A 56168-nucleotide genomic window follows, 5' to 3' on the forward strand; every position below is an offset into this window, starting at 1 on the left:
TACGTGGAGGGCGGGAGGATGATCCTGCCGTAGTCCCTCGACGGCGACCGCAACGCGTCGGCCGCGGAAAACGGCGGCCGCCTGTTGTCCTTGGCGGTGAAGCGCCCGTACACGTGACACGCGCGGATGCGAAGCATCAACATGACGGGCAGCCTCGTCGCCAAGGCCAACCGGCGCCCGTCGATGACGGTCGCCGAGGCCGCCGCCGCGCCGGTCCGCGACGTGGATCGCATCGTCCTGCCGCCTGCCAACATCGTCCACGAACGCGAGAAGATCGCCGAGCGCTGGCCGGCGGCCGTGCGCTTCATCGAAGACGCCCGCCTGAACGAGCATTTCGGCGCGGCGGACGGCGACATCGGCGTCATCGTCCAGGGCGGGCTGTTCAACACGCTCAACCGGGCCCTGGAGCTCCTGGGGCTGTCCGATCCGTTCGGCGCGAGCCGCGTCCCGGTCTACTGCCTGAATGTCACCTATCCGCTGATCCCGGCGGAGGTCGCCGCCTTCTGCGCCGGCAAGCGCGCCGTGCTGGTGGTCGAGGAAGGCCAGCCGGAGTTCATCGAGCACGAGCTGAACACCCTGCTGCGCCGCGCCGACCTGCAGACGCGAGTGGTCGGCAAGGACCTGCTGCCGCGGGCCGGCGAATACACCGCCACGGTCCTGATCGAAGGCTTGAGGCGCTTCCTGGACGCCTGGGCGCCCGACCTAGAGGTCCGGCCGGCGGCGGCGCCCGACCCGGTTCCGCCCGCGGCCGCCGGGGCGGTCCCGCCGCGGCCGCCCGGGTTCTGCACCGGCTGCCCGGAGCGGCCGATCTTCACCGCCATGAAGCTGGTGGAGCGCGAGCTCGGGCCGCGGCACGTCTCGGCCGACATCGGCTGCCACCTGTTCTCCATCCTGCCGCCGTTCGACATCGGCAACACCACCATGGGCTATGGCCTGGGGCCGGCTGGGGCGTCGGCCTTCAAGACCAGCGGGCGCCGCGCCATCGCGGTGATGGGCGACGGCGGCTTCTGGCACAACGGCCTGACTTCGGGCGTCGGCAATGCGGTGTTCAACCAGGACGACGCCGTGACCCTGGTGGTCGACAACGGCTATGCGGCGGCGACCGGCGGCCAGGCCATCCCCTCGTCACGGGGCGACAACGCGCTGCGGGTGACCCGCAACCCCATCGAACGCGCGATCCGCGGGGTCGGCGCGACCTGGGTGCGGACGGTCGAGCGCACCTACGATGTCGCTCAGATGCGCGATGTGCTGAAGGCGGCGCTCACCGCGCCCGACCGCGGCCCGAAGTTCATCGTCGCGCAGTCGGAATGCATGCTGAACCGCGAGCGCCGGGAGAAGCCGGCGCGCGAGAAGGCTATCGCGTCCGGCGTCCGCGTCACCCGCGAGCGCTTCGGGGTCGATCCGGACACCTGCACGGGCGATCATAGCTGCATCCGGCTGTCGGGGTGCCCGTCGTTGTCCGTCAAGGCGAATCCCGACCCGTTGAAGACCGACCCTGTGGCGCACGTCGACAACAGCTGCGTGGGATGCGGCCTCTGCGGCGAGGTCAGCCATGCGGCGGTGCTGTGCCCGAGCTTCTACCGGGCGCGCATCGTGCAGAACCCCACCCGGTGGGACCGCTTCGTCCAAGGGGTCCGGCGCGCCGTGATCGGCGCCTGGCAGCGGCAGGCCGCCCGCGCGCTCGCGGCGCGGAGCTTCTGATGGCGCCGGCTGCTGGGGGCCGCATCAGCATCGCCATCCTGGCGCTCGGCGGCCAGGGCGGCGGCGTGTTCGCCGACTGGCTGCTGCAGGTCGCCGGCGACCGCGGCTACCAGACGCAAGGCACCTCGGTGCCCGGCGTCGCCCAGCGCACCGGGACCACGGTCTACTATGTGGAGATCGCCCCGCCGGCGGCGGGGGCGGCGTCGCGCGGCCCCGCCCTGATGGCGCTCAGCCCGGTCCCCGGCGACGTGGATATCGTGGTGGCGTCGGAACTGATGGAAATCGGCCGGGCGCTGGTGCGCGGCTTCGTCTCGAGCGGACGCACCACGGTCATCGGCTCGACCCACCGCATCTATGCGATCTCGGAAAAGATGGCGATGGGCGACGGCCGCGGGAACGGCGAGCGGGTGCTCGAGGCCGTCGAGGCGCGGGCCGGCCGCTTCGTCGGCTTCGACATGGACGCGGTCGCGGCGCAATCGGGGTGCCTGATCAGCGCGGTGATGCTGGGCGGCCTGGCGCGCAGCGGCGCCCTGCCGTTCGAGCGTTCTGCGTTCGAGGCGGCGATCCGCGGCAGCGGCGTCGCGGTTGAGGCGAACCTGCGCGGCTTCGCCGCCGGTTTCGAGGCCGCCGGGGGGCCTGTCACAGGCCCAGCGCCCGACCCGGCGCCCGATCTCCCCGAGCCCACAACCGCGGCCGGGCGAGCGCTGGCGGCCAGGGTCCAGACCGAACTTCCCCGCCCAGCCTGGCGGCACGCCACCCTGGGGGTGCAGCGGCTGATGGACTACCAGGACGCCCGCTACGCCGAACTCTATCTCGATCGCCTCCAGCGTGTCGTCATGACCGACTCCGCGGCGGCGGACTGGCGGCTGACCGCCGAGGCTGCCCGCCACCTGGCGCTGTGGATGGCCTATGACGACACCATCCGGGTCGCCGACCTCAAGACCCGCGAGAGCCGCTTCGCCCGGGTGCGCCTGGACCTCGGGATCGGCGCCGACGACGTCGCCGGCGTCACCGAGTTCATGCATCCGCGGCTGCAGGAGTTCTACGAGACGGTTCCGGCCGGCCTCGGCCGCCTCATCCGCTCGAACCGCCTGGCGACCAGGCTCCTGACCCCACTGTTCAGATCCGGCCGGCACGTCGAGACCACCAGCCTGGGCTGGTTCGTGGCGCTCCGGGCCATCGCCCTGCTACGGCCGATCCGTCCGGCGTCCCTGCGCTACCAGGAGGAACAGCGGCGCATCGAGCGCTGGCTCGATGCGGTCGTCGCGCTCGCCGGGACCGAACCCGCCGCGGCCCTGGAGCTGGTCCGCTGCCAGCGACTGCTGAAGGGCTACAGCGACACCTTCGAGCGGGGCCTGCGCAACGTCACCGCCATCCTGGACCGGCTTCCGGCCCTGGCCGGACGGGGCGACGCGGCGGAAGTGCTGCGCCGCGCCCAGGACGCGGCCCTGCAGGACGAGACGGGTGAGCGGCTCGCGGCGGTGCTGGCGGCCTGAGGCGCCGCGCCAGGCGGCCGCCCGCTAGGCTGAAAACTCAATCAATACGTTGATTTTCTTATATAACGTCATGGCCGGGCTTGTCCCGGCCACCCATACGCCCCGATGGGACCAGATGAAGAGCAGTGTCGGTGCAAGCGGTCTCGCTTGCGAATGGCGGTGTCTATGGGTGGCCGGGACAAGCCCGGCCATGACGGTTGAAGAATGATTGAGTCATCAGCCTAGACATCCAGATCCGCCACGGCGAACTCGGCGTTTTCCTGGATGAACTGGAAGCGGCTTTCGGGTTTGCGGCCCATCAGCTTCTCGACCAGGTCGTCCACGCTGTCCTCGGCGCGCGGGACGGTGACGCGGGCCAGCGTGCGCTTGGAAGGATCCATGGTGGTCTCCTTCAGTTGGCTGGGCATCATCTCCCCCAGGCCCTTGAAGCGGCTGATTTCCGGCTTCTTGCCCTTGAACTCGGTAGCCAGCAGGTCGTCGCGGTGGGCGTCGTCGCGGGCGTAGACCGACTTGCCGCCATGGCTCAGGCGGTAGAGCGGCGGCAGCGCCAGGTAGAGGCGCCCGGCGCGGATCAGGTCGGGCATGGTGCGCCAGAAGAAGGTGATCAAGAGGCTGGCGATATGGGCGCCGTCGACGTCGGCGTCGGTCATGATCACCACGCGCTCATAGCGCAGGTCCTCTTCCTTGAATTTCGTCCCGCCCTGGACGCCGAGAGCGAGAAGAAGATCGCTCAACTCCTTGTTTTGCCCGAGCTTGTCGAGGGTGGCCGACGCGACGTTCAGAATCTTGCCGCGCAGCGGCAGGATGGCCTGGGTCTTCCGGTCGCGGGCCTGCTTGGCCGAGCCGCCGGCGCTGTCGCCTTCGACCAGGAAGATTTCCGTGCCGTCGGTGGCGCCGCCGGCGCAGTCGGCGAGCTTGCCGGGCAGGCGCAGCTTGCGGGTGGCCGAGGCGCGGGCGACCTCCTTGTCGCGGCGGCGCTTCAGCCGCTCCTCGGCGCGCTCGATGACGAATTCCAGCAGGGCGCTGGCGGACTTCGGCTGGGCGGTCAGCCAGTGGTCGAAGGGGTCGCGGATCGCGGCCTCGACCAGGCGCTGGGCCTCGGCGGAGGAGAGCTTTTCCTTGGTCTGGCCCTGGAACTCCGGGTCGCGGATGAAGACGCTGACCAGGGCGCCGGCCTGGGCCAGGACGTCGTCGGCGGTGAGGATCGCGCCGCGCTTCTCGCCGGTGAGCTCGGCGTAGGCCTTGAGGCCGCGGGTGAGCGCCGCGCGCAGGCCGGCCTCGTGCGTGCCGCCTTCCGGGGTCGGCACGGTGTTGCAGTAGGACTGCAGGAAGCCGTCGGCCTCGCCGAAGCCGCGCGGCGTCCAGGCCATGGCCCATTCGACCTTGCCGGCCTCGCCCGCCCGCTCGTAGCGCCCGGCGAAAGGCTCCGGCGTCACCGTCTCCAGGTCCTTGACCCGCTCGGCCAGGAAGTCGGCCAGGCCGTTCGGGAAACGGAATGTGGCCTCGGCCGGGGTCTGGTCGTGGATCCGGGACGGGTCGCACGACCAGCGGATTTCGACGCCGCCGAACAGATAGGCCTTGGAACGGGCCATGCGGTAGAGGCGCGCGGGGCGGAAGGCGACGGCCTCGCCGAAGATCACCGGGTCCGGCGTGAACGCGATGGCGGTGCCGTGCTTACGGGTGGGCCCCAGCTTCTCGATGGAGCCGATGGGCTTGCCGCGGGTGAAGGCCTGGCGCCATTCGAAGCCGTCCTTCCAGGCGGTGACCTCGACGCGTTCGGAAAGGGCGTTGACCACGGAAACGCCCACCCCGTGCAGGCCGCCGGAGGTCTCGTAGGCCTTGCCGGAGAATTTCCCGCCGGAGTGCAGGACGGTCATGATGACCTCCAGCGCCGACTTGCCCGGGTGCTTGGGGTGGGGGTCCACCGGGATGCCGCGGCCGTCGTCGGTGACGGTGAGCGTCCCGTCGGCGTCCAGCCGCACGGCGATCACCTTGGCGTGGCCGGCCACGGCCTCGTCCATGGCGTTGTCCAGCACCTCGGCGAACAGGTGGTGCAGGGCGCGTTCGTCGGTGCCGCCGATGTACATGCCCGGCCGCTTGCGGACCGGCTCGAGTCCTTCCAGGACCTCGATGTCCTTGGCGGAGTAGCCGGACTTGCCGGCGGTGACCGCCGGGTCTGGACGCGGCTCATGGGTCTGGGCCAGCGGCGCGGCGGGCGCCGGGTTCAGCGCGTCGTCGAACAGGGAGGCCTGGGCCTGGGCGGTGGATTTGGCGGGCGGGGACATCGGGAACGCAAGCTAGGGGGATTCTGGACCCGCCCGATATGAATCGCCCGCCTCGCGAACGCAATGCGGCGCGAACGGCCGGCGCGTTTCCTGGGCCTCGACAGAGGCGCGGCGCCGGGTCCTAATCCTCCGAAAAGCGGGGCGGACGCCATGTCGAGCTGGAAGGACCCTGAGATCGCCGGCGTGCGCGCCCTGCTGGCCTCGCGCCAGCCGGCTCCGGGCGCGCCGCAGCCGAGCATCGCCGAACGCCGCGCGGCCATGGACGCCTTCGGCGAGATGGGCTCGCTACCGCCCGGCTGCCTGCACGAGCCCACGACACTGGGCGGGGTGAAGGCCGAGCGGGTGGCGCCGACCAACGCCATCGAGGGCCGACGCATCCTCTACCTGCACGGCGGGGCCTATGTGGGCGGCAGCCCCCGGAGCCACCGGCCGCTGGTGGCGCGGCTGGCCGAGGCGGCGCGCTCGGCGGCGGTCTCGCTGGACTACCGCCTGGCGCCGGAGCACCCGTTCCCGGCGGCGGTGGACGATGCGGTGGAGGCCTATCGCGACCTGCTGGCGCAGGGCGTCTGGCCCGAGCGGACGATCATCGCCGGCGACAGCGCGGGCGGCGGGCTCACCCTCGCCACGGCGCTGAAGCTGAAGGACGAGGGCCTGCCGCAGCCGGCCGGCCTGTTCGTGATCAGCCCCTGGGCCGACCTGACCCACAGCCACGCCACCTACAAGACCAAGGCCGGCGACGACCCGATGATCACCCGCGAGCGGCTGGTGGAGGCCGCGGGCCAGTATCACGCCGCCACGAGCCCGAAGAACCCGCTGGTCTCGCCGGTGTTCGGCGGGTTCGAAGGTGTGGCTCCGATGCTGATCCAGGTGGGGTCGGAGGAGACGCTGCTGGGCGACAGCCTGCTGCTGGCCGAGCGCGCCGGCCATGCCCGGGTGGAAGTGCGCCTGGAGGTCTGGCCGGAGATGATCCACGTCTGGCATGCCTTCGGGGGCCAGCTTTCCGCCGCGCGGCGCGCCATCGCCGCCGCCGGGGCCTGGATGGACGCGCGGCTGGGCGGCTGATGCTGAGACAAGCGCGAAACAATCACTCGACAAACTCCCGCACTGGCTCGCCAATGGGTTGAGTTTGGGCGGCGTTTTAAACGGGGGCGCATCCGTGGTCGCGAGAAGGGTCATGACGGGGGCCGCGCTGGCGGCCGGGATGTTCGCGGCGGCCTCGGCCGCGCAGGCGGACTGCAAGTTCCAGAAGGTCGCCGAGCTTCCGGTGACCATGGAGGGCCTGGCGCCGCGCGTGCAGGTCAAGCTGAACGGCAAGGACGCGACCTTCGGCGTCGCCGTCGCGGACTTCTTCAGCGGGGTGCGGGAAGACACCATCGCCGCCTACGGCATGCATCGCTCCTCCGCGCCCTACGGCATGATGGTCAGGACGCTGGGCGGGGCGGAGCGGGACGCGCGGGCAGCCACCGCCGATGAGCTCACCTTCGGCCAGGCGCGCTTCCGGAACGTGCAGTTCCTGGTCGGCGGGCGGATGGACGGAAGGATCGCCGGCCTGATCGGCGAAAACCTGATGGGGCCGTTCGACGTCGAATACGACTTCGCCAACGGCGTCATGCGCTTCTTCAAGGCGAGCGGCTGCGGCGGCAAGGACCTGGCCTATTGGGCGACCGGCCAGCACGTCTCGAAGATCGCGCTGGATGCGCCCGGCACGCTGATGACCGAGGTGGTCGGCACGGCGCGCCTCAACGGCCACCCGATCCGCGTCAAGTTCGCCTCCAGCGGGGCCTCGCTGCTGAACGCCACGGCGGCGAGCCGCGTCGGGATCCAGAAAACTTCGGCGGGGACGACGGACGCCGGGGTGGTGCATGGCAGCTACGGCGCCGGCCACGAGGCGTTCGTGGCGCCGTTCGACAGTTTCAAGATCGGCGACGAGGAGATCAAGAACACCAAGCTGCGGGTCACCGACGCCTCGATGAACCAGGTCGACATGCTGCTCGGGTCCGACTTCTTCCTATCGCACCGGGTGTTGATCTCGGGGAGCCAGAGGGCCGTCTATTTCACCTACAACGGCGGCCCGGTGTTCCGGCTGGACGGCGATCGCGAGCCGCCCGCCGCCGTCGCCCCGGTCCAGGTCGCCACCACCGGCGGGGCCGCCGCGGTCCCGCCGGCCGCGGCGGGCGCTGCGACCGACGAGCCGAAGACGGCGGAGGCGTTCCTGCGGCGCGGCGCCGGTTTCGCCGCGCGGCGCGAACTGCAGCGGGCCATCGCCGACTTCACCCAGGCGATCACGCTTGAGCCGGAGAACGCCGCCGCCTACCGCGCTCGTGGCATGGCGCGGGCTGCGACCGGCCAGCCGGTGCTGGCCATGGCCGACCTGGACGAAGCGCTGAAGCGGCAGCCCAATGACGCCGACGCCCTGGTGCGCCGCGGCGAGCTGTACCTGACCACCCGCGACCCGCAGCGGGCCAAGGCCGACTTCGAGGCGGCCCTGAAGCTTTCCCCGACCAATGTCAGCCTGCCCGCCAACATCGGTGCGGCCTATGCCCGGGCCGGGCTCTACGAGGCCTCGATCCAGCAGCTCGACGGCTGGCTGGCCGCCCACCCCAGGGACGAGAACGCGGGCCAGGTGCTGGCGTCGCGCTGCTACGCCCGGGCGCTGTGGGGCAAGGAGCTGGAGACGGCGCTCGCCGATTGCGACGCGGCGCTGAAGAAGGACCGCAACTCCAACGCCATGCAGAGCCGGGCGATCGTACTGATGCGGCTGGGTCGGCTCGACGATTCGGTCACCCAGTTCGCCGCCATCATCAAGCTGCAGCCGCGCGACGCGGTGGCGCTCTATGGCCGCGGGCTCGCTGAGCTGAAGAAGGGGGACCGGTCCACGGGCGACGCCGACCTCGCCGCGGCCACCGCCATCGCGCCGGCCGTCGCCAACCAGTTCCGGCGCATGGGCCTTGCGCCGGACGGGCAGGGGGTCGCGCCGGCGAAATCCTAGCCTGCGGCCGCGATCCCGGCCCTCCTGACGGGCCGCCCTACTTCTTCGGCGTGTAGATCGCCGACAGCAGGTCCGGCGTGCCCTCGATGCGCTCCAGGCGCGGATAGCGCAGGCCGCCGTGGTAGTCGATCGGCACGGTCTTGTAGTGGTCGCCGGCCTTGACCAGCAGGTCGATCGTCCCGCCGCCCTTCTTGGCCTCGGTGATCGTCTCCTTCAGCCGGTCCATGTCGTAGGCGATGCCGTTCACGGCGATGATCTTGGCGCCGATGGTCAGCCCGGCCTTGAAGGCCGGGCCGTCCCACTGGACGGCGGTGATGTCGCCGTCGCGGCCGAGGGTCAGGCCGACGGAGTAGGTGAGATCGATCGAGTGGCGGCGCATCTCGGCCGATTTGAAATATTCGGTCTCCTTGTCGGTATAGACCAGCTTCCAGCCGCCGCGGGCTAGGCCGTCGAGCGGCGGCTTGGGCGCGACCCGGTTGATCCGCTCGTTGAGGAAGGTCGCCCAGTCGTAGGGCTCGACCTTGTTCAGCGCCGCCACCACGTCGTCGAAGGTGTAGGTGACGGTGGTCCAGCTGCCATTGTTGATGCCGAAGAATTCCCTGGCGAAGTCGTCCAGGGATTTCTTCCCGCCCGACTTCTGGCGGATGAGCGTGTCGGCGTCGAGCCAGACGAGCTGGCCTTCGGAATAGTAGTCCTCGCTGCGCTGGAAGCTGAGCCAGGGCTGCGGGCGGCGGGAGGCGATCACCGGATCGTTGGTGGTGTCCTCCACCGGCCGCCATTCGCGGCCCACGCGGTTGGCGTAGGTGGCCGCCGTTGAGGCCAGGGCGTCCAGCGCTTCCTGCTTGGAGATCAGGCCCGAGCGGCCGGCGAGCACGAAGCCCCAGTACTGGGTCTGGCCCTCGTAGACCCAGAGCAGCGAGCCGCGCATGGGCACGTTGAAGTTGGGGGTCCAGAGGTCGGCCGGGCGGCGGAACTTGCCGTTCCACGAGTGGGTGTACTCATGGGCCAGCAGGTCGCGCGCCGAGGGCGTCTTGGCCCAGTCGGTGAAGTAGTCGGGGATGGTGCCGTCCTCGCTGGAACGGTGGTGCTCCAGGCCCGAGCCGCCCATGCGGCTGGAGAGCGAAAACAGGAAGTCGTAGTGGTTGTAGTGGTGCGAGCCGTAGAGCTTGTAGGCCTGCTGCACGAGCGCCTTGTGCTTGTCGATTTCTTCCGGCGTGGCGTCGAGCAGCTCGGGCCGGTCGGCGATCACGTCCAGCGAAACCCGCGCCGGGCCGCCCGGATCGAGGTCGAACTGCTTCCAGTAACGCCCCGCGATCATCGGGCTGTCGGCCAGGGTGGCGAAGTCCTCGGTCTTGTAGTGGGTGACGCCGCCCTCGGTCCCAGTGGTCTCCAGCGCCGAGAAGTCCTTGAAGCCCTCGGGGAAACGCACCGACGGGTCGACCTGAATGCGCCGCGCGAAATGGCCGGCGGGATAGAGGACCAGGTCGATCCATTCCAGAGAGAGCATCTCCGGCGTCATGACGATGCGGCCTTCCGGGCCGTCAACGGCGGTGAGCAGGTCGAAGTCGATGTCGATGCTAGTCGCGCCGGGCGGCACGTCGATGTGAAAGGCGAAGACGTCCACCGGATCGCGCATCCAGCGCAGCGTCTGGCCGTTCGCCTTGAAGCTGAAGCCGTCGGCGGTCTTCAGCGGCCCGTTCGGCGCGTGGTTGCCGGGCAGCCACTGCGGATAGAGCAGGGTCATCGGCCCGGCCTTGCTGACCGGGATCGTCTCGTGGACGCGGTAGATGTGACGGTCGAGGTCGGTGGCGTCGACGGCCACTTTCAAGGTCCCGGGGTAGGGCGTGTCCTGCGGCGCCTCGGTCTTCGGCGGCATCGGGAAGGGCTGCGGCCCGTTCGGGACGTTGGCCTGGGCGAGGGCGGCGCCGCTGGTCGCGGCGGACAGGACGAGGGCGGCGGCGCAGGCGAACAGGACTGGCTTCAACGGTGGCGACCTTGAACGAGGAAGGATTTGTCCTTGTAGGGCCTGTTCGCGGCAAAGCTCAACCGTCCGACGTAACCCAGCGTCAAACCTCCGGGTCCGGAGGGTCGCCGTTCTCGTCGCCACGGGCGACGCGGCGCTCGCTGGCCTCGACGGCGTGGCGGGCCGGCGGTTCGAACACCATGCCGAAACCCAGCAGCATCGAGCCCATGGCGCCGTAGCGCCGCATCCGCCGCCGCCCGCCCGTGGTGGACAGCCAGCCGATCAGAAGCGCGATCGCAACGACGGTGAGGATGGCCAGCAAGGTCCCGAGCCAATGGGGCATGCGGCCAAGGTGGGAGCCGGAAGCCCAAAAGGAAAGGGCCGCGGCTCGCGCCGCGGCCCTTGGGCCTTGCGTCAGCGGATGACGCCTAGCACTTGAAGTACATGTCGAACTCCACCGGGTGCGGGTGGAGGGCCAGGCGCATCACCTCTTCCATCTTCAGCTCGATGTAGCTGTCGATGAAGTCGTCGCTCATCACCCCGCCGGCCTTCAGGAAGGCGCGGTCCTTGTCGAGGTTGTCCAGCGCCTCGCGCAGGCTGCCGCAGACCTCGGGGATCTTCTTCTGCTCGCGCGGCGGCAGGTCGTAGAGGTTCTTGTCGGCCGGGCCGCCCGGATCGATCTGGTTGATGATGCCGTCCAGGCCGGCCATCAGCAGGGCGGTGAAGGTCAGGTACGGGTTGCCCATCGGGTCGGGGAAGCGCGCCTCGATGCGCTTGCCCTTGGGGCTGTCCACGTGCGGGATGCGGATCGAGGCCGAGCGGTTGCGGGCCGAATAGGCCAGCTTCACCGGGGCTTCGTAGCCGGGCACCAGGCGCTTGTAGGAATTGGTGGTCGAGTTCGAGAAGGCGTTGATCGCCTTGGCGTGCTTGATGATGCCGCCGATGTACCACAGGCAGGTCTGCGACAGGCCCGCGTACTTGTCGCCGGCGAACATCGGCTTGCCGCCCTTCCAGATCGACTGGTGCACGTGCATGCCCGAGCCGTTGTCGGCGAACATCGGCTTGGCCATGAAGGTGGCGGTCTTGCCGTAGGCGTGGGCCACGTTGTGGATCACGTACTTATAGAGCTGCAGGCGGTCGGCCATGGTCAAAAGGTCGGAGAACTTAAGGCCGAGCTCGTGCTGGGCCGGCGCCACCTCGTGGTGGTGCTTTTCCGGCTGCATGCCGAGTTCGCCCATCACCGCCAGCATCTCGCCGCGCAGGTCCTGGGCTGAGTCCACCGGGTTCACCGGGAAATAGCCGCCCTTGGGGCCCGGGCGGTGGCCCATGTTGCCTTCCTCGTACTCCTTGACCGAGTTGATCGGCAACTCGGTGGAGTCGAAGGCGTAGCTGGTGTGATGCGGCTGGGTGGACCAGCGCACGTCGTCGAAGATGAAGAACTCGGCCTCGGGGCCGAAGTAGACCACGTCGCCGATGCCCGACGACTTCACGAAATTCAGGGCGGTCTTGGCGATGGAGCGCGGGTCGCGCTCATAGGGGGTGCCGGTGTCGGGGTTCAGCACGTCGCAGAAGATGGCCATGGTCGTCTGCTGGTAGAACGGGTCGATGATCGCCGTCTCCAGGTCGGGGCGCAGCTTCATGTCGCTCTCGTTGATGGCCTTCCAGCCCGAGATCGATGAGCCGTCGAACATGGTGCCGTCGTTCAGGAAGTCGTCGTCGACCAGGTCGATGTCGAAGGTGACGTGCTGCATCTTCCCGCGCATGTCGGTGAAGCGGACGTCGACGTACTTGACGTCCTTCTCCTTGATCTGGGCCAGGATGTCTTTGGCGGTGGTGGCCATGGTGGTGTGATCCCCTCGTGACTTGAAGTTGATGTGGTCTAGACGGCGTCGGATCCGGTCTCGCCGGTGCGGATGCGCATGACGTCGAGGATTTCGGAGACGAAGATCTTGCCGTCGCCGATGCGCCCGGTGCGCGCGGCGGTGGCGATGGCTTCCAGGGCGCGGCCGAGCTGGTCGTCGCCGACCACCACCTCGATCTTGATCTTCGGCAGGAAGTCCACGACGTACTCGGCGCCGCGATAGAGTTCGGTCTGCCCCTTCTGGCGCCCGTAGCCCTTGGCCTCGATCACGGTCATCCCCTGGACGCCCAGCTCCTGGAGCGCTTCCTTCACCTCGTCCAGCTTGAACGGCTTGATGATCGCTTCGATCTTTTTCATGGGTCCTCGGACGCGCCGGCCCCCGAAGAAGCACCCAGGGGGGACCTGCGTGGTCGCCGGGACGGAGCATGGCTTGGCGGGGGCTCACAAGCGCGCTCGCGAGCGGGTTGGCGATGGGCGGGCGCCAAAACGGCCGGCGCCCAAAAACAAGGCGCCACGAGCGCAAAAAACGGTCAATGCCGAAATGCCTTCAAGACGACGGTTCCGGCGCCTAGGATCGACCTCGTTTGGCGTTTGAGGGCGACGAAAGCATGGACGGCGCGACCCCAGTTCTGATCGGCGCGGGCCAATTCACCTATCGGGGTGATCCGGCCACCTCGCCATCGCCGACCGCCCTGCTGAAGATTGCGGCGGAACGGGCCGCCGCCGACGCCGGGATCGGGGCGGCGGTACTGGCGGGGCTGGACAGCCTGGCGGTGGCCGGTTTCACCATCGACGCCCAGGGCTCGACGCGCGGCGCGATCCCGCATTCGGCGAACCCGCCGGCCAGCCTGGCCAAGGCGCTGGGCGCGACGCCGACGTGGGCGGTCTATTCCCACATGGGCGGCAACACCTCGCAGCAACTGGTCAATGTGCTCGCCGAGCGGATCGCCCGGGGCGAGACGGAGCTGGGGCTGGCGGTCGGGGCGGAGTTCCTGGGCTCGGCCCTGAAGCGGCTGGGCAAGGGCCTGGGCTTCGCGGACTGGCAGGCGGCGGAAGACGACGATCTGCCGGCGCCGGAGCGGTTCGGCGATCCGCGGCCTGGGGTGAGCCCCTATGAGGCGCGGCACGCGATCAACCGGCCGATCAATGTCTATCCGCTGTTCGAGAACGCGCTGCGCGCCCGCGACGGCCGCTCGATCGCCGACCACCAGAAGCGGCTGGGCCGGCTGTTCGCGTCGTTCACCGAGGTCGCGGCGAATAATCCCGAGGCCTGGTTCCCCATCGCGCGCAGCGCTGAGGAACTGGTGAGCGTCACCGAGAAGAACCGGATGGTGGGTTTCCCCTATCCGAAGCTGTTGAACGCCATCATGGAGGTCGACCAGGCCGCCGGTGTGATCCTGGCCAGCGAGGCCAAGGCGCGCGAACTGGGCGTCCCGCAGGACAAGTGGGTCTATCTGCACGGCTGTGCAGACGCCGCCGACCTTTGGCATCCCATAGACCGGCAGGACTTCCACTCCAGCCCGGCCATGCGGCTGACCGGCAAGCTGGCCCTGGAGATGGCCGGGATCGGGATGGAGCAGGTCGACTTCATCGACCTCTACTCCTGCTTCCCGGTGGCGGTGGAGATCGGGGCGGAGGAGCTGGGGCTGGCGCTGGACGATCCGCGCGGGTTCACGGTGACCGGCGGGCTGCCCTACGCCGGCGGCCCGGGCAACAACTACGCCATGCACTCGATCGCCGCGATGGCGGGCAAGCTGCGCGCCGCGCCCGACGCCTACGGGCTGGTGACCGCCAACGGCTGGTACCTCACCAAGCAGTCCACCGGGATCTATTCGCGCCGCCGGCCGACCCGGCCGTTTGAACGCCAGGACCCTAGGGTGCTGCAGGCCGAGATCGACGCCCTGCCGCATCCGGCCGTCACGGAGACGCCGCAGGGCGCGGCGAGGATCGAGACCTACACCGTCGTCCACCGCCGCGAGGGGCCTTTCATGGGAATCGTCATCGGCCGTGACGAAGCCGGCCGCCGCTTCTGCGCCGTCACCCCCAACGACGCCGAAACCCTGGCCGGGCTGGAGCGCGGCGAGCAGGTGGGGCGGCCGGGGCAGGTGAGCCAGAACGCCGATGGCCAAGGGACTGGCGGCCAGACCAACCTCTTCGTGCCGCAGTAAGGAGTTCCGATGGCCCGCCTCTACATGATCCGTCACGGCAAGCCGTCCGCCACCTGGGGCGGCGACGATGACGATCCTGGGTTGGACGAGGCCGGCCAGGCCCAGGCGCTGGCGGCGCGCGACTGGCTCATGGCCCGGCCGGCCGGCGAGCGGGTGAGCCGGGTGGTGAGCTCGCCGCTGCGCCGCTGCCGCGAGACCGCCCAGCCGACCGCCGAGGCCCTCGGCGTGAAGCTGGAGATCGACGCGCGGGTGGGCGAAATCCCGACGCCCAAGGGGATCGCCCCGGCCGAGCGCGGCGCCTGGCTGCGCGAGGCCTTCGCGGGGACCTGGAAGGGCGTCAAGGGCGACCTGGACTACGATCAGTGGCGGCGCGAGATCGCCGCCTCGCTCCTGCCGCGCAGCGGGACGGCGGTCTTCTCGCACTATGTGGCGACCAATGCGGTGGTCTCGCTGCTGCTGGGCGATCCCAGGGTGCTGGCGTTCCGGCCCGACCACGCCTCGATCACCGTGCTGGAGACCGACGGGGGGAAGCTGCGGCTGATCAAGAAGGGCCGTGAAGCCACCACGGGAGTCCTCTAGGAATGTCCCTTAGGAAAAGGCGGTAAGCGTTTGAGTGTTCGTCAGATCCTGACCGTGGCCGAGATGGGCCGGGCCGATGCGGCGGCGATCGCCGCCGGCACCCCGGGGATCGTGCTCATGGAGCGCGCCGGGGCGGCGGTGGCCGACGCGGTCTGCGCCCGTTTCCCGCGCCAGAACGCCATCGTGCTCTGCGGGCCGGGCAACAACGGCGGCGACGGCTATGTGGCTGCGCGCCTGCTGAAGGACCGCGGCTGGCCGGTGGAGGTGCGCAGCTTCGGCGAGCCCGCCAGCCAGGACGCCCAGGCGGCGAGCGCGCGCTGGGACGGCGCGACCCGGCCGCTGACTGGGGCGCTCGGCGATCTCGAGGCCTCGGGCGTGTGGGTCGACGCCCTGTTCGGCGCGGGCTTGTCGCGGGCGCTGGACGGGTCGGCGGCGGCGGCGGCGCTCAAGATGGCCGAGGCGCCGGAAAAGGTGGTGGCCGTGGATACGCCCAGCGGCGTGCCCGGCGATACCGGCAAGCCCACGGGGCCGGCGGCCGCGGCGGCGCTGACCGTGACCTTCCACGCCAAGAAGCCGGCGCACCTGCTGGAGCCTGGCCGCAGCCGCTGCGGTGAGGTGATCGTGGCCGACATCGGGCTCGCGCCCAGCGACAGCAAGACCGTCGAGAACGGCCCGGAGCTGTGGCTGCCGCGCTTCCCCTGGCCGACGGCGGCCTCGCACAAGCACGCGCGCGGCCGGCTGGTGGTGGTGAGCGGCGAGGCCTGGCAGACCGGCGCGGCCCGGCTGGCGTCGCGCGGCGCGTTGCGGATCGGGGCGGGGCTGGTGACGGTGCTGTCGCCGCCCGAGGCCCTGCCGGTCAATGCCGCGCACCTGGAAGCAGTGATGCTGAAGGGCTTCGAGACCGACCTGGAGCTGGAACAGGCGGCCAAGGATGTGGACGCCGCGGTGATCGGCCCGGCCGCCGGGGTCGGCGAGCCCACCCTGCTGAACGTGCTGGCCCTGGCGCGCACCGGCGCGGCCCTGGTCCTGGACGCCGACGCCATCACCGTCTTCCGCGAGGATCCGGAGGAGCTGTTCTCCCTGCTCGACCGCGACGACGTGCTGACCCCGCATCCCGGCGAGTTCGAGCGGCTGTTCCCGGGCCTGCTGGCGGCCTCGCCGGAGCGGATCAGCGCGGCGCGGACGGCGGCGGAGCGGGCCGGGGCCGTGGTGCTGCTGAAGGGCTCCGACACGGTGATCGCCGCCCCGGACGGGCGCTGCGCGGTCAACGCCAACGGCTCGCCCTTCCTGGCCACCGCCGGTTCCGGAGACGTCCTGGCGGGCTTCATCGGCGGGCTGGTGGCGCAGGGGATGGAGAGCTTCGAGGCGGCCTGCGCCGGCGCCTGGATCCACGCCGAGGCGGCCGACCTGCACGGCCCGGGCCTGATCTCCGAAGACCTGCCGGGCCTGGCGCCGGCGGTGCTGCGCCGCCTCTACGACGAGCGCTGATCTTCGCTGCGGATAGAAAAAGGGCGGCGGATTGCGCCGCCGCCCGATTCCACTGAGGTGACCGCGTCCTAGAAGTCGGCGGTGAGGCCCACGAAGACGAAGCGGCCGAGGGCGTCGTAGACCTGCGGGAAGGTGTTCCCGTTGCCGGTGGTGCCGGGCAGGTTGGAACCGACCAGCGGCGGATCCTTGTCGAACACATTGTTCACGCCGACCCGGAAGTTCAGGTTGTTGTGGACCGTGAAGTTCGCCGTCAGGTCGATGTAGTTCTGGGCCGCCAGGTGCTGTTCGACCGGGAACTGCAGCGCGGGATTGTTGAGCTGCGGGTTCGAATCGTAGGCGTCGAGGCTGACCTTGCCGAAGTAGCGCCACTGCACCCGAAGGGCCAGCGACTTGAACCAGTCGCCATAGGAGTAGGGGGTGTTCCACTGCAGCGAGGCCTTGTGCCGCCACTTGGGCGACGGCGACCCGTTCGTCCCCTGGTTACCCGAGCAGATCGTGCCGTAGAGGCCGGCGCAGTCGAAGCTCGGGCCGCCCGGCAGGGGCTGGGTGACCAGGCTGTCCAGCCAGGTCCCGACCAGGTTGGCCGAGATCGAGCCGTTGTCGCCAAGGCCGATGTTGGACAGGTCGGTGTGGTAGTTCACGTTGAGGTCGACGCCCGTGGTCTTCAACGAGCCGGTGTTCAGCGTCGTGTCGGTCACGAAGCCCTGGTTGGTCAGGAACAGCGAACCGTTCGGATCGCGGTGGACCAGGGAGCAGAACGTCGGATTGCCGGTGTTGATGCACTGGTTCAGCTCGAGGTTCGCGCCGATCCGCGAGATGAACTGGTCGATCCTGATGTCGAAATAGTCGACCGACATGTCGAAGCCCGAGATGAACTTCGGCCGCCACACGACGCCCGCGGTGTAGGTGTCGGAGATTTCCGGCTTCAGGTTCGGGTTGCCGCCGATCTGGCCGTTGTACTGGTTGGCCGGATTGGCCTCGATGGCCAGCACCTGCGCCGTGGACAGGTGGAAGATGTTGGCGCAGTTGGCGATCTTGGCGGCGTTGGCGGCGGCGTTCGCCGCCAGGCCGGCGCAGGGGTCCTGGGTGCCGTCCAGGACGACGTTCTGCGGCGCGAACAGCTCCTGCACGTTCGGCGCGCGGACCGCGCGGTTGTAGCCGGCCCGCAGGCGGAAGCCGTCGACCACCTCCCACTCGCCCGACACCTTGTAGGTGTTGGTGTCGCCGATCGAGGAGTAGTCGGAGAAGCGGTAGCCCAGCTCGAGGGAGACGTCCTTGGCGAACGGCATGTCGCTCACCAGCGGGATACGGCTCTCGCCGAACAGCTCGTAGACGTCGTAGCCGCCGTTGACCGGCGGGTTCGCACCGCCGTTGCCGTTCACCAGGCCGTTGTTGGCCAGGAAGTCGGCGACGGTGTCGAGGTGCTCGCGACGGTACTCGGCGCCGAACGCGACACCCACGCCTTCGGAGGCGTAGGGGCTCTTGACCCCGTAGTCGCCCAGCTTGCCGGTGAAGGCCAGGCTCACGACCCGCTCGGTGATGTTGCCGCTGTTGAAGCTGTTGATCGACAGGAACTTGATCGCCGCGGCCGAAATCGTCTGGGCCGAGAAGATGTTGATCGGCACGCAGCCCGGGTCCGGGTTGCCCGCCGGGTTGCAGATCACCGTGCCGCCGGGGCCCGCCACCGCGTTCAGCGACTGGTTGATGCGGGTGGTGTCGAAGTTGCCGCTCTGCCGGTTCTGGTCCTCGACGGACCCGTATTGCATGTAACCGTCGTAGTTCCAGTTCTTGCCCAGATCGCCCTTCAGGCCGATCACGATCCGGTAGTCGGTGTGGCGGAACTGGGTCAGACGGCCGGTCTGTTCGCTGTCGAGCAGGCGGCGGGCGACGGTGCCGGTGAAGATGCCGCCCGGGTTGGTGGCGCAGGTGCCGCCGCCGAGGGCGCCGGCGCCGTTCGGGACCAGAACGCCCTTTTCCTGGGCGGTCAGGAACGGGTTGGCGCAGTCGACGCTGAAGGTGGAGGCGAAGATGCCGCCCGCCGCGATCTGGGCCGTCGACAGGTCGTCCATGAACATCGCGTCCATGTAGGCCGTGGCCCAGGGCGCGATGTCATAGTGGGCGAAGGCGCCCAGGTTGTAGCGCTCGTCGGGCCGGACGAAGAAGTTGGCCGGACCGAAGTTGAACAGGTCCGTCGCCACCCGCGGGCGGAAGGTGTTGAAGGTGGTCGGGTCGACCAGGAAGTTGCCGACGCGGGCCGGGAAGGCCGTGCCTGAGCCTGAGCAGCCGAAGCCCGCGGCGGTCGAGGCCAGGGTGCAGGCCGAGAAGTCGCGGTCGGCCTCCAGGATGGGGTTGTTCTGCCGGTAGGTGGCGTAGGCGGTCACATTGCCTTTGCCGTCCGGCGCGTTGACGCCGAGGATCAGCGAGGCCTCGGAGCCTTCGCCTTCCCACAGGTTGCCGGGGATGGTGAACTGCGAGGGGATGATGGCGTTGGTGGCGGCCGCCCGCAGGGCTGCCTGGCCCGTCGAGTTGTTGTTGTCGTGCTGGTAGCCGGAGTACTGCGCGTCGAGGCGCACGCCCTCGAAGTTCTTCAGCATGATGAAGTTCACCACGCCGGCCACGGCGTCGGCGCCGTAGGTGGCCGAGGCGCCGCCGGTCAGCACGTCCACCCGCTCCACCAGGGCAGAGGGGATGAAGTTCAGGTCCGCGGCGACGAAGGTGGTGGTGGTGGGGTCGCCCGGCATCAGGCGGCGGTTGTCGATCAGCACCAGGGTGCGGTTGGGGCCGAGGCCGCGCAGGTTGACCACCGCCGCGCCGGTGGCGCCGTTGGTGACCGAGGAGCCCTGGCCGGCGAACACCTGCGGCAGGGAGTTGGTGATGTCTTCGATTCGGGTGACGCCCTGGGCCTTGATCTCGGCGCTGCCGACGGTGGTGACCGGGGCGATGGAGGTCAGGTTCGGCGACGGGATGCGCGTGCCCGTCACCACGATCTCGGAGACTTCGCCGCTGCCGGCGTCCGCCGCCGCTGCGGCGGCCGCGTAGGCCGAGCTGGCGGACAGGCCCAGGAAGGCCGCGCCGCAGATCATCGAGGAGGCCAACAGGCGCTCCCGGTTGTTTCGAATTTTCAAGGTCAACTCCTCCAGCGGCTGGGTCCGAAAGGAGCCCGCCTGCCCCCAAACAATGAGAGTCCCGGGACTCCTTGGAGACCCCGGTTAGGCTGGAGTTACTGATCGCGGCCGGAACCGGTCAATGTAGATATGAGTGCAACTAAGGTTATGTCGTGGGTGTGTCTCGAAATGGACACAAAGACCGAAGTAATCGGTATAGATTAGGCTGTAGTCGATCGTGGTTTCAATTCGACTGCATGGCTCATAGCGGGATGGCCGTGGTGAATTTGACCCGCTTCTTCACGAAGTTGGCTTCATAGCGGCGCACGGCCGGATGCCCGGCGATATTGGCGTCGGTGAAGGCGTTGAATTCCTCGATGCCGCGGAAGATGGCGATGCAGGAGATGTCGTAGGCGCCGGAGATCTCCATGCACACCTGGACGTGCGGCGAGCGGGCCAGGTGGGAGCGGAATTCCCCGACCGCGGCCGGGGAGTGCATCTCCAGCTGCACCATGATCACCACCGAAATGCGCTCGCCCACATGGCCGGCGTCGATGATCGACACGTCGGCGGCGATGACGCCCTCGTCGCGGTACTGGCGGATGCGCCGCAGGATGGCGGACGGCGACAGCGGCACCTTGTCGGAAAGCGCCTGGGCTGTGGCCTGATTATTTTCCTGCAGGGCGGCCAGGATCTGAACATCCAGGCGGTCGAGTGAATAGGCCATAACGGTACGAATTTCCCCAAGAGGGGAAATTTGAACCACAGGAATCAGCGTTACAATAGTTAACTTGCGTTCATCTGCGGTAACAAGGTGACATCATAGTATTCAATCTCGGGTTTATTGCGAATGCGGATGTATCCGAGGCTGCAAGGAAAGGGCGAGTTCTAGGCTCCATTGTCGTAGTCGATGGTCACCGCCTTCTTGATCATTTCGTCGAGCCGGTCGCGCAGGAAGCGGCCCTGATCGGTGAGGTGGACCACGTGGCTGCGCCCGTCGTCGGGGTTCAGGAAGGCGTCCACCAGGCCCAGCGCCGGCGGCTGGGCCCAGTCGGAGCCGGGCCGGCCCAGGGAGCGCAGGCTGCGCGAGGCTGTGGACTGGGTGAGGCCCGCCACATAGGCGAGTTCCTGCACCGAGAGGCCTTCGTTCTCGCAGGTATAGAGGAACGCAATGATCTCATTGACGCTGATGCGCGCGTCCATCGCCTTCAAGGCGAGGATCGCCTCGAGCAAGGAGTCCCTGGGGCGGGCCAAGGCCTAGTCGTCGGCGTAGCGGTTGAGGGCGCCGGTCGACGCCGCGCGCGGCGCGGCGCGGGTCAGCGGCAGGGCCTTGCGCTGGCGCCGCTCGCGCATGGCGAGCGTGGCGTCCGGATAGGCGGCGCGCACCAGCTTCAGGATGTCCTCCAGGCGCTTCTGATGGTCGGCGGCCTCGATGTAGTCGCCCACGTTCAGTTCGACAGAAATCTGACCGCAGAGTTTCATAGCCGTTCCCGCAAGCATTCCGCTCCCACTGGTGGAAAGCGTAGGCCGGCTTGGCTGCAAATTTGCGGTTTTCATCGTAACCGGCGCGCATCGATCGCGCGTTGCCGCCGCGTCACGCGCTCAAAAAGCGCAACTTTCGAGTGTGACGAAGATGTAATGGGTCATGTGAAGATTCTGTAATTTATCCAACAGGTTCGCCGGCCAGCAGGGCGAGGAGGGCGAAGGAGGCGAGCCAGTGCTCGCCCATATAGTCGCCCGCCACGTGCGGCAGGCTGGCGGCCATGTGCTCCGTGGCGGCGGCTTCCGCGACGGAGCGCAGAGGGTCGGCCAGCGGCAGGGCGGCGGCCAGTTCGCGCCAGCACCAGGCGCGCGAGAAGTTGAGGCCGTCGAGGTGGGCGATCTTGCCGTCGCTGCGGTCGGAGACGATGGCCGGGGTGAACAGGGTCGCAGGTTCGCGCTGGGCGGCGCGCGGCAGGTAGGCGGCGAACCAGGCCCGGAACTCGGCTGGCGGCAGCAGGCGGCGCAGGCACTCCGCCGTCATCAGGGTGGCCGAGAGGAACTCGTCGCCCGACGGTTCCCACGCCGGGGCGTCGCGATCGCCCATGTGCCAGGCGCGGACCTTCTCGGTGAACAGGACCGTGAGCGGCCGGTCGCCGGCGGCGACGGCGTAGTCCTGGGCGAGCGCGATCGCGAAGGCCGTCGAGGAATGGACGCCGGTGCGCAGGGGGTAGGTGGCGCGTGGCAGGAAATCGCGGAACCGGGCGGCGAAGACGTCGGCCAGGGGCTGGTGGATCGCGGCCCAGGGCGCGTCGTGGGCCAGCAGCTCGGCCTGCAGCTTGAGCAGCCAGCCCCAGCCGTAGGGCCGCTCGAACCCGCGCGTGGCGGGCCGCGCCAAGTAGGCGACCTCGCCCTCGACCTTCGCGGGCGTGAAGGTCTTGTCGAACAGGGCGCGGATGGCGTCGGCCTCGGGGATGTCCGGCTGGCGGCGCAGCACGGTCGCCAGCAGCCAATAGCCGTGGACGCAGGAATGCCAGTCGAAGCTGCCGAAGAAGATCGGGTGCAGGGCGCGCGGGCCCCTGGCGTCGGCCGGGCCTTCCAGCACGTGGTCCAGCTTGTTGGGATATTCGCGGGTCACGTGACCGAGCGCGATGGCGGCGAACTTGGAGGCGATCTGCGGGGTCAGCCGGCTATTTGGGGAAGGCGAGGACATACATCAGCACCACGTTGACGATCAGCAGGATGAGGGCGGTCGGGGCCTGGACCTTGATCACCGCATAGCGGTCGGGGATCTCCAGCAGCGCCGGCGGCACCAGGTTGAAGTTGGCGGCGAGCGGCGTGACCAGCGTCCCACAATAGCCTGAGAGCATGCCGAGCGAGGCGACCACCGCCGGGTTGCCGCCGAAGTGGCCGACCAGGATCGGCAGGGCCACGCCGCCGGTCAGCACCGGAAAGGCGGCGAAGGCGTTGCCCATGGCCGCGGTGAAGGCCGCCATGCCGACGCAATAGACGGCGACCGCGGCGAGGCGGGTGTCCACCGGCAGGTAGGTGGTGACCAGCAGGCCGATTTCCTTGCCGACCCCGGCCGAGGCGAACACCACGCCCAGGGCGGCCAGGTACTGCGGCAGGAGCGCCGCCCAGCTCACCGTGTTCGCCAAGCGCTGGCCCTCGCGGAACGGCGCGTCGGGCGGCTGGCGCAGCAGGACCAGGGCTGCGGCCAGGGCGGCGATGGCCGCCAGCGCCAGCGAGATCAGGGTCGCCTGCTTGGGATCCATCAGCGGGACGCCGGAAAGCTGCACGGGCTTCAGCACCAGCACGCCGATCGCGACCACCACCGGCAGCACCAGGGCCGGGACGAAGATGCGGTTGCCGAACCGCTCGGCCGAGGCCGTGCGGTCTTCCGCGACCGCCGGGCCGCGCCCCACCAGCCGCAGGCCGGCCAGCAGGGCCATGCCCAGCGCCAGGACGCCGTTGCCCAGGTCACCCAGCCGGTCGCCGGCCAGGAAGCTCAGCGCCGTCAGGCCCCAGAAGGCGGCGTTGCCGAACCGCTTGGGGTTGCGCGCGTCGAGCGCGCTGTAGACGGCGAAGGCGGCGAACATCAGCCCGGCCAGCACATAGACGAAGCTGAGCTTGATCACGGCGCCGCCCCGGGCTCGGCCGCGGCTTGCGCCTGGGCGTCGGCTTGGGCGTCGGCCTGGGCGTTGGCCTGGTTCCGGGCGGCCAGGCGGCGATCGAAGAGGATCAGCCGCACCCCCTGGATCGTCAGGGCGCAGAGCGCGGTGGGGATCGCCCAGACCGACAGGCGCAACGGGTCCATGACGATCTTGGCCGTGGTCAGGAAGCCGACCATCAGCAGCACCGCGCCCAGGGCCACGAAGATGTCCTCGCTGAAGAACACCGCGACATTGTCGGCGGCGGCGGACCAGGCGCGGATGGCGTGGCGGGTCGCCGGCGCCAGGGGCCCGTGGCGCTGCTCGGCGGCGGCCTCGGCCATGGGGGCGACCAGCGGGCGGATGGTCTGGGCCTGGCCGGCGATTGGCATCAGGCCGATGGCCGTGGTGACCTGGCGGAAGACCATGTAGCCGATCAGCAGCCGGCCGGCGGAGACGCCCCGCAGGCGGGCGATCAGGCGCGCCGCCTGCTCGCGCACCCCGGCCCGCTCCAGGGTCCCGACCAGCGGCAGGACCAGGTAGGCGGCGCTCACGAAGCGGTTCTCGTTGAACGCATGGCCGAAGGCGGCCAGCACCTGTAGAGGGGTCATGTGGGCGAAGAGGCCGCTGGTGAAGGCGGCGATGACCACGACCAGAAGCGGGTTCAGGCGGATCGCGAAACCCACCACCACCACGGCCACGCCCAGCAGGATCAGCATCCGGCCCCGATATTCCCGTAAAGGTCCCTCTGAAGAGGCGCCATAGGACCCCGCGCCGGGCCGCTTCGCAACGGCCTTGGTCAGCCGGCCTGGCGCTGCGCGAGCCAGGCCTCGGCGAGGGTGAGGAAACCTGCCACGTCGATGGTCTCGGCGCGGGCCTGGGGGTCGAGGCCGGCGGCTTCGATCAGCGCCTCGCCGCCTAGGGCCTTGAGGCTGGCGCGCAGCATCTTGCGGCGCTGGCCGAAGGCGGCGGCGGTGAGCTTCTGGAGGGCGTCCAGGCGCTCGGGCGAGGGGCGGTCGGCGCGCGGGGTGAGGCGGACCACGGCGGAATCCACCTTGGGCGGCGGGGTGAAGGCGCGCGCCGGGACCTCCATCACCATGGTCGCGTGGCTGGTCGCCTGGGCGATGACGGCGAGCCGGCCGTAGGCGGAGGTGTCGGCCGCCGCGACAACCCGCTGGGCGACCTCCTTCTGGAACATCAGGGTCATGGAGGCCGGGGTCCACGGCCCGGTCAGCCATTTGATCAGCAGGGCGGTGCCGACGTTATAGGGCAGGTTGGAAACCAGGTGGCCGGGGCGGCCGCGGACCAGCGCGGCCTCGTCGGCGTCAAGCGCGTCTGCGAACGCCAGGGTGAGCGTCCCGGGCGTCGCCGCGGCCGCCAGGTCCTCCAGCAGCGGGCGGAAGCGTTCGTCCTTTTCCACCGCCGTGACCTGGGCGCCCGTCTCCAGCAGGGCGCGGGTGAGGCCGCCCGGGCCCGGACCCACCTCGATGACCGCGGCGCCCGCGGGCAGCTCGGCCAGGCGGGCGATCTTGCGGGTGATGTTCAGGTCCAGCAGGAAGTGCTGGCCGAACGCCTTCTTGGCCATCAGGCCGTGGGCCGCCAGCGCCTCGCGCAGCGGCGGCAGCGCCTCGAGGGTCAAGCCGCCCGGACCCCGGCCGTTCTGGCCCGGGCCATCCGGTCGGCGACGCGGATGGCGGCGATCAGGCTGTCGGGTCGGGCCAGGCCCCGGCCGGCGATGTCGAAGGCGGTGCCGTGGTCGGGCGAGGTTCGCACGATCGGCAGGCCGAGCGTCACGTTCACCCCGCCCCAGAAATCCAGCATCTTCACTGGGATCAGCGCCTGGTCGTGGTAGAGGCAGACCGCGGCGTCGTAGCGGGCGCGCATCTCCGCCGGGAACAGGCTGTCGGCGGGGTGCGGGCCGGTGGCCTCCACGCCGCGCTCGGCCAGGGCCTTCACGGCCGGCGCCACGATCTCGATCTCCTCGCGCCCGATGCCGCCGTCCTCCCCGGCGTGGGGGTTGAGGCCGGCGATGGCCAGGCGAGGCCTGGCGATGCCGAAGTCGCGCTTCAGCGCCTGGGCGGTGACCAGCCCCACATTGACGATAGCCTCGGCGGTGAGCTGGCTCGACACCTCGGCCAGGGGCGTATGCACGGTGACCAGCGCCACGCGCAGGTCGCCGGCGGTCAGCATCATCACCGGCCCGCGCGCGCCTTCGTAGCGGGCCGAGGCGGTGAGCTCGCCCAGGAACTCGGTGTGGCCGGGGAACTTGAAGCCCGCCGCATAGAGCGGCGCCTTGGCGATGGGGGCGGTGACCACGCCGCCTACAGCGCCGCCGAGCGCCAGGCCGACGCTGGTCTCGATCCACTGGATGATCGCTGGCGCGGCGGCCTTGGACGGCTGGCCGGCGACCACCGGGCTCTTCAGCGGCAGGTCGATGACCGGCAGGGCGTCGGGGAAGATGTCCGCGGCCTGGGCCGGGCCGGCGACCTTGTGCAGGATCGAGCCGCCGCCGCCGGAGGCCGAGGCCAGCGCCTGGTGGTCGCCCACCACCACGAACGGCGGCCCGCCCTTGCGCAGCTCGTTCCACGCCTTGACGATGATCTCCGGGCCCACGCCGGCCGGATCGCCCAGACTGAGCGCCAGGGGCTTTACGGCGAGCGGTTTGGGCCCGCTCACGCCGCGCTACCGTTGCTCTATGGTGGCCGTCGAGTGCAGGTCGCGCAGGGCGCGCCGCGAGATCATCGACAATTGCTGGCCCTTCAGGCGGTTCTCGATCTGGTCGTGGTCGATCTGGGCGGCGCCCGCCGCGCGCTTGCCGCAGACCGCCAGCACGTGCAGGCCGACCTTGGTGCGGATCGGCTGGGAGAGCTGGCCCGGCTGCAGGGTCTTGGCGGCTTCGGCGAACTCCGGCAGCAGGTCCGAGGTTTCGGCCTCGCCCAGGTCGCCGGCGATCACCCCGGGGGTGTTGCGCACCGTGGCTTCCAGGGTGGCGCAGTCCTTGATCTGGGACCGCACGGCGATGAGCTTGGTTCTGGCGGCCTCGACGTCGGCGGCCGGCGCATCGGCCGGCAGGGCGATGGCGGCCTGCTTGAGGCTGACCAGGGTCTGGCCGGCGCCGGCCCGTTTGTCGCGCAGATAGATGATGTAGACGCCGTCCTTCACCGGGATCGGCTGGGAGAGCTGGCCTGGACGCAGCTGCTCGAGGGCGGTGTCGACCTGCGGCGGCATCTCGCCCGGGCTGATCCAGCCCGCGTCACCGCCGGCCGCGGCCGTGGATGACGAGGAGAACTGCCGGGCCACGGCGGCGAAGGGCGCGCCCTGCTGAAGCTGGGCGACCAGTTGGGCCGCGCCCTTGTTGGCGGCGTCCATGCCGCCCGCGCGGCCGGCGTCGATGAACACCTCGGAGACGTCGTACTGCGGCTTGGAGGCGGCCGCGACCAGCCGCGCCTTGGTGGCCTGGATCTGGTCCTCGCCGATGCGCAGGCGGCTGCCGTAGCGGCCGCTGATCCAGTGCTCCCAGCTGCGCGAGGCCCGGATCTGCTGGAACAGGGTGTCCTCGGCGATTCCCTGCGACTTCAGCGAAGCCAGCAGCTGGTCGGCGGTCATCTTGTTGTTCGAGGCCATGTCGGTGATCTCGTCGCGGACTTCCTGGTCGTTGAGGATGATCGGGAACTTCTGGTCCTTCTCGACGCGCTTCAGCTCCTGCAGCTCCAGGTGCTCGTCGATCAGCGACAGCAGGGCCTGCTGCTGGAATTCCGGCAGGTTCTCCTGGGTCGGCTGGATGCCGGTGGTGGCGATCAGCAGGCGCATGCGCTGCGCCAGGTCATAGGTGGAGATGATGTCGTCGTTGACGATGGCCGCCACCGATTCCGACATCGGCCGCGACATGGTGTAGGCGGGAGTCGACGCGCGCACGGGCGCAGCCCCGGCCCCCGTTGACGCTCCGGCGACCGCCGGCGTCGCCGTTGCAGCGGCTCGGGCGGCCTGGGCGAAGGCTCCGTGGGCGGCGCTCACCATGAGCAGGGCGGCGGCTGCGACAGCGCCCCGCGCCCCCAGGCTCGTGACGTTACGCGCGGACATCATGGATAGGTTCATTCCCTCGTTCGGCGCGGCCCGGACCGGAGTCTCAATGGCCATAAAATGGTGCGCCCAATGTGGCGAGCGTTAGGCGCACGGACAGCTGGTCACTAGAGCCCAGACGCCCGATGATAACGTCTTCGTGGCGGTAATACACGTCCACCCGGATGCAATCATCCTTGTAGAACACGCCCACGTCGCGGACCACCCAGGCATGTTGAAGCAGGTCCCGGTTGCCGTAGGCCGAGACGCCCCAGTTCTTGGTCAGGTTGAGATCCATGCCGGCGTCCAGGTTCTTGACCGGCGTGCCGTTCACCCCCTGGTCGTCGGTCAGGTAGCGGACATAGCCGGAGGTCCAGCTGAAGTGGACGTCGGCGCCGGCTTCCAGGCGGTGAATCGCGAAGGTCTCGCCGTCCAGCCGCGTGCGGGCGAAGAACGTCAGTTCCTTGATCGGGGCGGCGTCGGCGGCGACCACCCAGTCCGAGGCCGAGGTGGTCAGGCCTGAACCCGGCGCGAAGACGTTGTTCGAGCCGTCCCGGAAGCTGCGCCCGACCAGCAGGCTGGCGCGGCGGCCGTCGTCCCACAGCACCGAGGCGCGGCCGCCGAGGTTGAGGCGCGCGCCGTCCTCGTAGAGGTCGTAGCCCGGGAACTTGTTGGCCTGGAACAGGGTGGTCTCGTCGAACTCGAAGGCGACCGAATCCTCGTCGAAGTAGATCGGCTGGCCGGTGGTGGGGTTGTGGCCGATCACCACCTGCTGGGCCTTGGGCGAGACGGCGATCTGGGCCAGGGGCTCCAGCACCACCGTGGCGTCGCCGACCCGGCGATACAGCGGGTAGGAGATGTCGGCCCCGACGGTGCCCACGGCGCGCGATTCGGTCTTGGTGAAGGTCGCGAGGCTGGTGGGTGTGACCTGGCCGAGCTGGGTCAGGATGTCGGTGATGTAGAAGTTGTCGACCCGCGCCTGGACGAAGGGCGAAAACCGCAGGCCGCCCTCAGAGGTGAAGTTCCGGTTCCAGTCGAAGCCGGCCGAGGCGCGGGTCGAATCCATGCCCGGCGCCCGCTCGGTGAGCACATCCGGCGACTGGTCGCGGGTGAGCGTCACCTCGCTGGCGTTGAAGCGCAGCCGCCCGCCCGCCACGTCGTTCGGATCCTCGTAGCGGCCCTCGATGATCGGGGCGACCACCGGGAAGGTGCGGTTGTTGTCGCCTGGGCGCAGGCCCTGGATGTCGAGCGCGGCCACGGAGAAGAAGGAGTTGTCGTCCTGGCGGATGGCGTAGGCCTGGCTGATCAGCCGGTGATCGTCGGCCACATAGGGCCCGCGCGCCTCGTAGACCCGGCCGATGTCGTACTTGTCGAACAGCAGGGTGTCGGAGCTGCGCTCGGCGGTGAAGCCGGCGCTCCAGTCGTCGCTCACCTTGAAGGAGCCGCGCGCCAGGATGTAGCTGCGGTTGGTGTCGTCGCCGATCGGATTGCCCTTGGGGTCCAGGTCGGTCTCGTGGGTGTAGCCCACCCGCACATCCAGCACGCCGGAATTGAACGCCTCGCGATAGCGCAGGTTGAGGAACGGGTTGGCGTTGGTCATCACCCGCGGGCTGATCGTCAGGTCGGCCGACGGGCTGAAGACCAGCAGGTAGGGCTGTTCGTAGAAGAAGCCGAGGCGGCTGTTGTTGCCGACCCGCGGGCTCAGCAGGCCCGATTCCCGGTCCGCGGTCGGGTCGGCGTGCCAGAACACCGGCAGGTAGATCGCCGGCAGGCCCAGGATGTGGATCCAGACGTGGCGGTAGTAGATCACGTGGTGGACCTGGTCCTGCACCACGCGGTCGGCGTGCAGCGACCAGGTGGGCGACTTCGGCTTGTCGCCGACGCAGATCGGGCAGGCGGTGTAGATCGCCTTGTTCAGCTCCTGCAGGTCCTCCGAGCGGCGCACGGCGGTGTCGCTTGAAATCCGCACGTCCTGGTTGGCCTTGACGTCGTGCATCTGCAGCGAGAAGCCCTGGGCGACCGCCGCCTGCATCTTGTCGTCGAGGGTGATCTGGTTGGCGTACTCGATCGTGCCGTCGTCCTTGATGATCTGGACGTGGCCGTAGGCGCGGATCACCCCCTGGGCGGGGGCGTCCTTGTCGTGGCTCCTGGGCGCGTCGGACGGCGGCTCCTTGTAGACCACCCGGTCGGCGCGCAGCGTCTGGTCCTCGTAGCGGATCTCCACGTGGCCTTCGGCGGTGGTGATCCCGGCCTTGTCGTCGCGGCTGAGCTGGTCGGCCTCCAGATAGAGCTCCCCCGGCTTCAGGCCGTCGAGGTGCTGGGGGACCTTCTTCTCGGCGGGCTTCTGGCTGGGCAGGCCGGTGTCGTTCAGAACCTGGCCGCGCTGGTCCCGCGCCAGGGGGCTCTGGAAGTCGGGTGGGGCCTGGCCCTGGCTCTGGGCCAGCGCCATGGCCGGCCACAGCACCGCCGCGGCCGCGCCGGCCAGCATGGCGCGCTTGGCGCCCCGCGGCGGGGTGATCGAAGCGGCTGCGGGGAGGGCGCGCCGGCGCGGAGTCATTCTGGCCTTCCGATCCTCATCGCGACGCGCTGTTACGCCTGCATAGCCGGGCATGCGGAGGATTCAACCGTCTTCGGTATAGCAGAGCAGGGTGAGGCCGGAGAGCAGGGCCACAACCGCCGGCGCCCAGGCCGCGGCGAACAGCGGGATGATGTCGGCCTTGCCCAGCGCGCCGGAGAACTGATTGAAGAAGAACACCACGAAGCCCAGCGCCACGCCCGCGCCCACCAGCCCGGCCAGCCCGCCCAGGCGCACCAGGCGCAGCGAGAAGGCCGCCGCCAGGATCGCCATGGCCGCGAACATCACCGGCGTGGCCAGCAACTGCTCGAACCGCAGCCGGTAGCCCGACGCCGAGAAGCCGGAATCCTCGGTCTGCTTGATGGCCCCCGGCAGCCGCCAGAAGGTGATCGAATCGGGCGAGCCGGCGAACCGCTCCACGGCGGCCTCGGAATCCAGCGTCGAGCGGATCGTCAGGCTGTCCGACTGCACCGAGCTTTCCCCAGCGGTGGCCTCGCGCACGTTCTTGAGCTGCCAGAACCCCGGGCGCAGCAGCGCCTCATCGGCCTCCAGCCGGCGCTTGAATTCCGGCTGCCCGGCGGCGTTCTTCTGGTAGACGAACAGCGAGACCCCGCGCAGGCGCACCTCGCCCTGCACCGTGTCGCGCGACTTGGCGTGGATCACCATCTGGTTGTGATCATCGCCCTGGCGCAGCCAGATGTCCTTGGGCGCGTCGCTCAGGTTGTTGGCCACGATGTTCGCCCGGTCCGTCTCGTAGCGGGCGTACATGTCCGCCGCGACCGGGTTGATGGCGACGATCGCGATGACGCCGCCGACGAAGGCGGCGATCGCCGAGGGCATGATGAACCGCCAGGCCGAGACCCCGGCGGCGCGCATGGCCACCAGCTCGCTTCGGCGGTTCAGGCCCACATAGGCGAACATCACCCCGAACAGGAAGACCAGCGGCAGCAGGATCTGGATCACCGAGGGCGACTTCAGCAGGGTCAGGCCCAGGACGTCGGCGGCGCTGACGTCGGTGCGCACGCCGAACGAGCGTCCGACCTCGATGAACTGCACCAGCAGGATCACCGCGGTGATCACGGCCAGCGCGCCGGCCACCCCGGTCAGGTTGCGGTAGAGGACATAGCGTTCCAGGCGGTTTCGCATCGCCGCCTCAGGCCGGGACGGGGGCGATGCGCGTCGGGCGCCGGCGGATGTCGATGAAGCGGCTGACCCGCTGGCGGAAGACGCTGCGCAGCGACAGCCCCATGGCGGTCAGCGGTATGGCGTATTGCAGGACGTTGACCCAGACCGCGCCTTCGCTGGCCGACTGGGCGGCGAAGCCCAGCACCCGGACCACCACCGCCAGCGCGCCCATGGTGACGATCCGGCGGATGTAGCCCAGGCGCGAGAATCCGCCGCCGATGATCGCCGACAGCGCCATGCACATGGCCACGATGTTGTAGAGCGGGGTGGCGATCCGTTCGTGGCCCTCGGCCAGCAGCGCCTTGCGGTTCTTCTTCTCCCAGCCCTGCTGGAGGTCGGGGTGGAACAGCTCGTGCAGATAGCGGTCGGAGAACTTGTAGTGGATCAGCTCGTCCGGGTTGCTGAGCTGGGACAGCTCGAACGGATATTCGTTGAAGGTCAGGTACTGCAGCACGCCGCGCGCCGAGAACCCCTGGGTCGAGCCGTTCTGCAGGATCAGCACCGCCTGGCCGTTGCGCTTGGCGATGTGGCCGGTGTTGGCCATGTAGGTCGTGGCGCCGCCGTTGTCCTTCAGCTGGTGGATGAAGAGGTTATGCATGTCGCCGCGCCGGTCGATGCTCTGGGCGTAGACCGTGAGGCCGGGCGCGGGCTCGGTGAACTCGCCTTCGCGCACCAGGGTGGCGGCGAGGTCGCCGCGGATGTCCATCAGCACCTGGCGCAGCGCGCGGTAGGTGACCGGCTGCACCCACAGGTTCATCAGCAGCGCCAGCAGCGCCACCGTGCTGGCCAGGTGGATGGCCGGCGAGATCACCCGCCAGCGGCTCATGCCACCCGCGAAGCAGACCACGATCTCCTGCTCGGTGTGCAGCCGGTTCAGCGCCACCAGGGCGGCGACGAAGACCGCGATCGGCAGCACCATGTTGAGCAGCTGCGGCAGGGTCAGGAAGGTGATCTTCAGGAAGACGATCGCGCTCTGCCGCTGGTTGACGATGTAGTCCAGGCTCGAAAGGCTTTCGCCCAGCAGGGCGACGGCCGTCAGCGCCGCGATGGCGAAGACGGTGGGGCCAAGGAGTTGGCGGAACAGGTAGCGGTCGATCAGGCGCATCGATTAGAAAGGGCTCACTCGGATTTTTGGCCGCGCCCCCGCCGCGGAGGTGATCTAAACCATGCGTCGCCGCGCCGGACAACCGGCAGGCGGCAAGTCAGGGCGCGATCCGACCCCGGCGTGACCTTTTCGCTTCGCCAACCCCAGGATGTGTTGAGAAACCCGTATGGACATCGAGTTCGTCGCCGCCGCAGCCGCCCTTTCGCCGAAGACCGCCCTGGCCCGGGTGGTCCATGAGGGCGCGGCCCTGGAGGGGGCGGCGGCGCAGGCGGCGCAGGCCAGCCGGTTCACCGGCGCCAAGGGCCAGACCCTGGACGTGCTGGCCCCGGCCGGCGGCGCGGCGGCGCGGCTGGTGCTGGTGGGCGTGGGCAAGGCCGAGGCGGCCGACGCCATGGCCATCGAGCACGCCGCGGCCTCGGCCTATGCGGCGGTGAAGGCCTCGGGGCTGGAGACCCTGCGCATCGAGCTGCCGGACGCCTCGGCGGCGCTCGCGGCCCGCGCGGCGCTGGGCGTGCGCCTGGCCAGCTACCGCTTCGACAAGTACCGGACCAAGGAGCCCGCGGAAAAGAAGCCCTCGGTGGTCAAGACCGAGATCGTGGCGGGCGATGGCGCTGCCGCACTGAAGGCGTTCGAACCGCTGGCCGCCCTGGCCGATGCGGTCAGCTTCACTCGCGACCTGGTCTCCGAGCCGCCGAACGTCCTCTATCCGGCCGAGTTCGCCGCCCGGGTGAAGAAGCTCGAGGCGCTCGGCCTGGAGGTCGAGGTGCTGGGCGAGGCCGAGATGATGAAGCTCGGCATGGGCAGCCTGCTTGGCGTCGGCCAGGGCAGCGTGCGCGACAGCCAGCTGGCGATCATGAAGTGGTACGGGGCGGACGACAAAAAGGCCCAGCCCATCGCCTTCATCGGCAAGGGCGTCTGCTTCGACACCGGCGGCATCTCGCTGAAGCCGGCCGAGAACATGGAAGACATGAAGTGGGACATGGGCGGCGCGGGGGCGGTCGCCGGCCTGATGCACGTGCTGGCGGGACGCAAGGCCAAGGTCAACGCCATCGGCATCCTGGGCTTGGTGGAGAACATGCCCGACGGCAACGCCTACCGCCCCGGCGACGTGCTGACTTCCATGTCCGGCCAGACCATCGAGGTGATCAACACCGACGCCGAGGGCCGTCTCGTGCTGGCCGACGCCGTCTGGTATTGCCAGAACCGCTTCAAGCCGAAGTTCATGGTCGACCTGGCGACGCTCACCGGGGCGATCATCATCGCGCTGGGGAACGACTACGCCGGCTGCTACGCCAACGACGAGACCCTGGGCGCGAACCTGATGGCCGCTTCGGCCGCCTCGGGCGACGCCCTGTGGCGGATGCCGCTGCCCGGGCAGTACGACAAGGCCCTCGACTCGATGATCGCCGACATGAAGAACACCGGCGGGCGGCCGGGCGGTTCGATCACCGCGGCCCTGTTCATCCAGCGCTTCACCAACGGCGTGCCCTGGGCGCACCTCGACATCGCGTCGACCGCCTGGAAGAAGCCGTCGTCCGTCCCCACCATCCCGGAGGGCGCCACCGGCTTCGGCGTGCGCCTGCTGAACCAGATGGTGGCCGACAGCTACGAGGGGTGAGCGCGGGTGGCTGAGGCGGCGATCGAGGTCTGGTTCTACCACCTGGAGCGCACCGGGCTGGAGCAGGCCTTGCCGGAACTGCTGGAAAAGACGCTGCAGCGCGGCTGGAAGGCGCTGGTCAGGGCGCGCGAGGGGCCGAGGCTCAGCCACATCGACGCCGCGCTCTGGACTTGGCGCGACGACAGCTTCCTGCCGCACGGGCTGGAGGACGAGCCGCAGGCCGCGCGCCAGCCGATCCTGCTGACCACCGGCTTCGACAACCCCAACGCCGCCGAGGCCCTGTTCCTGGTGGACGGCGCCGAGCCCGGCGACCTCGACGGCTACGCCCGCTGCCTGGTGCTGTTCGACGGCGGCGACGAGGCGCAGCTGGCGGTGGCCCGCGCGCAATGGAGCGCGCTGAAGGCCGCCGGTGCGGCGCTGTCCTACTGGAAGCAGCAGGCGCGCGGCTGGGAGAAGCAGGCGTGAGGGCCGCGACCCTGCCGGCCGTCGCCGCGCTGGCGCTCGCCATGGCCGGCTGCGCCGTGCCGGACTATCCGACCACGGTCGCGGCGACCTCGCCGACGTCCCCCCAAGCGCCCCCGCCGGCTCCCGAGGCTCCGGCCCGGCCGCCGCCCGTCGCCCAGGCCGCGCCCACGCCCCGGCTGGCGACCCCGATCCCGCGGCCGGAGCCCGCGGCGAGCGACTCCTGCGGCGCGGCCAACATGCAGGGGATGATCGGCCGCTCGCGCACCCTGATCCCGGTGCCGGTGGACCCCAGCCGCCAGCGCGTCGCCTGCACCACTTGCAAGCTGTCCGACGACGTCGATCCCGGCCGGCTGAACTTCCTGTTCAACGCCCACACCGGGCTGATCGAGCAGGTCCGCTGCGGCTAGACAGGTTGGGTGTGGCTAGGCGGGGAGCTCCAGCCCCTGGGCGCGCAGCACCTCGAACCAGGCCTTGAGCCCCGCGTCGCGCGAGAACCTCGCCACCGCCGTCGCCCGCGCCGCCGCGCGCAGCGGCGCCGAAGCCTGCGGATCGCGGCAGGCCTCAATCAGGGCCGTCGCCAGGGCGTCGGAATCGAAGAACGGCAGGAGCCGGCCGTTGACCCCGTCCTCGATGGCGTCGCGGACCGGCGCGGTGTCGGAGGCCACCACGTAGCAGCCGGCGGCCATGGCCTCGACCAGCGACCAGGAGAGCACGAAGGGGTAGGTGTAGTAGACGTGGGCGGTGGAGAGCCGCATGGCCGCCAGCAGCGCGTCCGGCGGGACCTTGCCGACGAAATGCAGGCGCTGGGCGTCGACCTCCAGCCCTTCGAAGAACACCTCCCGCCAGGTCCGCCCGTCCGTGGGTTCGCCGCCATAGGCCCGGCGGCTGGTGTCGCCGAACACCAGCACCTGGGCGTCCGGCGCCTCGGCCATCAGCCGGGGCAGGGCGCGGGCGAAGATGTGCAGGCCGCGCAGCGGCTCCAGGTTATTGTTCACATAGGTGATCACCGGCGTCCCGGGTGCGATGAAGCGGCCGTCGGCCAGGGCGAAGGGCTCGGCGGGCGCGGGGCGGACCTGCTCGATATCGACGCCCTCGTGGATCACCCGGGTAAGGGGACGGAACACCGGCGGCAGGGCCGAGGCCTGGAATTCGGTGGGCGTGACGATCGCGTCGGCCTGGGTGAGCGCCCAGGCCATCACCGCGTTCTTGGCCTCGGCGGTGAGCGCCACCCGCTCGCTGGGCTCGCCGAATTCCGGGTCGAAGCCCACGTCGAAGCCGCGGCCGTGGTAGAAGAACTCCGAGAAGATCACCCGCTTCGCGTCCGGCCAGACCTCGTGCAGCAGGGCGGTCTCGCCCCAGCCGGGGTGGCCCACGATCACCTGCGGATCCATCCCGGCGGCCTTCATCCGGCCGGCCGCGCGCCAGGCGCTGGCGGCGCGGATCAGGTCGGCCTCGGCGCGGACGGCCAGTGGGAAGACGCCCGGGGTGGACCCGCGCGACAGGCCGTAGCGGTTCATGCCCACCGGCGGCAGGCCCGGCGCGTTCGCCCCGCCCAGCGCCTGGCACGGCACGCCGCGCGCCACCAGCGCCTGCGCCAGGTGCCGGAACTGGCCCGGGAAGTTGTTGTGGACGAAGAGCACGCCTGAGCCCATGGCCGCCTTCTGCCCGCAGCCGCGCCCGCTGTCATCCGCGGCGATGAGGAGACTGGACAGTTCGCGGGGCCGTGTCAGCCTAGATGGGTCATGACCCTGGCCCTATCGCTCGACCGGAAAGCCGCGGCGCGGCCCAGTCCCGCGGCGCTGCTGGCCGCCGGCCTGGCGGGTCTTTGGCTGCTCTATGTGGCGATCTTCGTCACAACCGGCGGCGCCGGCCCATTGCACGCCGTCACCGACGCCGCGGCCAATGTGGCGCCTCTGGCCGGACTGGCCCTGGCCACCCGCGCCCTGGTGCGCCGGCTGGCCGCGCGAGCGGTCTGGGTCCAGGCCGCAGGGCACGTGGCCCTGGCCTTCGCCTTCGCCCTGGCCTGGTACGGCGCAGCGGTGATCCTGCTGGCCACAGGCTCGTGGCTCACCGGCGACGGGTTCCATATCCACGGGTTCTCCGGGGTCGCGCTCGCCTGGCAGGCGTTCCAGGGCGTGGCGGTCTACAGCGCCTTCGCCGCGGCCAGCTACGCCCTGCGCGCGGCGCCGGCGCCGGCGGCGCTTTCCGCGGAAACGCCACCGGGCGCCGCTCCGCCGCTGGAGCGCTATCTGATCCGCCAGGGCGAGGACTTCCGTCCGGTGGACGTGCGCGACATCGTCGCCATCGCCGGCGCCCAGGACTATTCCGAGGTCTCCACGGCGAACGGCCGCCACCTGGTCCGCATGAGCCTGGGCGAATTCGAGGCGCGGCTGGACCCGGCGCGGTTCATCCGCGTGCACCGCTCGGCGATCATCCAGCTCGCCTTCCTCGAACGCGCCGAGCCGGCCGGCGGCGGGCGCATGCTGGCGCACATGACCACCGGCGAGCGGGTGCCGATCAGCCGCAACGGCGTCAAGGCGCTGCGCCCGCTCATCGTCTGAGGCGCCCGTTCATCGATCGGCTCGCCCGTTGGCGGCTTTTCCAACCGCGACCCGCAAATGGCGCCAGCTTCTCCTAAAGCTTTGGGAGTAGAGTGATGCGGTCGATGGTTTGGATCCTGGTGGTGTGGAGTCTGGCGTTCCTGGCGGGCGCGTCCCAGGCCTTGGCGGCCGCGGGCCCGGTGGTCGCCTACACGCATGGTCGTTGGTGGAGCGGAGCCGGGTTTGTGGCCGGCGACCGCTACGTCCGCGACGGTCTGTTCGTTCCCCGCCCGGCCGGTGGCGCCGCGGAGGTGGTCGACTTGGGCGGCGGCTATGTCGTCCCGCCCTTCGCCGACGCCCACAACCACATGGCCGGCCGCACGAGCCAGGTGAGCGACCAGGCCATGGCGGCGGGCGTCTTCTACCTGATGAACCCGACGCTGCTCGCTTCGCTGGGGCCGGGAATCCGCCAGGCCCTTGCCGGTCCCGGCCATGTGGACGCTGTGCTGTCCATGGGGGCGGTGACCGCGCCCGGCGGCCACCCGGAGGGGCTCTACGAGAACCTGATCCGCATGGGCGTCTATCCCGACAAGCGGCCGCAGGATCTGCTGGGCGACGCCTTCCACGAGGTGACCAGGGCCGCCGACATCGACCCGGTGCTGGACCGCCTGGTCGCCCAGAACGCCCAGTTCGTGAAGATCATCCTGATGTTCTCCGACGAGTACGAAAAGCGCCGGGACGATCCGGCCTACGGCGAGATGAAGGGGCTGGACCCGGCGCTGGTCCCGCTGATCGTCCAGGCGGCGCATCGGCGGGGCCTGCGGGTCGCGGCCCACATCGAGACCGCCGCCGACTTCCGCGTGATCGTGGCCGCCGGCGTCGACGAGGCGGCGCACATGCCGGGCTACTACGGCGGCGTCGGCCCCGTCGCCCAGTACGCGATCACCGACGCCGACGCCCGCGCGGCCGCCCGCGCTCACATCCGGGTGGTGGCGACCGCCAGCTATGCGCTGAACAACCGGGACAAGACGCGGCTGCCCGCCATCCAGGCCATGCAGCGGGCGAACCTCATGAAGCTGAAGGCCGCGGGCGTCCCGATCCTGATCGGCACCGATGGCGTGGCGGACGCCGCGATCGCCGAGGCGCGCTACCTGGTCGACCTCAAGGTCTTCACGCCGAAGGAGGCCTTCGTCGCGCTGGCGGTCAAGACGCCGCGCTTCATCTTTCCAGGCCGCAGGATCGGCGTCCTGCAGCCGGGCTATGAGGCGAGCTTCCTGGTCCTGAAGGCCGATCCCACCCAGCGCTTCGACGCGGTCACGAGGATCGTGCGGGCGGTGAAGCAGGGCTTCGAGGTTCCGCGGGGCCGCCCGGTGGCCTCCGAAGCGTCGGCCGCCAAGCCGTCGCTGGCGATCGCCCATGTGTCGGTGCTCTCCATGGTGAACGACCGGGTCGCCCGGGACCAGACGATCCTGATCGCCGGCGCGCGGATCGCCGCCATCGGCCGGGGGCTGCGCATTCCGCCGGGCGTGCCGAGGCTGGACGGGCGAGGGCGGTTTGCGATTCCCGGCCTCTGGGACATGCACGTCCACGTCCTGGCCCAGGCTGACGGCCCGCAGGCGATCGCGACGCTCGCCCAGATGCTGCGTGGCGGGGTGGTCGGCCTGCGCGACATGGGCTCGACCCTGGGCGAACTCGCCGCCTTCCGCGCGGCCTTGGCGAACAACCGCCAGCCGCTGCCCGACCTGGTGGCCGCGGGGCCGGTGGTGAACGGGCCGGCCACGCCCTGGAGCCGGCCCATCGAACTGCATGTGGCGGCCCCCGCCGAGGCCGCCGACGCGGTGGCGGGGCTGGCCGCCGGCGGCGCCCAGTTCGTGAAGGTCTACAGCGGCCTCGACGCGGCGAGCTACGCCGCGACGGTGGCGGCCGCCCAGGCGCGGGGCCTGCCGGTGGCCGGCCACCTGCCATTCGCCATCGACCTGCAGACCGCCGTGGCCGCCGGCCAGCGCAGCATCGAGCACATGGAAGTCAGCCTCTCCAAGAGCTGCGGCGCCCGGCCGCCGGCCAAGGCCGCGGACCTGTGGATCGGGGCGCTCAGCCGCGGCGGGGTCGGCGCCGCAGACCGCGTGGCGCTCGACCTGCGCGCCGAACGCGATCCGCCCCGATGCGCGGCGGTGCTGGCGAAGATGGCCGCCAAGCCGGTCTGGTGGACCCCGACGCTCAGCCTGGACTTCGCCGACGCGAGCTTCGTCGACGCCGATTTCCGGCGCTTCGCCCCGCCCGGCGGGGCCGCGGCGTGCCAGGCGGCGGCGAGCGCCTGGCTCAAGGACACGCCCGGCGATCTCCGCGCCCGCGCCCTGCAGGCCGAACTGGACGACGTGAAGGCGATCCGCGCCGCCGGCGTCCCGCTGCTGGCCGGGACCGACATGCCCGCGCCGTGCGAGGCCCCGGTCGCCAGCCTGCGCCGCGAACTGGCGCTGTTCGTCCGCGCGGGGCTTTCGCCCTATGCGGCGCTGAGGACCGCCACCGTCGAGCCCGCCGCTTTCCTCGGCCGGGCGGACGCCGGAACCCTGGCGCCGGGCGAAACGGCCGACATCGTGCTGCTGGCGGCCAACCCGTTCGAACGGATCGAAGCGGTCGGCGAGGTGGCGGCGGTGGTGAAGGGCGGGCGCGTGGTCGCCGCGGCGGCCCCCTGACGCCCGTTGCGGCGCCGACGAGGCTTGGCGGCCCCCGGCTTCCCGGCTAATGGCGGCGGCAAGCGGCTATGGCGGAATTGGTAGACGCACTGGTTTTAGGTACCAGCGGGCAACCGTGGGGGTTCGAGTCCCTCTAGCCGCACCATCCTGCTTCGTCCTGACGGGCTTGGCAGGCGGGGTCCTTGGCGAAGCGGAAAGGGCGTGACATAACCCGCGCCCTCCGCCGCCCGGGCGGCTATAGTTCCAATCCTCCACGAGGCCGCAGGCGCGCCGGACGCGCGGCGGTCCGCAATAGACGAACCGGAAGTCCTGAAGATGTCGATGCAGATCGTTGAAAAGTCTAGCGATGGCCTGAGCCGCGTGTTCGGCGTGACGGTGCCCGTAGCCGAGCTGAACGCCGCCCTGGACGCCCGGATCGCCGAGGTCACCCCGACCCTCAACATCAAGGGCTTCCGCCCCGGCAAGGTGCCGCCGGGCCACGTGCGCCGCCTCTACGGCAAGGCGCTGATGAGCGAGGTGGTCGAGAAGACCCTCAACGAGACCACCCAGAAGGTGCTGGACGACAACAAGCTGCGCCCCGCCGCCGAGCCGGACCTGAAGCCGGAAGCCGACATGGCGCAGGTGATCGAGGGCAAGGCGGACCTCGCCTATGAACTGGCCGTCGACGTGATGCCGGAGTTCGAGCCCACCGACATCGCCAAGCTGTCGCTGACCCGGCCGGTCTACGAGCCCACCGCCAAGGAAGTGGACGCGGCGCTGGCCGACCTGGCCAAGCAGAACCGCACCTACGAGGCCAAGACCGGCAAGGCCGTGAAGGCCGCGGACGGCGACATGGTGGTCATCGACTTCGTGGGCAAGCTGGACGGCGAGGCCTTCGAGGGTGGCACGGCGAGCGACGCCGAGCTGGTGCTGGGCTCCGGCCAGTTCATCCCGGGCTTCGAGGACCAGCTGAAGGGCGCAAAGCCCGGCGACGACGTCGAGGTGAAGGTCACCTTCCCGGCCGACTACCAGGCCGCCAACCTGGCCGGCAAGGCCACGGTCTTCGCCGTGAAGGTCAAGGAAGTGAAGGCCGCGGTCGACGCCCCTGCCGACGACGCGCTGGCAACCCGCCTGGGCATCGAGAGCCTGGAGAAGCTCAAGGAGCTGCTGAAGGGCAACCTGGAGCGCGAATACGCCGGCGCCAGCCGCTTCAAGCTGAAGCGCGCCCTGCTGGACCAGCTGGACACCAAGCACAGCTTCCCGCTGCCGCCGAAGATGGTCGAGGCCGAGTTCGCCGCCATCTGGCAGCAGGTGGAGCAGGACAAGGAAGCCGGGAACCTGCCGGACGAGGACAAGAACAAGTCCGACAAGAAGCTGCGCGAGGAATACCGCAAGATCGCCGAGCGCCGCGTGCGCCTGGGCCTGGTGCTGGCCGAGATCGGCCGCGCCAACAACGTCCAGGTCACCGACCAGGAGCTGGGCGAGGCCATGCGCCAGGAGGCCATGAAGTACGGGCCGCAGGCGCAGCAGGTGTTCGACCTGTTCCGCCAGAACCCCAACGCCCAGGCCCAGCTGCGCGCGCCGATCTTCGAAGACAAGGTCGTCGACCTGATCGTCGAGAAGGCCAAGGTCAAGGACGCCAAGGTCTCCAAGGACGAGCTGATGGCCGACGACGACCTGCCGGAAGGCTATGGCGACGACGAGGCCCCCAAGCCCGCCAAGAAAGCCGCCCCGAAGAAGGCCGCGGCCAAGAAGGCGGACTGATCCAGAGTGTCATCCCGGAAGCCGCGAATGCGGCTGTCCGGGACCCACAAGCGCCGCGTGCGCCAAGGAGGGCTCGGCCGACCTGCCGGGCCCTTTTCTGTTGAAGCCGAGTCGATGGGTACCGGTCTTCCGCTCCGCGGAAACCGGGATGACGCGCTTGGGCTAGAGCCCCCGCAGCTGCTGCAACAGTTCGGTGTTCTCGACGCGGGCGCGGCGCGCGTTGATCTCCTGGAACAGGCTCGTGGGGCCGATGCCCTCGTCGAGCGGCGGTTCCGGATAGGCCTGTGACTCCTGTACGGGGACTTCCTGCGGTTCCATCGCGGCCTCCCAATCCCCCGCGCGGCGCACGCGGGGCTCTCCCGTCGTTAAGTTACCATTAGGAAATCCGTCCGCTCGCCAGAAAAGCTGGGCCGCCGCTCACGTTCGCTTGAGGGGCCGCGACGGAAGCTGGGCCGGGAAGGGGCAGGAATTCTCGCAACATTCGCATTTCCGACCGGAAATCATCGAACAAGGGTCCGGAAATGGGCTTGGCTTCACCGGCGAACGGGGCCTAACCTGAGGGAAGAACGCCGCGTTGTGACGGCTTAAGCCTCTCCCGAGCCCGCGCCCTTGGTTTCCGCGCCCGCCCCGGGTCCGACTTGCCGCCTCGAGAGTAGAGCGTCGCGGGAAGGGACCTGAGACCGTTGCAACGTACCGACGCGTGGACTCCCGACTACTTCCATAAAGTCGTCGATTGCCAGTTCGCCTGTCCGGCGCACACCCCGGTGCCGGAGTACATCCGGCTGATCGCCGAGGGCCGGTATTCCGACGCCTACATGATCAACTGGCAATCGAACGTCTTCCCCGGCGTGCTCGGGCGGACCTGCGATCGCCCCTGTGAACCCGCCTGCCGGCGAGGACGCGTCGAGGAGGAGCCGGTCGCCATATGCCGGTTGAAGAGGGTCGCGGCCGACAACAAGGACGACGTCTCCGACCGGATGCCCGCGCCGGCGGCCCAGATGAACGGCAAGCGGGTGGCGATGATCGGCTGCGGGCCGGCCTCGCTGACCGTGGCGCGCGACCTGGCGCCCCTGGGCTACGACATCACCATCTTCGACGGCGACGCGAAGTCGGGCGGCATGATCCGCTCGCAGATCCCGCGCTTCCGCCTGCCCGAGGGGGTGATCGACGAGGAGGTGGGCTACATCACCGGCCTCGGCATGACGCTGAGGCTCGGCGAGCGGATCGACAGCCTGAAGGCGCTGCTGGGCGAGGGCTATGACGCGATCTTCGTGGGCTCCGGCGCGCCGCGCGGCCGCGACCTGGATATCCCCGGCCGCGAAGAGACCCGCGCCAACGTCCACATCGGCATCGACTGGCTGAGCTCGGTCTCGTTCGGCCACGTCGACAGGATCGGCAAGCGGGTGATCGTGCTGGGCGGCGGCAACACCGCCATGGACTGCTGCCGCACGAGCCGAAGGCTGGGCGGCGAGGACGTCAAGGTGATCGTCCGTTCCGGGTACGAGGAGATGAAGGCCTCGCCCTGGGAGAAGGAAGACGCGATCCACGAGGACATCCCGTTCATCAACTTCCGCGTCCCCAAGGCCTTCACCCACGAGGGCGGCAAGCTCACCGGCGTGACCTTCGAGGTCGTGGAAGCGGTCTACGACGACAAGGGCCGCCGCCGTCTGGTCCCGTCGGGCGCGCCGGACGAGCACTACGAATGCGACGACGTGCTGGTGGCGGTCGGCCAGGAGAACGCCTTCCCCTGGATCGAGCGCGACATCGGCATGGAGTTCGACGAGTGGGACATGCCCAAGGTCGACCCGGTCACCATGCAGTCGACGGTCCCGGGCGTCTTCTTCGGCGGCGACGCGGCCTTCGGGCCCAAGAACATCATCTGGGCGGTGGCGCACGGCCATGACGCGGCTGTCTCGATCGACAAATACTGCAATGGCCAGGACGTGGCCGACCGGCCGCCGCCCGACTTCTCCCTCGTCTCCCAGAAGATGGGCATCCACGAGTGGAGCTACGACAACGACATCGCCAACGACCGCCGCTACCGCGTGCCGCTGCGCGACAAGGCCGTGGCGCTGAAGGACGTGAAGCTGGAGGTCGAACTCGGGTTCGATCCGGCCACCGGCTACAAGGAGGCCGAGCGGTGCCTGAACTGCGACGTCCAGACGGTGTTCGCCGACAACCTGTGCATCGAGTGCGACGCCTGCATGGACATCTGCCCGGTGGATTGCATCAGCTTCGTCCACGACAGCGCGACCGATGAGGCGGAACTGCGCACCAAGCTCAAGGCTCCGGCGCTCGATCTCGCCCAGGATCTCTACGTCTCCGGAACGCTGGTCGGCGGGCGGATCATGGTCAAGGACGAGGACGTCTGCCTGCACTGCGGCCTGTGCGCCGAGCGCTGCCCCACGGGGGCATGGGATATGCAACGCTTCACCCTGGAGATGACCCACGCGGGGGCGGCATGCCAGTCCCGGTAGTCAACGACTTCGTCGTCAAGTTCGCCAATGTGAACGGTTCTGGCTCGGCCAGCGCCAACGGCATGTTCGCCAAGTCGATCCTGCGCTGCGGCGTGCCGGTGGCGGCGCGCAACATCTTCCCCTCGAACATCCAGGGCCTGCCGACCTGGTTCGAGGTGCGGGTTACGGAGGACGGGCATCTGGGACGCCGCGGCGGCGTCGACCTGATGGTCGCCATGAACCCGCAGACCTGGGACCGCGACCTGGCGGAGATCGAGCCCGGCGGCTTCCTGTTCTACGACAACACCAAGCCCTTGCCGCCCAGCAAGTTCCGGGACGACATCACCGTCGTCGGCGTGCCGCTGACGGCGATGTGCAACGACCGCTATGAGCTGCCGCGCGAACGGCAGCTCTTCAAGAACATCGTCTACCTGGGCGCGCTGGCGGCGCTGCTCGGCATCGATCCGGCGGTGATCGAGACCATCCTGTCCGAACAGTTCGCAGGCCGCGCCAAGCTGATCACCGCCAACTTCGAGGCCCTGCGCCTGGGCGTCGACTATGTCCGCGAGAACCTTGCGCCGATCCGCCTGCAGGTCAGGAAGGCCGACAAGGTGGGCGAGCGCATCTATGTCGAGGGCAATTCCGCCGCGGCCCTGGGCGCGGTCTATGGCGGGGCCACGGTCTGCGCCTGGTATCCGATCACTCCGTCGACCTCGCTGGCCGAGGCCTTCACCGGCTACTGCCAGGACCTGCGCGTGGCGCCGGACGGCAAGGCGAAATACGCCATCGTCCAGGCCGAGGACGAGATCGCCTCGATCGGCATCGTGGTGGGCGCGGGCTGGAACGGCGCGCGGGCCTTCACCTGCACCTCCGGGCCAGGGGTCTCGCTGATGACCGAGTTCATCGGCCTTTCCTACTTCGCCGAGATCCCGGCGGTGATCTTCGACGTGCAGCGCGGCGGCCCGTCCACCGGCATGCCGACGCGGACCCAACAGGCCGACCTGATCGGCGCGGCCTACGCCAGCCACGGCGACACCAAGCACCCCATGCTGCTGCCCTGCGATCCCGGCGAGTGCTTCGAGATGGGCGCGCAGGCCTTCGACCTGGCCGACCGGCTGCAGACCACCGTCTTCGTCATGCTCGACCTCGACATCGGCATGAACGAGTGGCTGTGCGCGCCCTTCGCCTGGGATGACAAGCGCCAGATCGACCGCGGCAAGGTGATGACCGCCGAGATGCTGGACGCGGGCGCCGATTTCGGCCGCTACAAGGACGTCGACGGCGACGGCATCCCGTTCCGCACCTATCCCGGCGAACACCCGTCCAAGGGCGCCTATTTCACCCGCGGCACCTCGCGCAATCCCTACGCCCGCTATTCGGAGGAGGGGTCGGTCTACGTCGACAACATGCAGCGCCTGCTGCGCAAGTTCGAGACCGCAAAGAGCCTGATCCCGGCGCCGATCCGCCGTGACGCCAAGCGCAAGACTCCTGACGGGGTGATCTATTTCGGCTCCACCACGCCTTCGATGCTGGAGGCGCTGGAGCACCTGGAAGGGCAGGGCCGCCATCTCGACGCGATGCGCCTGCGCGGCTTCCCGTTCTGCGACGAGGTCTATGAGTTCGTCGCCGCGCACGAGCGGGTGTTCGTGGTCGAGCAGAACCGTGACGCCCAGCTGCGGACCCTGCTGATGAACGAGGGCGAGATCGATCCGGCCAAGCTCGTGCCGGTGCTGCACTACGACGGAACCCCGATCACCGCGCGCTTCATCGCCCGGGAGATCGGCCAGCTCCTGGCGCTGGGCCAGATCGAAGCAGCGGAATAGGGGCGGCCGAATGACCTACATCCTCAAGCCCCAGCTGCATCACCCGAAGCTGGCCGCCAACAGCCTGGGGTTCACACGCCGCGACTACGAGGGCCGCATCTCGACCCTGTGCGCCGGCTGCGGCCACGACTCCATCTCCTCGGCGATCATCCAGGCGGTCTATGAGCTGGAGCTGCCGCCGCACCGCATCGCCAAGCTCAGCGGCATCGGCTGCTCGTCGAAGACGCCGGACTATTTCCTGGGCGCCAGCCACGGCTTCAACACCGTCCACGGCCGCATGCCCTCGGTGCTGACCGGCGCCAACCTGGCCAACAAGGACCTGATCTACCTGGGCGTCTCCGGCGACGGGGATTCCGCCTCCATCGGCCTTGGCCAGTTCGCCCACGCCGTGCGGCGCGGCGTGAACATGCTCTACATCGTCGAGAACAACGGGGTGTACGGGCTCACCAAGGGCCAGTTCTCGGCCACCTCCGACAAGGGATCGAAGTCCAAGCGCGGGGTGGTGAACCACGACGCCGGCATCGACCTGGTGGGCATGGCCCTGCAGCTGGGCGCGACCTTCGTCGGCCGCTCGTTCAGCGGCGACAAGGAACAGCTCGTGCCGCTGATCAAGGCGGGCCTGAGCCACAAGGGCGCGGCCTTCATCGACGTGCTGAGCCCCTGCGTGCAGTTCAACAACCACCAAGGCTCGACCAAGAGCTTCGACTATGTGCGTGAGCACAACGAGGCGGTGAACCGGCTGGACGTGATCACGCCACGCGAACCGATCCAGGTCAGCCATGCGCCGGGCACGACGGTGAAGGTGACCCAGCACGACGGCTCGGTGCTGTCGCTGCACAAGCTGGCCGAGCTCTACAACCCCAACAACCGCGCCCAGGCCCTGGGCTACCTGCAGGCGCGCCAGGCGCGGGGCCAGGTGGTCACCGGCCTGCTCTACGTCGATCCCGACTCCAGCGACCTGCACGACGCCCTGGAGACGGTGGACACGCCGTTGAACGAACTCGGCACGGCGGAGCTTGTGCCGGGCGCCTCGGCCCTGGCGGCGATCAACGCCGAGCTGCGCTAGGGCCCGCCAGGCCGATCGGGACGGAATTCCGGGCCGCACGTTTCGGAAACCCTGGTTCTGTAGGCTGTCGCCAATCCAGGAGATGGCGCATGGCCGGCCGAGCCTTCCGAGACCGCACTGCGGACCCGCGCTTCGCGCGTCGCCTCGCCGCCGTGGCGGCGGCCGCCCTTGCCCTGCAGGCCGCGAGCTCCGCTGCGGCCCAGCCGGGCGATGCGGCCCAGCAGCGGTTCGCCCGGGCCTACATGGCCGCGATCCGCGGCCGCGATCCCGCAAAGCTGAAGGCCCTGTTCCATCCCGCGACCCTGGCCTGCATCAACGCCCAGACGCGGGGCTATTTCGAGGATGGCTTCGCCGAGGAGCTCCAGACGGGCGCCACCCTGCAGGCCGCCTACGCCCTCGAGGGTGTCCGAGCCCTCAAGGGACCGTCGGCGCTGAAACTGGCGCCGGGCTTCGCCTATCCGACGACGCCGACCTTCGAGATCCAGATCGACGCCCAGACCCTCGACCACCACAAGGCCTCGCTCCTGCGCTACGTCGCGCCGGCGAACGGCGTCTGGCTGATCGTCGACCCGTGCCCGAACGAGGATGGCCTGAAAGCCTACCTCGCCGAACGGGCCAAGGGCGCCGCCCAGCGCGCCGAGGCGGCCAGGATGGTCGCCGGCCTGCCGGGGCCGTTGCTGGCCGAATTGCGGGGCCTGGTGGCGAAAGGCCGGTGGATCGACGCGGTGAGCCGCTATCGCGACGCGACCGGCGCGGACCAGTTGACCGCGCTCAGCGTCGTCGAGGTTCTCCGCGGGCCGGCCTAGAAGGCCGTTGACGCCCGCCCGCCCCGCCGCCTAAGACGCATCCACTCTTTGGGGAGTAGCCGGCCTCGCGTTCAAGAGGCGCTTGCGTCAACAGCATTGGGCCAATCCTTTTCCGGATCGGCCTGTGGCGCGGCGGTCAGTCCGACTTGGCGAGACCATGGGGTTCGGCGGACGCACCGGGGTCGGGCGGGGCGCCGATCCCTTGGCTCGTGCGCCTGACCCCCGAAGTGAGCCCCTAGTGAGTTCCGTGAATTCCCTGCCCGTCACCATCGCCCTGCTGCTGGGCTCGGCCGCGGCGATCTATCTCGCCTGCGAGGTGTTCGTGAACGGCGTGGAGTGGGTGGGCCGCCGCCTCGCGGTGGGCGAGCAGGCCACCGGCTCGATCCTGGCGGCCATCGGCACCGCCCTGCCGGAAAGCGTCGTGACCTTCGTCGCCGTGGCGTTCGGCGCCAGCGCCGCCCAGAAGCAGATCGGCGTGGGCGCGGCCTTGGGCGGCCCGCTGGTGCTTTCGACCATCGCCTACGCCACGGTGGGGATCGTGCTGATCTGCTGCCGCACGAAGTTGCCGAAGACCGCGGCGATCCGGAACGATTTCCACAGCCTCTCGCGCGACCAGGGATGGTTCCTGGTGATCTTCGCCGCGAAGATCGGCCTGGGCCTGGCGGCCTTCGCCTTCAAGCCCTGGCTGGGCGTGCTCTTCCTGGCCGCCTACGGCGCCTATTTCTGGAAGGAGATGCGCGGGACCAGCGACATCGAGGAAGAGGCCCTGGAGCCGCTCAAGCTGATGCCGCGCGTGGCCGACCCGCCGACCTGGGCGGCCGTCGTCCAGACCGTGGCGGCGCTGGGCGTGATCTTCGCCGCCAGCCACCTGTTCGTGAAGCAGCTCGACGTGCTGGGCCCGGCGCTCGGCCTCAAGCCGCAGTTGCTGGCCCTGCTGCTCAGCCCTATCGCCACGGAGCTGCCGGAGACGCTGAACGCCGTCATCTGGGTGCGCCAGGGCAGGCACCGCCTGGCGCTGGCCAACATCTCCGGCGCCATGATGATCCAGGCGACCGTGCCCACGGCCTTTGGCCTGTTCTTCACCCCCTGGGTTCTGGACCCGGCGCTGCTGGTCGGGGCGGCGGTGACAGCCGTGGCGGTGCTGGCGATGTTCTTGGCCTTCCGGCGCGGCTTCATCAGCCGGGTGTTCCTGGCCGCGATGGCTGGCTTCTACGGCCTGTTCGCCGTGCTGGTCTTGGCCTTGAAGCTCTACTAGGCGCCGCTCATCCGCCGATGATGCGCGGGTCCTGCACGTAGCCGAAGCCGCCCTGGCCGGACCAGCCGCGGCCGTCCGGATAGCGCAATTCCGTTCCGGCAAGGTCCGCCTCGTCGGCCAGGCGCACATTGACGCCCATCTGGACGTTCCCGAACTTCGCCACGGCGCTCGGCGTCAGGACGAAGTGGGTGGTCACGCCGCACTGTTCGCAGAAGCGGATTTCCGCCGCCGGGTCTTCCTTGTCGTCGCGGACAAACCCCTTCGTCGTGCCCTCGACGCCGACCTCCGAGGGATGGAAATAGGCCCAGCGCGCGCCCGCCTTGCTGCACAGGGTGCAGTTGCACTCGTGGACGAAGTCCGGCCGTTTCGGCATCTGGATGCGGACGTGGCCGCAGAGGCAGGAGATCTTCGGCATTCCCGCTTCATATCAGGGAAGCCGCCCGGCCGGGAACGGCCGTCAGGCCTTCGCCAGTTCGCCGATCACGAAGGCGTCCTCACCGTCGCGCACCAGGCCTTCCAGCACGTCGGGCAGGTCGTGCGGGTCGACGATCAGCATCAAGCCCACGCCGCAGTTGAAGGTGCGCCGCATCTCCTGGTCCGAGACACCGCCAACTTCCTGCAGCCAGCCGAACACCGGGGGCGGGACCCAGGCGTCCCAGTCGAAGCGGGCGACCAGGCCGGGCGCGATGGCCCGGGGCGGATTCTCCACCAGGCCGCCGCCGGTGATGTGGGCCAGGCCCGAGACGCGGCCGGCCTTCAGGTGCTTGAGCACCGTCTTCACATAGATCCGGGTGGGCGCCAGCAAGGCTTGGGCGAGGGTCTGGCCGCTCGCCGGAGCGTCGATGGGCGCATCGAACGGGGCCGGCGCGTCCCAGGCTAGGCCCGAACGCTCGACGATGCGGCGCACCAGGGAATAGCCGTTGGAGTGCGGGCCCGACGAGCCCAGGCCGATCAGGATGTCGCCCGGCTTCTGGGCGTCCAGCCTGGGCAGCACCTTGTCGCGATCCACGGCGCCCACGCAGAAGCCGCCCATGTCGTAGTCGCCTTCGCCGTACATGCCCGGCATCTCGGCGGTCTCGCCGCCCACCAGGGCGCAGCCGGCCTGCCGGCAGCCCTCGGCGATCCCGGCCACCACCGCGGCGGCGGTATCCACATCCAGCTTCCCGGTGGCGTAATAATCGAGGAACATCAAGGGCTCGGCGCCCTGGGCCAGCAGGTCGTTGACGCACATGGCCACCAGGTCGATCCCCACGGTGTCGTGGATGCCGGTCGCGATGGCGACCATCAGCTTGGTGCCGACCCCGTCGGTGGTGGTGACCAGCAGCGGGTCGTCATAGCCGGCGGCCTTGAGGTCGAAGAGGGCGCCGAAACCGCCCAGGGAAGCCTCCGCGCCGGGCCGGCGCGTGGCCTTCGCCAGCGGCTTGATCCGCTCCACCAGCGCATTGCCCGCATCGATGTCGACGCCGGCCTGGGCGTAGGTGAGGCCGTTCGGGCGGTCGGACATTGACGGGGGCCTTCGGAGAGAGAATTTCGCAGAACAGCAACGCGGACTTGCAGACTCGCCGCTTCGCCGGGCTATAGCTAATCGATGACTCCGATTACGACCACCGCCGAACTCGCGGTGTTTTGCGACAAGCTCAAGGGCCAGCCGTTCGTCGCCGTGGACACCGAGTTCATGCGCGAGACCACCTACTGGCCGAAGCTGTGCCTGGTCCAGGCCGCCGCGCCCAATGGCGCGGAGGCCTGCATCGACCCGCTGGCCGAGGGCATCGACCTCGAGCCGTTCCTGACGATCATGCGCGACGAGACGGTCCTCAAGGTGTTCCACGCCGCGCGCCAGGACGTGGAGATCTTCAACAACCTGCAGGCCATGCCCCGGCCGCTGTTCGACACCCAGGTGGCGGGCATGGCGGCGGGGTTCGGCGAGCAGATCGCCTATGACGCCCTGGTGCGCCAGATGCTGAAGATCGAGCTCGACAAGTCCTCGCGCTTCACCGACTGGGCGCGCCGGCCGCTGTCGGACAGCCAGCTGACCTATGCGCTGGCCGACGTGACCCATCTGGCGCGGCTCTACCCCATGCTGCGCGAGCGGCTGGAGAAGGAGGGCCGCCTGGCCTGGGTGACCGACGAGATGAGCGGGCTCACCGACCCGGCCATCTATGACGTGGACCCGGAGAACGCCTGGAAGCGCCTGCGGCCGCGCAAGCACACGGCCAAGTACCTGGCGGTCTACAAGGCCGTCGCCGCCTGGCGTGAGCGCACCGCCCAGACCCGTGACCAGCCGCGAGGCCGCATCCTGAAGGACGAGGCGATCGACGAGATCGCCACCCAGGCGCCCACCGACGCCGACCAGCTCGACCGGCTGCGCTCGGTGCCCAAGGGCTTCTCAGGCTCGCGCTTCGGGCCGGACCTGCTGGCCGCGATCCGCGAGGCGCTGAAGGACCCGGAGGCCTACGCTCCGGTGATCGAGCGCAGCCGCACCCCGCCGTCGCCCGCCGCCGGCGCGGTGGTGGAGCTGTTGAAGGTGCTGCTGAAGGCCCGCGCCGAGGAGGCCGGCGTGGCCTCGAAGCTGATCGCCACGGTCGCCGACCTGGAACAGATCGCCAATGACGACGAGACCGACAACGCCGCCCTCAAGGGCTGGCGGCGCGAGGCGTTCGGCGAGGACGCCCTGAAGCTGAAACGCGGCGAACTGGCCCTGGTGCTGGACGGCGCGCGCGTGCGCGTGGTCGAGGTGCGTCGGGCCCCGAAGGCGGCGGCTTCGGGCGGCTGAACCCGGCTTTCCGGCGGTTCCTGAGGATAAGCGCAAGCGCTTGACGCCGCTGTGCTTTATGGCGTCGCTCCTGGCTTCTCCACAGGCCGTCCACCGCCTTCCCAGAGGTCCGCGCACAGGCCCGTCTCGCCGACCCGTTGCGCGCCGCCCGGATCGTTGCAAATCTCCACTTGCCGAGAGGGACTGCGGCGCGGCGGACCGGGTGACCGGGTCGAAAGCGGGCAGGAGGTTCTGAGAGAGCAGGTTGGCAAGGGGCGACCCGAGCCGGACGATCTCCCGGGATATCGAGGTGGTCAAGGTTCCGGTGTGGGGCGACCCAGTCCGATCCGAGGCGGCCTCGGCCTCAAAGGCTCAGATCCCCCAACGGGTCTGGTTCAGAGGGCGGTGTTCCGGGCAACCGGGGCGCCGCCCTCTTGCTATGCGCTCAGCCACGCGCCGGCAGCCCCACCTCGCTGGGATCGGCCTCGTTGAGCAGGGGCTCCTTCGCCAGGTAGCGGCGCAGGTTCTCCAGGAACAGTTCGTCGCCGCGGCCCAGGTTGCCGTCGCCGGAATTCGACGTGTGGGCGGTGACCCGCACCTTCGGATGGTCCCAGAACCAGGCGTCGGCGGGCAGGGGCTCGGTGGCGAAGACGTCGAGCACGGCGTGGCCCGGCTGGTCGCGGTCTAGCCCGGCCCTGAGCGCATCCTCGTCCACCAGGCCGCCGCGGCCGATGTTGATCAGCACGGCGCCCGGCTTCATCGCCGCGAAGAAGGCTTCGTCGCACATGCCGCGGGTCTCGTCGTTCAGCGCGCAGGCCAGGACCACCACGTCGGCGTCCGGCAGCGCGGCGCCGATGTCGGCCAGGGTGATGACCTTGTCGGCGAGGTCGCCCTCAGCTACCGGGCTGCGCCGCACGACGGTAAGATGCACGCCGAACGGCTTGATCCGCTTGGCGATTTCGTGGCCGATGTTGCCAAAGCCGGCCATCAGCCAGCGGGTGTGGCCGAGTTCGCGATAGGGGGTCGATTTCCACTCGTGCTTCGCCTGCAGGGCGGCCTGCTGCGCGATCGGGACCTGCAGGGACAGCGCGTGGGCGACCACATATTCGGCGATCGGCGTCGCCTGGGCGGACGACTTGGAGATGCGCACGCCCTTTTCCATGATCGAACGGAACATCGGATTGTCGATGCCGGCGGCCATGATCTGGGTCCAGCGCGGCGAGGCGGACTTCATCAGTCGGCTGTAGAGCTGGCGCAGCGTGCCCGAGGCGTAGCTGTCGAGGCTGAGCCAGACGACCTCGGGATCGATCTTCTCCGGCGCGATCTGGTGGCCCGCCAGTTCATAGGCCTCGTCGGGCAGGGCGGTGACCACCTGGGCGTCCGGCGCGACCTTGGCCAGCCGCTCGCCCACGCGCTTGTGCGCCGCCCCGGTCATCAGGATCTGCATCGGCTCACCCCAGCTCGAGTTTCAGTTTCAGCGCCGAGGCGAGCGTCTGGGCGCGCTTGGCGGTCTGTTCGCCCAGCAGCATGTCCTCCCAGCCCGCCGTGGCGGAGAGCGAGACCTTCTCGTCCCTGATCGCCAGGCTGGACTTCTCCAGGAGGCGCGGGTTGCGCCCGGAGAGGTCGCAGCCCAGCCGCACCGCCGCGCCCAGCGCGCGGGCGCGCTGGCGCCGCTCCGACGAGATCACCCGGGCCACCGCCTCGGCCTCCGGCGGCGTGCCGGCCGAGGTGTGGCGGGCGAAGGCGACGCTGGCCAGGAAGGCGCGCTCCGGGTGGCTCATGCCGGCGATCGGCGCGCGCAGCACCTGTTCGAAGGCGAGGTCGGCGCGGTGGTCCGGGTGCAGCCGCACGCCGAGGTCGGCCAGCCGGCAGGCGGCGGCCAGCAGCACCGGGTCGCGCGCCCCGAACACCGGGGTGAGCTTGTCGAAGGCCGGCGTCAGCCAGGCCTCCAGCGCCCCGCCCAGTTCGAACGGGCCGCCGCGCGCGGCGGTCAGCGCCTCGCAGCCCTCGATCAGCGGGTCGCGGGCGCGCGTCTCGGCGGTCATGGCGTCGAGCAGCAGGCCCTCGCGCACCCCGAAGGCCGAGATGATGATCCGCTCGACCCCGAGCTGCTCGATCAGCGCCTCCAGCACGACGGCGGCATAGGGCAGGGTCTCGATGCGCTTCTTCGACAGGCCCTGCATGCGCTCCAGCGAGGCGCGCGACTGGCGCGAGATCAGGCGCGAGACCCCAAGCGCGTCGGCGCGGCTCATCTCGTACTGGTGGGCCACGTGCAGCGGATAGTCGGCCAGCTCCATCTGGAACAGCGCCAGGTTGCGCCACGCCCCGCCGACCGCGTGGAAGTGCTGGGTGGCGAAGCGGTTCACGTGCGGGGCCAGCGCGGTCTCCACCAGCTTGGCGATGCGGTCATGATCCAGCGGGCGCGGCGCGCCCAGCGCGAACGGGCCGAGCGGCAGGGTGGCGCCGAGGTCCGGCGTGGCGCCGAGGCCGCTGTTCAGCCGCACCAGCTCCAGGCTGGAGCCGCCCAGGTCGCCCACCACGCCCTCGGCGTCCGGCTGGCCGGCGATGACCCCCAGCGCCGCATAGCGCGCCTCCTCGTCGCCGGTGAGGGTGCGGACGGCGAGGCCGGTCTCCTCGCGGATGCGGCGCAGGAAGGCCGGCCCGTCGGCCGCCTCGCGCACGGCGGCGGTGGCGGCTGCGGTGACGTCCTCCGCGCGCCAGCCGTCCAGCAGCGAGCGGAAGCGGCGGATGGCGGTCATGGCGATCTCGACGCCCTCGGGCGACAGCCGCCCGGTGGTCGGCAGGTCGCGGCCGAGGCCGGCCAGCGCCTTCTCGTTGTAGACCGTCCAGATGGCGCGCCCGTCCAGCCGGTAGATCACCAGGCGGACCGAGTTCGAACCGACGTCGATGACGGCGGCCTGCCGGGATTCGGGTCTGCTATCCCCGCGGGGCCACATGATCGATCGCGCGCGGCATGTCCTTCACCTTCTGCCCTCTACCCGAAAGGCTGGGGTTGGTCATGAAATACTCGTGCGCGGAAAAGGCGCCCGGGTGATCCCAGGCGGGATCGCGGGCGTAGTGGCCGTTGGAATCCAGCCACCAGCTCTGGGCTTCGTCCTTCAGGTTGGCCAGCATGATCTGCGACAGCACCTGCTGATGGACGGTGGGGTTCTCGACCGGCGTCAGGGCCTCGACCCGGCGGTCGAGGTTGCGCGGCATCCAATCGGCCGAGGAGATGAACACGCGGGCCTCCGAGGAGGGCAGGGGCGCGCCGTTGGCGAAGGCGGAGATGCGGCCATGCTCCAGGAACCGGCCGATGATCGACTTCACCCGGATGTTCTCCGACAGGCCCGGCAGGCCGGGGCGCAGGCAGCAGATGCCGCGCACCACCAGGTCGATCTGCACGCCGGCCTGGCTGGCGGCATAGAGGGCGTCGATGATCTGCGGGTCGACCAGGGCGTTCATCTTGGCCCAGATGCCGGCGGGCTTGCCCTCCGTCGCGTTCAGCGCCTCGCGGGCGATGTGGTCCAGCAGGTCGGCCTTCATGGTGACCGGCGAGAAGGACAGCTTTTCCAGCCCGCCTTCGGGGCGGGCGTAGCCGGTGACGAAATTGAACAGCCGCGTGGAATCGCGGCCCAGCGCCGGGTCGGTCGTGAACAGCGACAGGTCGGTGTAGAAGCGCGCGGTGATCGGATGGTAGTTGCCGGTGCCGAAGTGGCAGTAGGTGCGCAGGGTGTCGCCCTCGCGGCGCACCACGGTCGAGAGCTTGGCGTGGGTCTTGTACTCCACGAAGCCGAAGACCACGTGGACGCCCGCCCGCTCCAGGTCGCGGGCCCACTTCAGGTTCGCCGCCTCGTCGAAGCGGGCCTTGATCTCCACCACCGCGGTGACGTTCTTGCCGGCTTCGGCGGCGTCGATCAGGGCCGCGACGATCGGGCTGTCGTGGCTGGTCCGATAGAGGGTCTGCTTGATCGCCAGCACATTGGGGTCGCGCGCGGCTTGCCGCAGGAACTGCACCACCACGTCGAAGCTCTCGAATGGATGGTGGACCAGGATGTCCTTCTCGCCGATCGCCGCGAAGCAGTCGCCGCCGTGGTCTCGGATGCGTTCGGGGAAGCGCGGTTCGAAGGCCTTGAACTTCAGGTCGGAGCGGTCGGCGGGGATCAGCTGGTTGAGCTCGTCCAGGCCCAGCAGGCCGTCGATCTTGACGATGTCCTGCGGCTCGGCGTGCAGCGCCGAGGTGATGAAGCCCTGCAGCTCCTCCGGCATGGAGGTCTCGATCTCCACGCGCACCACGCTGCCGAGGCGGCGCTGCTTCAGCGCCAGCTCGAATTCGCGCACCAGGTCCTCGGCTTCTTCCTCGATCTCCACGTCGGAGTCGCGGATCAGGCGGAAGACCCCCTGCGCCTGCACCTCGCAGCCCGGGAACAGGTGGTCGAGGAACAGGCTGACGAAGCTCTCCAGGGCCACGAAGCGCCGCTCGAGCCGGCGGCGGCCGCCGCGATGGTGGCTGCGCTGGGCCGGCAGCTCCCAGAACCGGTTCACCTGCGCCGGGATCGGCACCAGGGCGTAGAGCTGGCGGTTGTCGGCCAGGCGGCGCAGCTTCAGCACCAGCGAGAAGGCCAGGTTCGGGATGAACGGGAAGGGGTGCGCCGGGTCGATGGCCAGCGGCGTCAGGACCGGGAAGATCTGCGAGGCGAAGGGCTCTTCCAGCGCGTCCAGCTCCGCGTTGGTGACGTCGGTGGCGGGCACAACGCGCAGGCC

Annotated in this window: 44 protein-coding genes and 1 tRNA gene; 20 read left to right on the forward strand and 25 right to left on the reverse strand. The window is 69.8% G+C overall.

Annotated elements, in window-relative coordinates; genetic code table 11:
- Positions 1-141 precede the first annotated feature (141 nt).
- A complete protein-coding gene (locus VGL85_RS20825; protein WP_331590949.1) occupies positions 142-1701 on the forward strand; it encodes a thiamine pyrophosphate-dependent enzyme in 1560 nt (519 codons plus the stop codon).
- On the forward strand, positions 1701-3197 hold the full coding sequence (locus VGL85_RS20830) for an indolepyruvate oxidoreductase subunit beta family protein (protein ID WP_331590950.1): 1497 nt from the start codon (positions 1701-1703) through the stop codon (positions 3195-3197). The genes VGL85_RS20825 and VGL85_RS20830 overlap by 1 nt, the downstream gene beginning before the upstream one ends.
- Positions 3198-3418: 221 nt before the next feature.
- Here VGL85_RS20830 and parE read toward each other — a convergent pair whose 3' ends face one another.
- Positions 3419-5482: a DNA topoisomerase IV subunit B gene (parE, locus tag VGL85_RS20835; RefSeq protein WP_331590951.1), complete on the reverse strand. Its 2064-nt coding sequence runs from the start codon at positions 5480-5482 to the stop codon at positions 3419-3421.
- Positions 5483-5632: 150 nt separating this feature from the next.
- On the opposite strand from parE, the gene VGL85_RS20840 reads away from it, so the two are divergent.
- Both VGL85_RS20840 and VGL85_RS20845 read left to right on the forward strand, forming a co-directional pair.
- Positions 5633-6544, forward strand: a complete 912-nt coding sequence (locus VGL85_RS20840; protein WP_331590952.1) for an alpha/beta hydrolase — start codon at positions 5633-5635, stop codon at positions 6542-6544.
- A gap of 112 nt (positions 6545-6656) precedes the next feature.
- Positions 6657-8471 (forward strand): tetratricopeptide repeat protein, encoded by a 1815-nt coding sequence (locus tag VGL85_RS20845; RefSeq protein ID WP_331590953.1) that lies wholly within the window; start codon positions 6657-6659, stop codon positions 8469-8471.
- Positions 8472-8508: 37 nt separating this feature from the next.
- Here VGL85_RS20845 and VGL85_RS20850 read toward each other — a convergent pair whose 3' ends face one another.
- From VGL85_RS20850 to VGL85_RS20865, 4 genes are all read right to left on the reverse strand, one after another.
- Positions 8509-10455: a peptidase M61 gene (locus VGL85_RS20850; protein ID WP_331590954.1), complete on the reverse strand. Its 1947-nt coding sequence runs from the start codon at positions 10453-10455 to the stop codon at positions 8509-8511.
- 82 nt (positions 10456-10537) lie between these two features.
- Positions 10538-10777, reverse strand: coding sequence for a hypothetical protein (locus VGL85_RS20855; protein WP_331590956.1), 240 nt, complete (start codon positions 10775-10777; stop codon positions 10538-10540).
- Positions 10778-10862: 85 nt separating this feature from the next.
- Entirely contained in the window at positions 10863-12275 is a 1413-nt protein-coding gene (glnA, locus tag VGL85_RS20860; RefSeq protein ID WP_331590957.1) for a type I glutamate--ammonia ligase, read from the reverse strand.
- Between the two features lie 38 nt (positions 12276-12313).
- Positions 12314-12652: a P-II family nitrogen regulator gene (locus tag VGL85_RS20865; protein WP_331590958.1), complete on the reverse strand. Its 339-nt coding sequence runs from the start codon at positions 12650-12652 to the stop codon at positions 12314-12316.
- Positions 12653-12903: 251 nt separating this feature from the next.
- Here VGL85_RS20865 and VGL85_RS20870 point away from each other — a divergent pair, with 251 nt between their 5' ends.
- From VGL85_RS20870 to VGL85_RS20880, 3 genes are all read left to right on the forward strand, one after another.
- Entirely contained in the window at positions 12904-14463 is a 1560-nt protein-coding gene (locus tag VGL85_RS20870) for an acetyl-CoA acetyltransferase (RefSeq protein ID WP_331590959.1), read from the forward strand.
- Between the two features lie 9 nt (positions 14464-14472).
- The gene (locus tag VGL85_RS20875; protein ID WP_331590960.1) at positions 14473-15042 is read left to right on the forward strand and encodes a histidine phosphatase family protein; all 570 of its coding nucleotides are present in this window, start codon (positions 14473-14475) and stop codon (positions 15040-15042) included.
- A gap of 63 nt (positions 15043-15105) precedes the next feature.
- Positions 15106-16530, forward strand: coding sequence for an NAD(P)H-hydrate dehydratase (locus VGL85_RS20880; protein ID WP_331590996.1), 1425 nt, complete (start codon positions 15106-15108; stop codon positions 16528-16530).
- A gap of 68 nt (positions 16531-16598) precedes the next feature.
- Here VGL85_RS20880 and VGL85_RS20885 read toward each other — a convergent pair whose 3' ends face one another.
- From VGL85_RS20885 to lptF, 13 genes are all read right to left on the reverse strand, one after another.
- Complete coding sequence (locus tag VGL85_RS20885) at positions 16599-19655, reverse strand: TonB-dependent receptor domain-containing protein (protein WP_331590961.1); 3057 nt, start codon at positions 19653-19655, stop codon at positions 16599-16601.
- Between the two features lie 241 nt (positions 19656-19896).
- Positions 19897-20361: an Lrp/AsnC family transcriptional regulator gene (locus tag VGL85_RS20890; RefSeq protein ID WP_331590962.1), complete on the reverse strand. Its 465-nt coding sequence runs from the start codon at positions 20359-20361 to the stop codon at positions 19897-19899.
- Between the two features lie 161 nt (positions 20362-20522).
- Positions 20523-20867, reverse strand: coding sequence for a hypothetical protein (locus VGL85_RS20895; protein ID WP_331590963.1), 345 nt, complete (start codon positions 20865-20867; stop codon positions 20523-20525).
- Between the two features lie 24 nt (positions 20868-20891).
- Positions 20892-21116 (reverse strand): hypothetical protein, encoded by a 225-nt coding sequence (locus tag VGL85_RS20900; protein ID WP_331590964.1) that lies wholly within the window; start codon positions 21114-21116, stop codon positions 20892-20894.
- A 181-nt stretch (positions 21117-21297) separates the two neighbouring features.
- Positions 21298-22326, reverse strand: a complete 1029-nt coding sequence (locus VGL85_RS20905; protein ID WP_331590965.1) for a DUF2891 domain-containing protein — start codon at positions 22324-22326, stop codon at positions 21298-21300.
- On the reverse strand, positions 22304-23251 hold the full coding sequence (locus tag VGL85_RS20910; RefSeq protein ID WP_331590966.1) for a DUF979 domain-containing protein: 948 nt from the start codon (positions 23249-23251) through the stop codon (positions 22304-22306). The genes VGL85_RS20905 and VGL85_RS20910 overlap by 23 nt, the downstream gene beginning before the upstream one ends.
- On the reverse strand, positions 23248-23982 hold the full coding sequence (locus tag VGL85_RS20915; protein ID WP_331590967.1) for a DUF969 domain-containing protein: 735 nt from the start codon (positions 23980-23982) through the stop codon (positions 23248-23250). The genes VGL85_RS20910 and VGL85_RS20915 overlap by 4 nt, the downstream gene beginning before the upstream one ends.
- A gap of 80 nt (positions 23983-24062) precedes the next feature.
- The gene (gene rsmA / locus VGL85_RS20920) at positions 24063-24902 is read right to left on the reverse strand and encodes a 16S rRNA (adenine(1518)-N(6)/adenine(1519)-N(6))-dimethyltransferase RsmA (protein ID WP_331590968.1); all 840 of its coding nucleotides are present in this window, start codon (positions 24900-24902) and stop codon (positions 24063-24065) included.
- A complete protein-coding gene (gene pdxA, locus VGL85_RS20925; protein ID WP_331590969.1) occupies positions 24899-25939 on the reverse strand; it encodes a 4-hydroxythreonine-4-phosphate dehydrogenase PdxA in 1041 nt (346 codons plus the stop codon). Before pdxA ends, rsmA begins: the two co-directional genes overlap by 4 nt.
- A 6-nt stretch (positions 25940-25945) precedes the next feature.
- Positions 25946-27178: a peptidylprolyl isomerase gene (locus VGL85_RS20930; RefSeq protein WP_331590970.1), complete on the reverse strand. Its 1233-nt coding sequence runs from the start codon at positions 27176-27178 to the stop codon at positions 25946-25948.
- 211 nt (positions 27179-27389) lie between these two features.
- On the reverse strand, positions 27390-29879 hold the full coding sequence (locus VGL85_RS20935) for an LPS-assembly protein LptD (RefSeq protein ID WP_331590971.1): 2490 nt from the start codon (positions 29877-29879) through the stop codon (positions 27390-27392).
- A 63-nt stretch (positions 29880-29942) separates the two neighbouring features.
- Positions 29943-31043, reverse strand: coding sequence for an LPS export ABC transporter permease LptG (lptG, locus tag VGL85_RS20940; protein ID WP_331590972.1), 1101 nt, complete (start codon positions 31041-31043; stop codon positions 29943-29945).
- Positions 31044-31050: 7 nt separating this feature from the next.
- Entirely contained in the window at positions 31051-32187 is a 1137-nt protein-coding gene (lptF, locus tag VGL85_RS20945; RefSeq protein ID WP_331590973.1) for an LPS export ABC transporter permease LptF, read from the reverse strand.
- 166 nt (positions 32188-32353) lie between these two features.
- On the opposite strand from lptF, the gene VGL85_RS20950 reads away from it, so the two are divergent.
- From VGL85_RS20950 to VGL85_RS20960, 3 genes are read left to right on the forward strand one after another with little or no spacing between them, the layout of a single operon-like run.
- Positions 32354-33805 (forward strand): leucyl aminopeptidase, encoded by a 1452-nt coding sequence (locus VGL85_RS20950; RefSeq protein WP_331590974.1) that lies wholly within the window; start codon positions 32354-32356, stop codon positions 33803-33805.
- A 6-nt stretch (positions 33806-33811) separates the two neighbouring features.
- Positions 33812-34270 (forward strand): DNA polymerase III subunit chi, encoded by a 459-nt coding sequence (locus VGL85_RS20955; RefSeq protein WP_331590975.1) that lies wholly within the window; start codon positions 33812-33814, stop codon positions 34268-34270.
- Positions 34267-34677 (forward strand): peptidase inhibitor I78, encoded by a 411-nt coding sequence (locus VGL85_RS20960; RefSeq protein ID WP_331590976.1) that lies wholly within the window; start codon positions 34267-34269, stop codon positions 34675-34677. The genes VGL85_RS20955 and VGL85_RS20960 overlap by 4 nt, the downstream gene beginning before the upstream one ends.
- Before the next feature lie 15 nt (positions 34678-34692).
- On the opposite strand, the gene VGL85_RS20965 is transcribed toward VGL85_RS20960, so the two are convergent.
- Positions 34693-35922, reverse strand: coding sequence for a glycosyltransferase (locus tag VGL85_RS20965; protein ID WP_331590977.1), 1230 nt, complete (start codon positions 35920-35922; stop codon positions 34693-34695).
- A 90-nt stretch (positions 35923-36012) separates the two neighbouring features.
- On the opposite strand from VGL85_RS20965, the gene VGL85_RS20970 reads away from it, so the two are divergent.
- The 4 genes from VGL85_RS20970 to tig all read left to right on the forward strand — a co-directional run bounded on the left by VGL85_RS20970 (position 36013) and on the right by tig (position 41246).
- Positions 36013-36831: a LytTR family DNA-binding domain-containing protein gene (locus tag VGL85_RS20970; RefSeq protein ID WP_331590978.1), complete on the forward strand. Its 819-nt coding sequence runs from the start codon at positions 36013-36015 to the stop codon at positions 36829-36831.
- Between the two features lie 95 nt (positions 36832-36926).
- On the forward strand, positions 36927-39503 hold the full coding sequence (locus tag VGL85_RS20975) for an amidohydrolase family protein (RefSeq protein ID WP_331590979.1): 2577 nt from the start codon (positions 36927-36929) through the stop codon (positions 39501-39503).
- Positions 39504-39565: 62 nt separating this feature from the next.
- A tRNA-Leu gene (locus VGL85_RS20980) sits at positions 39566-39648 on the forward strand.
- A gap of 176 nt (positions 39649-39824) precedes the next feature.
- Positions 39825-41246 (forward strand): trigger factor, encoded by a 1422-nt coding sequence (gene tig / locus VGL85_RS20985; RefSeq protein WP_331590980.1) that lies wholly within the window; start codon positions 39825-39827, stop codon positions 41244-41246.
- Positions 41247-41408: 162 nt separating this feature from the next.
- Here the strand turns inward: tig and VGL85_RS20990 are convergent, their stop codons facing one another.
- Positions 41409-41564 (reverse strand): hypothetical protein, encoded by a 156-nt coding sequence (locus VGL85_RS20990; RefSeq protein ID WP_331590982.1) that lies wholly within the window; start codon positions 41562-41564, stop codon positions 41409-41411.
- A 365-nt stretch (positions 41565-41929) separates the two neighbouring features.
- Between VGL85_RS20990 and VGL85_RS20995 the strand changes: the two genes are divergently transcribed.
- From VGL85_RS20995 to VGL85_RS21015, 5 genes are all read left to right on the forward strand, one after another.
- On the forward strand, positions 41930-43723 hold the full coding sequence (locus tag VGL85_RS20995; protein ID WP_331590983.1) for an FAD-dependent oxidoreductase: 1794 nt from the start codon (positions 41930-41932) through the stop codon (positions 43721-43723).
- A complete protein-coding gene (locus tag VGL85_RS21000) occupies positions 43708-45525 on the forward strand; it encodes a 2-oxoacid:acceptor oxidoreductase subunit alpha (protein ID WP_331590984.1) in 1818 nt (605 codons plus the stop codon). Before VGL85_RS20995 ends, VGL85_RS21000 begins: the two co-directional genes overlap by 16 nt.
- A 10-nt stretch (positions 45526-45535) precedes the next feature.
- Complete coding sequence (locus tag VGL85_RS21005) at positions 45536-46591, forward strand: 2-oxoacid:ferredoxin oxidoreductase subunit beta (RefSeq protein WP_331590985.1); 1056 nt, start codon at positions 45536-45538, stop codon at positions 46589-46591.
- Positions 46592-46680: 89 nt separating this feature from the next.
- Entirely contained in the window at positions 46681-47397 is a 717-nt protein-coding gene (locus VGL85_RS21010; protein WP_331590986.1) for a hypothetical protein, read from the forward strand.
- 247 nt (positions 47398-47644) lie between these two features.
- Entirely contained in the window at positions 47645-48652 is a 1008-nt protein-coding gene (locus VGL85_RS21015) for a sodium:calcium antiporter (RefSeq protein WP_331590988.1), read from the forward strand.
- A 7-nt stretch (positions 48653-48659) separates the two neighbouring features.
- Here the strand turns inward: VGL85_RS21015 and VGL85_RS21020 are convergent, their stop codons facing one another.
- Both VGL85_RS21020 and purM read right to left on the reverse strand, forming a co-directional pair.
- Positions 48660-49067 (reverse strand): hypothetical protein, encoded by a 408-nt coding sequence (locus VGL85_RS21020; RefSeq protein ID WP_331590989.1) that lies wholly within the window; start codon positions 49065-49067, stop codon positions 48660-48662.
- 42 nt (positions 49068-49109) lie between these two features.
- On the reverse strand, positions 49110-50156 hold the full coding sequence (gene purM, locus VGL85_RS21025; protein WP_331590991.1) for a phosphoribosylformylglycinamidine cyclo-ligase: 1047 nt from the start codon (positions 50154-50156) through the stop codon (positions 49110-49112).
- 84 nt (positions 50157-50240) lie between these two features.
- Here purM and rnd point away from each other — a divergent pair, with 84 nt between their 5' ends.
- Positions 50241-51425, forward strand: a complete 1185-nt coding sequence (gene rnd / locus VGL85_RS21030) for a ribonuclease D (RefSeq protein ID WP_331590992.1) — start codon at positions 50241-50243, stop codon at positions 51423-51425.
- Positions 51426-51849: 424 nt separating this feature from the next.
- On the opposite strand, the gene VGL85_RS21035 is transcribed toward rnd, so the two are convergent.
- From VGL85_RS21035 to VGL85_RS21045, 3 genes are all read right to left on the reverse strand, one after another.
- Complete coding sequence (locus VGL85_RS21035; RefSeq protein ID WP_331590993.1) at positions 51850-52851, reverse strand: D-2-hydroxyacid dehydrogenase; 1002 nt, start codon at positions 52849-52851, stop codon at positions 51850-51852.
- A 4-nt stretch (positions 52852-52855) separates the two neighbouring features.
- On the reverse strand, positions 52856-54361 hold the full coding sequence (locus VGL85_RS21040; protein WP_331590994.1) for a Ppx/GppA phosphatase family protein: 1506 nt from the start codon (positions 54359-54361) through the stop codon (positions 52856-52858).
- Positions 54342-56168: RNA degradosome polyphosphate kinase (locus VGL85_RS21045; protein ID WP_331590995.1), on the reverse strand; the 1827-nt coding region annotated here is incomplete at its 5' end. The genes VGL85_RS21045 and VGL85_RS21040, both read right to left, overlap by 20 nt.

The organism is Phenylobacterium sp. (genome assembly GCF_036501465.1).
GTDB lineage: Bacteria > Pseudomonadota > Alphaproteobacteria > Caulobacterales > Caulobacteraceae > Phenylobacterium.

Excerpts from the sequence above, each read along its gene's own strand:
- VGL85_RS20825 (WP_331590949.1), top strand. The coding sequence starts at position 142 with ATGACGGGCAGCCTCGTCGCCAAGGCCAACCGGCGCCCGTCGATGACG.
- VGL85_RS20830 (WP_331590950.1), top strand. The coding sequence starts at position 1,701 with ATGGCGCCGGCTGCTGGGGGCCGCATCAGCATCGCCATCCTGGCGCTC.
- parE (WP_331590951.1), bottom strand. The coding sequence starts at position 5,482 with ATGTCCCCGCCCGCCAAATCCACCGCCCAGGCCCAGGCCTCCCTGTTC.
- VGL85_RS20840 (WP_331590952.1), top strand. The coding sequence starts at position 5,633 with ATGTCGAGCTGGAAGGACCCTGAGATCGCCGGCGTGCGCGCCCTGCTG.
- VGL85_RS20845 (WP_331590953.1), top strand. The coding sequence starts at position 6,657 with ATGACGGGGGCCGCGCTGGCGGCCGGGATGTTCGCGGCGGCCTCGGCC.
- VGL85_RS20855 (WP_331590956.1), bottom strand. The coding sequence starts at position 10,777 with ATGCCCCATTGGCTCGGGACCTTGCTGGCCATCCTCACCGTCGTTGCG.
- glnA (WP_331590957.1), bottom strand. The coding sequence starts at position 12,275 with ATGGCCACCACCGCCAAAGACATCCTGGCCCAGATCAAGGAGAAGGAC.
- VGL85_RS20865 (WP_331590958.1), bottom strand. The coding sequence starts at position 12,652 with ATGAAAAAGATCGAAGCGATCATCAAGCCGTTCAAGCTGGACGAGGTG.
- VGL85_RS20870 (WP_331590959.1), top strand. The coding sequence starts at position 12,904 with ATGGACGGCGCGACCCCAGTTCTGATCGGCGCGGGCCAATTCACCTAT.
- VGL85_RS20875 (WP_331590960.1), top strand. The coding sequence starts at position 14,473 with ATGGCCCGCCTCTACATGATCCGTCACGGCAAGCCGTCCGCCACCTGG.
- VGL85_RS20880 (WP_331590996.1), top strand. The coding sequence starts at position 15,106 with ATGGGCCGGGCCGATGCGGCGGCGATCGCCGCCGGCACCCCGGGGATC.
- VGL85_RS20890 (WP_331590962.1), bottom strand. The coding sequence starts at position 20,361 with ATGGCCTATTCACTCGACCGCCTGGATGTTCAGATCCTGGCCGCCCTG.
- VGL85_RS20900 (WP_331590964.1), bottom strand. The coding sequence starts at position 21,116 with ATGAAACTCTGCGGTCAGATTTCTGTCGAACTGAACGTGGGCGACTAC.
- VGL85_RS20905 (WP_331590965.1), bottom strand. The coding sequence starts at position 22,326 with ATGTCCTCGCCTTCCCCAAATAGCCGGCTGACCCCGCAGATCGCCTCC.
- VGL85_RS20915 (WP_331590967.1), bottom strand. The coding sequence starts at position 23,982 with ATGCTGATCCTGCTGGGCGTGGCCGTGGTGGTGGTGGGTTTCGCGATC.
- VGL85_RS20935 (WP_331590971.1), bottom strand. The coding sequence starts at position 29,879 with ATGACTCCGCGCCGGCGCGCCCTCCCCGCAGCCGCTTCGATCACCCCG.
- lptG (WP_331590972.1), bottom strand. The coding sequence starts at position 31,043 with ATGCGAAACCGCCTGGAACGCTATGTCCTCTACCGCAACCTGACCGGG.
- lptF (WP_331590973.1), bottom strand. The coding sequence starts at position 32,187 with ATGCGCCTGATCGACCGCTACCTGTTCCGCCAACTCCTTGGCCCCACC.
- VGL85_RS20950 (WP_331590974.1), top strand. The coding sequence starts at position 32,354 with ATGGACATCGAGTTCGTCGCCGCCGCAGCCGCCCTTTCGCCGAAGACC.
- VGL85_RS20965 (WP_331590977.1), bottom strand. The coding sequence starts at position 35,922 with ATGGGCTCAGGCGTGCTCTTCGTCCACAACAACTTCCCGGGCCAGTTC.
- VGL85_RS20970 (WP_331590978.1), top strand. The coding sequence starts at position 36,013 with ATGACCCTGGCCCTATCGCTCGACCGGAAAGCCGCGGCGCGGCCCAGT.
- VGL85_RS20975 (WP_331590979.1), top strand. The coding sequence starts at position 36,927 with ATGCGGTCGATGGTTTGGATCCTGGTGGTGTGGAGTCTGGCGTTCCTG.
- tig (WP_331590980.1), top strand. The coding sequence starts at position 39,825 with ATGCAGATCGTTGAAAAGTCTAGCGATGGCCTGAGCCGCGTGTTCGGC.
- VGL85_RS20990 (WP_331590982.1), bottom strand. The coding sequence starts at position 41,564 with ATGGAACCGCAGGAAGTCCCCGTACAGGAGTCACAGGCCTATCCGGAA.
- VGL85_RS21000 (WP_331590984.1), top strand. The coding sequence starts at position 43,708 with ATGCCAGTCCCGGTAGTCAACGACTTCGTCGTCAAGTTCGCCAATGTG.
- VGL85_RS21005 (WP_331590985.1), top strand. The coding sequence starts at position 45,536 with ATGACCTACATCCTCAAGCCCCAGCTGCATCACCCGAAGCTGGCCGCC.
- VGL85_RS21010 (WP_331590986.1), top strand. The coding sequence starts at position 46,681 with ATGGCCGGCCGAGCCTTCCGAGACCGCACTGCGGACCCGCGCTTCGCG.
- VGL85_RS21020 (WP_331590989.1), bottom strand. The coding sequence starts at position 49,067 with ATGCCGAAGATCTCCTGCCTCTGCGGCCACGTCCGCATCCAGATGCCG.
- purM (WP_331590991.1), bottom strand. The coding sequence starts at position 50,156 with ATGTCCGACCGCCCGAACGGCCTCACCTACGCCCAGGCCGGCGTCGAC.
- rnd (WP_331590992.1), top strand. The coding sequence starts at position 50,241 with ATGACTCCGATTACGACCACCGCCGAACTCGCGGTGTTTTGCGACAAG.
- VGL85_RS21035 (WP_331590993.1), bottom strand. The coding sequence starts at position 52,851 with ATGCAGATCCTGATGACCGGGGCGGCGCACAAGCGCGTGGGCGAGCGG.
- VGL85_RS21040 (WP_331590994.1), bottom strand. The coding sequence starts at position 54,361 with ATGTGGCCCCGCGGGGATAGCAGACCCGAATCCCGGCAGGCCGCCGTC.